The 54,712-nt window shown below is 68.9% G+C and carries 54 protein-coding genes and 1 other RNA gene (1 of these 55 cut by a window edge); 37 read left to right on the top strand and 18 right to left on the bottom strand.

The window, feature by feature from the left end; all coding sequences use genetic code 11:
• The 4 genes from ACZ6DT_RS01060 to ACZ6DT_RS01045 all read left to right on the top strand — a co-directional run.
• Window positions 1-647 carry the final stretch of an N-6 DNA methylase gene (locus tag ACZ6DT_RS01060; RefSeq protein ID WP_465586822.1) on the top strand. Its footprint begins 1,009 nt before the window's first position, so only the last 647 of its 1,656 coding nucleotides appear in the window; the start codon falls outside the window, past its left edge; its stop codon occupies window positions 645-647.
• Between the two features lie 45 nt (window positions 648-692).
• Window positions 693-1,577: a serine/threonine-protein kinase gene (locus tag ACZ6DT_RS01055; RefSeq protein ID WP_465586820.1), complete on the top strand. Its 885-nt coding sequence runs from the start codon at window positions 693-695 to the stop codon at window positions 1,575-1,577.
• 94 nt (window positions 1,578-1,671) lie between these two features.
• A complete protein-coding gene (locus ACZ6DT_RS01050; RefSeq protein WP_465586818.1) occupies window positions 1,672-2,331 on the top strand; it encodes a L,D-transpeptidase in 660 nt (219 codons plus the stop codon).
• Window positions 2,332-2,617: 286 nt separating this feature from the next.
• Complete coding sequence (locus tag ACZ6DT_RS01045; protein WP_465586815.1) at window positions 2,618-5,440, top strand: PQQ-dependent sugar dehydrogenase; 2,823 nt, start codon at window positions 2,618-2,620, stop codon at window positions 5,438-5,440.
• Between the two features lie 495 nt (window positions 5,441-5,935).
• Here the strand turns inward: ACZ6DT_RS01045 and ACZ6DT_RS01040 are convergent, their stop codons facing one another.
• A complete protein-coding gene (locus ACZ6DT_RS01040) occupies window positions 5,936-7,459 on the bottom strand; it encodes a 3-hydroxyacyl-CoA dehydrogenase (RefSeq protein WP_465586814.1) in 1,524 nt (507 codons plus the stop codon).
• Between the two features lie 170 nt (window positions 7,460-7,629).
• Between ACZ6DT_RS01040 and ACZ6DT_RS01035 the strand changes: the two genes are divergently transcribed.
• Window positions 7,630-7,824: a hypothetical protein gene (locus tag ACZ6DT_RS01035; protein ID WP_465586812.1), complete on the top strand. Its 195-nt coding sequence runs from the start codon at window positions 7,630-7,632 to the stop codon at window positions 7,822-7,824.
• A gap of 9 nt (window positions 7,825-7,833) precedes the next feature.
• On the top strand, window positions 7,834-8,457 hold the full coding sequence (locus ACZ6DT_RS01030) for a TetR/AcrR family transcriptional regulator (protein WP_465586809.1): 624 nt from the start codon (window positions 7,834-7,836) through the stop codon (window positions 8,455-8,457).
• Here the strand turns inward: ACZ6DT_RS01030 and ACZ6DT_RS01025 are convergent.
• The gene (locus ACZ6DT_RS01025; protein WP_465586806.1) at window positions 8,441-9,130 is read right to left on the bottom strand and encodes a TetR/AcrR family transcriptional regulator; all 690 of its coding nucleotides are present in this window, start codon (window positions 9,128-9,130) and stop codon (window positions 8,441-8,443) included. The genes ACZ6DT_RS01030 and ACZ6DT_RS01025 overlap by 17 nt on opposite strands.
• A 117-nt stretch (window positions 9,131-9,247) precedes the next feature.
• On the opposite strand from ACZ6DT_RS01025, the gene ACZ6DT_RS01020 reads away from it, so the two are divergent.
• Window positions 9,248-9,763, top strand: a complete 516-nt coding sequence (locus tag ACZ6DT_RS01020) for a nitroreductase family deazaflavin-dependent oxidoreductase (RefSeq protein ID WP_465586803.1) — start codon at window positions 9,248-9,250, stop codon at window positions 9,761-9,763.
• A 104-nt stretch (window positions 9,764-9,867) separates the two neighbouring features.
• Here ACZ6DT_RS01020 and ACZ6DT_RS01015 read toward each other — a convergent pair whose 3' ends face one another.
• The 3 genes from ACZ6DT_RS01015 to ACZ6DT_RS01005 form a co-directional block, all read right to left on the bottom strand.
• Window positions 9,868-10,074 carry a hypothetical protein gene (locus tag ACZ6DT_RS01015; RefSeq protein ID WP_465586800.1) on the bottom strand — a complete coding sequence of 69 codons (207 nt, stop codon included), beginning with the start codon at window positions 10,072-10,074 and terminating at the stop codon, window positions 9,868-9,870.
• A gap of 66 nt (window positions 10,075-10,140) precedes the next feature.
• Window positions 10,141-10,797 carry a response regulator gene (locus ACZ6DT_RS01010; protein WP_465586797.1) on the bottom strand — a complete coding sequence of 219 codons (657 nt, stop codon included), beginning with the start codon at window positions 10,795-10,797 and terminating at the stop codon, window positions 10,141-10,143.
• On the bottom strand, window positions 10,794-11,963 hold the full coding sequence (locus tag ACZ6DT_RS01005; RefSeq protein ID WP_465586795.1) for a sensor histidine kinase: 1,170 nt from the start codon (window positions 11,961-11,963) through the stop codon (window positions 10,794-10,796). The genes ACZ6DT_RS01010 and ACZ6DT_RS01005 overlap by 4 nt, the downstream gene beginning before the upstream one ends.
• 52 nt (window positions 11,964-12,015) lie before the next feature.
• Between ACZ6DT_RS01005 and ACZ6DT_RS01000 the strand changes: the two genes are divergently transcribed.
• Window positions 12,016-13,089: an AAA family ATPase gene (locus tag ACZ6DT_RS01000; RefSeq protein WP_465586793.1), complete on the top strand. Its 1,074-nt coding sequence runs from the start codon at window positions 12,016-12,018 to the stop codon at window positions 13,087-13,089.
• On the opposite strand, the gene ACZ6DT_RS00995 is transcribed toward ACZ6DT_RS01000, so the two are convergent.
• Window positions 13,083-13,646, bottom strand: a complete 564-nt coding sequence (locus tag ACZ6DT_RS00995; RefSeq protein ID WP_465586790.1) for a hypothetical protein — start codon at window positions 13,644-13,646, stop codon at window positions 13,083-13,085. The two genes, ACZ6DT_RS01000 and ACZ6DT_RS00995, sit on opposite strands and share 7 nt — an antisense overlap.
• A gap of 170 nt (window positions 13,647-13,816) precedes the next feature.
• Between ACZ6DT_RS00995 and ACZ6DT_RS00990 the strand changes: the two genes are divergently transcribed.
• Window positions 13,817-14,566, top strand: coding sequence for a response regulator transcription factor (locus ACZ6DT_RS00990; protein WP_465586788.1), 750 nt, complete (start codon window positions 13,817-13,819; stop codon window positions 14,564-14,566).
• Window positions 14,544-16,040, top strand: a complete 1,497-nt coding sequence (locus tag ACZ6DT_RS00985; protein WP_465586785.1) for a sensor histidine kinase — start codon at window positions 14,544-14,546, stop codon at window positions 16,038-16,040. Before ACZ6DT_RS00990 ends, ACZ6DT_RS00985 begins: the two co-directional genes overlap by 23 nt.
• Here the strand turns inward: ACZ6DT_RS00985 and ACZ6DT_RS00980 are convergent.
• Entirely contained in the window at window positions 16,003-16,893 is an 891-nt protein-coding gene (locus ACZ6DT_RS00980) for a serine/threonine dehydratase (RefSeq protein WP_465586783.1), read from the bottom strand. The genes ACZ6DT_RS00985 and ACZ6DT_RS00980 overlap by 38 nt on opposite strands.
• A 46-nt stretch (window positions 16,894-16,939) precedes the next feature.
• Between ACZ6DT_RS00980 and ffs the strand changes: the two genes are divergently transcribed.
• Window positions 16,940-17,034, top strand: an RNA gene (gene ffs / locus ACZ6DT_RS00975) — signal recognition particle sRNA small type.
• Window positions 17,035-17,099: 65 nt separating this feature from the next.
• Here the strand turns inward: ffs and ACZ6DT_RS00970 are convergent.
• Complete coding sequence (locus tag ACZ6DT_RS00970; protein WP_465586780.1) at window positions 17,100-17,933, bottom strand: spermidine synthase; 834 nt, start codon at window positions 17,931-17,933, stop codon at window positions 17,100-17,102.
• Between the two features lie 82 nt (window positions 17,934-18,015).
• Here ACZ6DT_RS00970 and ACZ6DT_RS00965 point away from each other — a divergent pair, with 82 nt between their 5' ends.
• A complete protein-coding gene (locus ACZ6DT_RS00965) occupies window positions 18,016-20,070 on the top strand; it encodes a DNA polymerase III subunit gamma and tau (RefSeq protein WP_465586777.1) in 2,055 nt (684 codons plus the stop codon).
• A gap of 63 nt (window positions 20,071-20,133) precedes the next feature.
• On the opposite strand, the gene ACZ6DT_RS00960 is transcribed toward ACZ6DT_RS00965, so the two are convergent.
• The gene (locus tag ACZ6DT_RS00960) at window positions 20,134-20,976 is read right to left on the bottom strand and encodes an N-acetylmuramoyl-L-alanine amidase (protein WP_465588753.1); all 843 of its coding nucleotides are present in this window, start codon (window positions 20,974-20,976) and stop codon (window positions 20,134-20,136) included.
• Between the two features lie 89 nt (window positions 20,977-21,065).
• Here ACZ6DT_RS00960 and ACZ6DT_RS00955 point away from each other — a divergent pair, with 89 nt between their 5' ends.
• Both ACZ6DT_RS00955 and recR read left to right on the top strand, forming a co-directional pair.
• Window positions 21,066-21,422, top strand: a complete 357-nt coding sequence (locus ACZ6DT_RS00955; protein WP_005166259.1) for a YbaB/EbfC family nucleoid-associated protein — start codon at window positions 21,066-21,068, stop codon at window positions 21,420-21,422.
• A 1-nt stretch (window position 21,423) separates the two neighbouring features.
• Window positions 21,424-22,020, top strand: coding sequence for a recombination mediator RecR (recR, locus tag ACZ6DT_RS00950; RefSeq protein ID WP_005166260.1), 597 nt, complete (start codon window positions 21,424-21,426; stop codon window positions 22,018-22,020).
• Window positions 22,021-22,180: 160 nt separating this feature from the next.
• Here recR and ACZ6DT_RS00945 read toward each other — a convergent pair whose 3' ends face one another.
• Entirely contained in the window at window positions 22,181-23,293 is a 1,113-nt protein-coding gene (locus ACZ6DT_RS00945; RefSeq protein ID WP_465586774.1) for a UDP-N-acetylglucosamine 2-epimerase, read from the bottom strand.
• Between the two features lie 61 nt (window positions 23,294-23,354).
• On the opposite strand from ACZ6DT_RS00945, the gene ACZ6DT_RS00940 reads away from it, so the two are divergent.
• From ACZ6DT_RS00940 to ACZ6DT_RS00885, 12 genes are all read left to right on the top strand, one after another.
• Window positions 23,355-24,386, top strand: coding sequence for a glycosyltransferase family 2 protein (locus tag ACZ6DT_RS00940; RefSeq protein WP_465586772.1), 1,032 nt, complete (start codon window positions 23,355-23,357; stop codon window positions 24,384-24,386).
• Window positions 24,383-25,681 carry a polysaccharide biosynthesis protein gene (locus tag ACZ6DT_RS00935; protein WP_465586769.1) on the top strand — a complete coding sequence of 433 codons (1,299 nt, stop codon included), beginning with the start codon at window positions 24,383-24,385 and terminating at the stop codon, window positions 25,679-25,681. The genes ACZ6DT_RS00940 and ACZ6DT_RS00935 overlap by 4 nt, the downstream gene beginning before the upstream one ends.
• A gap of 73 nt (window positions 25,682-25,754) precedes the next feature.
• Window positions 25,755-27,746, top strand: coding sequence for a DUF6541 family protein (locus ACZ6DT_RS00930; RefSeq protein WP_465586767.1), 1,992 nt, complete (start codon window positions 25,755-25,757; stop codon window positions 27,744-27,746).
• A 59-nt stretch (window positions 27,747-27,805) separates the two neighbouring features.
• Window positions 27,806-28,507, top strand: a complete 702-nt coding sequence (locus tag ACZ6DT_RS00925) for a glycosyltransferase family 2 protein (protein ID WP_465588750.1) — start codon at window positions 27,806-27,808, stop codon at window positions 28,505-28,507.
• A 12-nt stretch (window positions 28,508-28,519) separates the two neighbouring features.
• A complete protein-coding gene (locus ACZ6DT_RS00920; protein ID WP_465586764.1) occupies window positions 28,520-28,957 on the top strand; it encodes a DUF2304 domain-containing protein in 438 nt (145 codons plus the stop codon).
• Between the two features lie 29 nt (window positions 28,958-28,986).
• Window positions 28,987-29,502 (top strand): uridine kinase family protein, encoded by a 516-nt coding sequence (locus tag ACZ6DT_RS00915; RefSeq protein ID WP_465588747.1) that lies wholly within the window; start codon window positions 28,987-28,989, stop codon window positions 29,500-29,502.
• Between the two features lie 450 nt (window positions 29,503-29,952).
• Window positions 29,953-31,626: an ABC transporter substrate-binding protein gene (locus ACZ6DT_RS00910; RefSeq protein WP_465586762.1), complete on the top strand. Its 1,674-nt coding sequence runs from the start codon at window positions 29,953-29,955 to the stop codon at window positions 31,624-31,626.
• 86 nt (window positions 31,627-31,712) lie between these two features.
• Window positions 31,713-32,714 carry an ABC transporter permease gene (locus ACZ6DT_RS00905; RefSeq protein ID WP_465586759.1) on the top strand — a complete coding sequence of 334 codons (1,002 nt, stop codon included), beginning with the start codon at window positions 31,713-31,715 and terminating at the stop codon, window positions 32,712-32,714.
• Window positions 32,711-33,646, top strand: coding sequence for an ABC transporter permease (locus ACZ6DT_RS00900; protein WP_465586757.1), 936 nt, complete (start codon window positions 32,711-32,713; stop codon window positions 33,644-33,646). The genes ACZ6DT_RS00905 and ACZ6DT_RS00900 overlap by 4 nt, the downstream gene beginning before the upstream one ends.
• A gap of 7 nt (window positions 33,647-33,653) precedes the next feature.
• Window positions 33,654-34,649 carry an ABC transporter ATP-binding protein gene (locus tag ACZ6DT_RS00895; protein WP_465586754.1) on the top strand — a complete coding sequence of 332 codons (996 nt, stop codon included), beginning with the start codon at window positions 33,654-33,656 and terminating at the stop codon, window positions 34,647-34,649.
• Entirely contained in the window at window positions 34,646-35,764 is a 1,119-nt protein-coding gene (locus ACZ6DT_RS00890; RefSeq protein WP_465586751.1) for an ABC transporter ATP-binding protein, read from the top strand. The genes ACZ6DT_RS00895 and ACZ6DT_RS00890 overlap by 4 nt, the downstream gene beginning before the upstream one ends.
• A 256-nt stretch (window positions 35,765-36,020) precedes the next feature.
• Window positions 36,021-36,662: an SDR family oxidoreductase gene (locus tag ACZ6DT_RS00885; RefSeq protein ID WP_465586749.1), complete on the top strand. Its 642-nt coding sequence runs from the start codon at window positions 36,021-36,023 to the stop codon at window positions 36,660-36,662.
• Here ACZ6DT_RS00885 and ACZ6DT_RS00880 read toward each other — a convergent pair.
• Window positions 36,655-37,218 (bottom strand): CGNR zinc finger domain-containing protein, encoded by a 564-nt coding sequence (locus tag ACZ6DT_RS00880; RefSeq protein WP_465586746.1) that lies wholly within the window; start codon window positions 37,216-37,218, stop codon window positions 36,655-36,657. The genes ACZ6DT_RS00885 and ACZ6DT_RS00880 overlap by 8 nt on opposite strands.
• A gap of 129 nt (window positions 37,219-37,347) precedes the next feature.
• Between ACZ6DT_RS00880 and ACZ6DT_RS00875 the strand changes: the two genes are divergently transcribed.
• Both ACZ6DT_RS00875 and erm read left to right on the top strand, forming a co-directional pair.
• Window positions 37,348-37,470 carry a hypothetical protein gene (locus ACZ6DT_RS00875; protein WP_465586743.1) on the top strand — a complete coding sequence of 41 codons (123 nt, stop codon included), beginning with the start codon at window positions 37,348-37,350 and terminating at the stop codon, window positions 37,468-37,470.
• A 181-nt stretch (window positions 37,471-37,651) separates the two neighbouring features.
• Window positions 37,652-38,449, top strand: coding sequence for a 23S ribosomal RNA methyltransferase Erm (gene erm / locus ACZ6DT_RS00870; RefSeq protein ID WP_465586740.1), 798 nt, complete (start codon window positions 37,652-37,654; stop codon window positions 38,447-38,449).
• Here the strand turns inward: erm and ACZ6DT_RS00865 are convergent.
• On the bottom strand, window positions 38,352-39,275 hold the full coding sequence (locus ACZ6DT_RS00865; RefSeq protein ID WP_465586737.1) for an EamA family transporter: 924 nt from the start codon (window positions 39,273-39,275) through the stop codon (window positions 38,352-38,354). The genes erm and ACZ6DT_RS00865 overlap by 98 nt on opposite strands.
• Window positions 39,276-39,362: 87 nt before the next feature.
• Between ACZ6DT_RS00865 and ACZ6DT_RS00860 the strand changes: the two genes are divergently transcribed.
• Window positions 39,363-40,322 carry a LysR family transcriptional regulator gene (locus tag ACZ6DT_RS00860; protein ID WP_465586734.1) on the top strand — a complete coding sequence of 320 codons (960 nt, stop codon included), beginning with the start codon at window positions 39,363-39,365 and terminating at the stop codon, window positions 40,320-40,322.
• Here ACZ6DT_RS00860 and ACZ6DT_RS00855 read toward each other — a convergent pair.
• Entirely contained in the window at window positions 40,258-40,863 is a 606-nt protein-coding gene (locus ACZ6DT_RS00855; RefSeq protein WP_465586731.1) for a TetR/AcrR family transcriptional regulator, read from the bottom strand. The genes ACZ6DT_RS00860 and ACZ6DT_RS00855 overlap by 65 nt on opposite strands.
• A gap of 58 nt (window positions 40,864-40,921) precedes the next feature.
• On the opposite strand from ACZ6DT_RS00855, the gene ACZ6DT_RS00850 reads away from it, so the two are divergent.
• On the top strand, window positions 40,922-41,548 hold the full coding sequence (locus ACZ6DT_RS00850) for a peroxiredoxin-like family protein (protein ID WP_465586728.1): 627 nt from the start codon (window positions 40,922-40,924) through the stop codon (window positions 41,546-41,548).
• A gap of 210 nt (window positions 41,549-41,758) precedes the next feature.
• Here the strand turns inward: ACZ6DT_RS00850 and leuA are convergent, their stop codons facing one another.
• On the bottom strand, window positions 41,759-43,516 hold the full coding sequence (leuA, locus tag ACZ6DT_RS00845; protein ID WP_465586725.1) for a 2-isopropylmalate synthase: 1,758 nt from the start codon (window positions 43,514-43,516) through the stop codon (window positions 41,759-41,761).
• A 244-nt stretch (window positions 43,517-43,760) separates the two neighbouring features.
• On the opposite strand from leuA, the gene ACZ6DT_RS00840 reads away from it, so the two are divergent.
• Genes ACZ6DT_RS00840 through ACZ6DT_RS00830 form a run of 3 tightly spaced genes read left to right on the top strand, consistent with a single transcriptional unit; the run spans window position 43,761 to window position 46,633 of the window.
• A complete protein-coding gene (locus ACZ6DT_RS00840) occupies window positions 43,761-44,126 on the top strand; it encodes a hypothetical protein (protein ID WP_465586722.1) in 366 nt (121 codons plus the stop codon).
• A 57-nt stretch (window positions 44,127-44,183) separates the two neighbouring features.
• The gene (locus tag ACZ6DT_RS00835) at window positions 44,184-44,786 is read left to right on the top strand and encodes a chemotaxis protein CheB (RefSeq protein WP_465586720.1); all 603 of its coding nucleotides are present in this window, start codon (window positions 44,184-44,186) and stop codon (window positions 44,784-44,786) included.
• Window positions 44,783-46,633 (top strand): CheR family methyltransferase, encoded by a 1,851-nt coding sequence (locus ACZ6DT_RS00830; RefSeq protein WP_465586717.1) that lies wholly within the window; start codon window positions 44,783-44,785, stop codon window positions 46,631-46,633. The genes ACZ6DT_RS00835 and ACZ6DT_RS00830 overlap by 4 nt, the downstream gene beginning before the upstream one ends.
• Window position 46,634: 1 nt before the next feature.
• On the opposite strand, the gene ACZ6DT_RS00825 is transcribed toward ACZ6DT_RS00830, so the two are convergent.
• The gene (locus ACZ6DT_RS00825; protein ID WP_465586715.1) at window positions 46,635-47,396 is read right to left on the bottom strand and encodes an ANTAR domain-containing protein; all 762 of its coding nucleotides are present in this window, start codon (window positions 47,394-47,396) and stop codon (window positions 46,635-46,637) included.
• A gap of 141 nt (window positions 47,397-47,537) precedes the next feature.
• Between ACZ6DT_RS00825 and ACZ6DT_RS00820 the strand changes: the two genes are divergently transcribed.
• A complete protein-coding gene (locus ACZ6DT_RS00820; protein WP_465586713.1) occupies window positions 47,538-48,431 on the top strand; it encodes an ANTAR domain-containing protein in 894 nt (297 codons plus the stop codon).
• Here the strand turns inward: ACZ6DT_RS00820 and ACZ6DT_RS00815 are convergent.
• Together ACZ6DT_RS00815 and ACZ6DT_RS00810 are read right to left on the bottom strand one after the other, a co-directional pair.
• Entirely contained in the window at window positions 48,424-49,017 is a 594-nt protein-coding gene (locus ACZ6DT_RS00815; protein ID WP_465586711.1) for a hypothetical protein, read from the bottom strand. The genes ACZ6DT_RS00820 and ACZ6DT_RS00815 overlap by 8 nt on opposite strands.
• Window positions 49,018-49,026: 9 nt before the next feature.
• On the bottom strand, window positions 49,027-49,866 hold the full coding sequence (locus ACZ6DT_RS00810; protein WP_465586709.1) for a helix-turn-helix transcriptional regulator: 840 nt from the start codon (window positions 49,864-49,866) through the stop codon (window positions 49,027-49,029).
• A gap of 103 nt (window positions 49,867-49,969) precedes the next feature.
• Between ACZ6DT_RS00810 and ACZ6DT_RS00805 the strand changes: the two genes are divergently transcribed.
• Window positions 49,970-51,439, top strand: coding sequence for an MFS transporter (locus ACZ6DT_RS00805; RefSeq protein ID WP_465586706.1), 1,470 nt, complete (start codon window positions 49,970-49,972; stop codon window positions 51,437-51,439).
• On the opposite strand, the gene ACZ6DT_RS00800 is transcribed toward ACZ6DT_RS00805, so the two are convergent.
• Window positions 51,400-51,996, bottom strand: a complete 597-nt coding sequence (locus ACZ6DT_RS00800) for a nitroreductase family protein (protein WP_465586703.1) — start codon at window positions 51,994-51,996, stop codon at window positions 51,400-51,402. The two genes, ACZ6DT_RS00805 and ACZ6DT_RS00800, sit on opposite strands and share 40 nt — an antisense overlap.
• Before the next feature lie 225 nt (window positions 51,997-52,221).
• Between ACZ6DT_RS00800 and ACZ6DT_RS00795 the strand changes: the two genes are divergently transcribed.
• Both ACZ6DT_RS00795 and ACZ6DT_RS00790 read left to right on the top strand, forming a co-directional pair.
• Entirely contained in the window at window positions 52,222-53,487 is a 1,266-nt protein-coding gene (locus ACZ6DT_RS00795; protein ID WP_465586700.1) for an aspartate kinase, read from the top strand.
• Window positions 53,487-54,524 carry an aspartate-semialdehyde dehydrogenase gene (locus ACZ6DT_RS00790; protein ID WP_465586697.1) on the top strand — a complete coding sequence of 346 codons (1,038 nt, stop codon included), beginning with the start codon at window positions 53,487-53,489 and terminating at the stop codon, window positions 54,522-54,524. The genes ACZ6DT_RS00795 and ACZ6DT_RS00790 overlap by 1 nt, the downstream gene beginning before the upstream one ends.
• The last annotated feature ends 188 nt before the right edge of the window (window positions 54,525-54,712 follow it).

Raw genomic sequence — 54,712 nt, 5'->3', positions numbered from 1 at the left:
CCGATCCGTCCATTGTGGAGGAACAGTGGCGGGCGCATCTGCGCGGCGCCGAGGTGCCGGGCACGGTCCGGATCATCGACCTGCTCGACGAGGAGGTCGACCTTTCCCCGGCGCGGAACCAGGCACGAGACGTGCATGCGGGTGAGGCTTTCCTCGAAGTGCGAAGGAATTTCGACGCGATCCGACCGGAATTGCCGTCGTTGACGGTTTCCGGCGAGAGGCCCGCGTTCACCACGATCGGCGAGCTGCTGAAGTCCGGGGTGCTCATGGTGCCGGAGTCGGTGGAAGAGGGCGACGTCGTCGCGTCGCCCGCCGTGCCCGCGTATGTCCACAGTGGAGAGACGGTCGCGGTGGAGCCGCCGATGTCGAAGTACCGCACCGATCCCGAACGGCTGGACGCCGCGTTCCTCGCCGGTTGCCTGCGCGCGGCCGGGCAGCTCGCGCCGACGTCGTCGACCAGGATCGACCTCAAGCGCACCCGGATCCCGCGCCTGCCCATCGAGACGCAGCGGGCCTACGGGGAGGCGTTCACCCGTCTCGCCGCCTTCGAGGACGCCCTGCGCGAGGCGGCGGAATCGGGCCTGGAGCTGGTGCGGCTAGGCTTGGCGGGACTCACGGAGGGTCAACTGAGGCCGGGGAATGGATAGTTGCTGGAAGCTTCTCCGTTGAGGGTGGTGGTGAGGGGGACGAGGTTGCTGATCGCCGATCGCTACGAACTCGACGAGCTGCCGCTCGGCCGGGGTGGGATGGGCGCGGTCTACGCGGGCCACGACCGGCATCTCGGCCGCCGCGTGGCGGTGAAATTCCTCGGGCTCCCCGGCGGTCCGGACGCCGAACTCGAACAGCGGTTCATTCGCGAGGCGCGGATCCTCGCGACCCTGGAACACGCGGGCGCGCCGACGCTGTACGACTTCGGCACCTACGACGAGCGGCTGTACCAGGTCATGCAGTTCATCGAAGGCGTGACCGTCGCCGATCTCGCCGCCGAACACGGGCCGCTGCCGGTGCCGTGGGCGGCCGCGATCGCGGCGCAGGCCTGCGCCGTGCTGTCCGCCGCGCACGCGCTTTCCATCTGTCACCGCGATCTCAAGCCCACCAACCTGATGCTGTGCCCCGACGCCCACGTGAAGGTGCTCGACTTCGGGCTCGCGATGCTGCGTGAGACCGACGTCGCCCAGTTCACCCGCGCCGGGCAGATCCTGGGCACCCCCGCGTACATGGCGCCCGAGCAGATCCAGCGCGGGATCGCCGGGCCGCGCAGCGATCTGTACGCGCTGGGCTGCGTCCTGCACGAAATGCTGACCGGCAGGCAGCTCTTCACCGGCCCGACGGCGTACGCGGTCTTCGAAAAGCAGGTCAAGGAGAGCCCGGCCGAAGTGGACGGTGTCCCGGATGGACTGAAGGTGCTGCTCGCGGATCTTCTGGAGAAGGACCCGGAACGGCGTCCGTCCGACGCGGACGAACTGTTCGGGCGGCTGGCCGTGTTCGCGCGGGACCTCCCGCCGCTGCCCGGATATCTGGACGAAGGCGCCAATCCGGGCCGGATGTACGCGCGGGTCGTCGGCCGCGTGCCCTGAGACGCGATCGTGACCTTCCGATCAACAACCCCGGACGGGTGCGCTTCGTCTTTATCCATGTCGGCAGGATTACAGGCGAACGGGGGTACGGGTCGTGAAGAAGTTCCTGGTGGGGGTGAGCGCACTGGCCACGGCGCTGGTGCTGACCGCGTGTTCCGGCAACGCCGGCGGCAGCGCGCCCGGTGGCGGCGCCGTCGCGCAGGGCGGCCCGGCGGGCGGGACCGCGACCACGTCGGCCCCCGCCACGTCCTCGCCGACCCCGACCCCGACCCCGACCCCGACGACTACGCCTACGCCGAGCAGTTCGAGTTCCAAGCCGACGTCTTCGAAGCCCAAGCCGACGCCGAAACCCACCCCGAAACCGGCGGCCAAGCCCGCCGCGAACGCCGCCGACGTCCCCTGTAAGGCCGCGCTGGCCTCGCCGGGCGTGAGCGCCTGCGTGGACCTCTCCGCGCTGAAGACGTGGCTGCTGCAGGACGGAAAGGTCATTTACGGCCCGGTCAAGCAGCTGCCCGGCAAGAAGGGCCACGCCACGCCGACCGGGGTCTTCCGCGTTTCGGCCAAGGTCAAGAACTACCACTCGAAGCAGTTCGACGCGCCGATGCCGAATTCGGTGTTCTTCCTGCCGGGCATCGCGTTCCACACCGGCAGCCTCTCGGTGTACTCGCACGGCTGCATCCACCTGTCCGCGGCGGCTTCGCAGAAGTACTTCACGACTCTGCAGGGCGGCGACGTGGTGCAGGTCGTGCCCTGACAGCGTCACGTCCGAGGAAACGCTCATCAGTCCGGGACGGCCTCTGCCTACCCTGAAGGGGGTGGCGGAGGTGGGCTCGTCACCGACTCGCACGCGATATCCGGGGCGATCCGGCAGCGCTGGGCTACGCTCGGCCGCTTCCAGGGCGGCTGCGTCACGGGAACCGAAGCACGGGTCAGGTGATCGACCGACGCCGATGATCACGATTCGATAAAGGCACTCGAAGGTGTGAAATGTCCGCATGGGCTCCGTCGATGAGACGTTCGACTGGGGAAGGGGCCCTTGCATGCCTTCGAAATTCCGCGCGCTCTGTCACGCCGTGGTGACGTTGCTGATAGTGACCTTGCTGGTGCCGTTGACGTCGACTTCCGCGTCCGCCGCACCCGTTCTGCCGCCCGGCTTCGTCCTGCGTGACCAGCAGAGCGGGCAGGCTCCATACGACCTGACCGACTTCGCCTACCTGCCCGACGGCTCGATGCTGACCACCGGAAAGGGTGGCAACGTCGCCTGGGTGCCCACCACCGGACAGGCGCAGAGCATCGCGACCCTGCCCACTCGCAGCACCGGTGACCTCGGCCTGGTCGGCATCGCGATCGCACCCGACTACGCCACCTCCCGCGTGATCTACACGGCCCGCGCGGTCGACGTCGCCGGCGGCGGGATCGCCCTGCGCGCCTCGCGCTGGAAGGTCTCCGGCACCGACCGGCCGACCGGGCTGACCGGGGAGAAGGTGCTCATCGAGGGCGCCGCCAACACCGACATCCACGGCATCACCGGTGTCGTGGCCGCCCCCGACGGCACGGTGTGGGTCTCGACCGGCGACAGCTCCCGCTTCCAGGGCGCGGCCGACCCGTTCGCGCTCAACGTGTACGACCTGGACAAGATCTTCGGCAAGATCTTCCACATCACCGCGGACGGCGCCGGCGTGCCGGACAACCCGTACTACACCGCGGCGAACCCGAACTCGCTGCGTTCCAAGGTGTTCGCGAGCGGCTTCCGCAGCCCGTTCCGGTTCAGCCTCGACGCCAGCACCGGCCTCCCGGTGGTCGGCGACGTCGGCTGGGGCACCTGGGAAGAGATCAACTTCGTCCAGAAGGGCGCGAACCACGGCTGGCCGTGTTTCGAGGGCAACCAGCCCTCCGACGGCTTCTCCGCGATGCCGCAGTGTGCTTCGGCCGTGAACACCCCGCCGATGCTGGCGATCCGCCACGGGCAGGGCATCGACAACGGCAACAGCGTCACCGCCGGAATTGTCTACAATGGAGAGTCGTACCCGGAGGAATACCGGGGCGCGTACTTCTTCGGCGACTACGCCACCCAGAAGCTCTGGACGGCCAAGTACGACACGCAGGGCCGGGTCGTCCGGCCGCAGGAGACGCCGCCGAAGTTCACCGGTATCGGCGGTCCGGTCAAGTTCCTGGCCGCGGCCAACGGCGACATCGTCTACGCCGACATCTACACCGGCGTGCTGCGACGGCTCAGCTACACCACCGGGAACAAGGCGCCCGTCGCGGTGGCCACCTCGGAGACGAACCCCGAAACCCGCACGGTCTCCTTCGACGGCAGCGGTTCCTACGACTTCGACAACGACCCGCTGACCTACCAGTGGGACTTCGGCGACGGCACCACCGGCACCGGCGCGAAGGTCAGCCACACCTACGCCGCCGGGACCGAGAAGTTCACCGCGAAACTGACGGTGAAGGACGGCCTGCAGGCCTCCGGGAGCACGGACATCGCCGTGGCGCCCGGAAACCACTCGCCGAAGCTGGTCATGACCGACCCCGGTGACCGCCTGTTCGCGGTCGGCGAGGAGGTCAAGGTCGGCGCGACCGTCACCGACACCGAGGACGGCGCCCTCCCGGTCACCTGGACCACGCTGGTCCGGCACTGCCCGGAGAACGCGGTCTGTCACGCGCATCCGGACCGCGGTGGCAGCGGGGCCGAGTTCATCATGCCGTTCACCGACCACACGGACTCCAACCTGGAGTTCACCGCGACGGCGACCGACAGCGCCGGTGTCACGGTCTCGAAGACCTACGTCGCGAAGCCGCGCGAGCACCGGCTGACCCTGACCAGCAACGTCGCCGCGGCGCTCGGCATCACGCCGGAAGGCGGGGCCACCTCGGCGATGGTGGTCGAAGGCGCGACCGTCGAGATCCAGGCGGCCGAGGTCGCTTCCGACGGTTCGTCGACCTTCACCGGCTGGTCCAACGGGGCCACCGGGCGGCTGACGAACATCACCATGGGCACCACCGACCAGACGATCACGGCGAACTACATCACGCCGATCGACAAGCGCTACCGCGACGAACCCGCGCTGGCGCAACGACTCGGCGCGCCGACCGCCCCCGAAGCCGTCGACGGCACGGTCCGCTTCCGCACCTACGAGCGCGGACGGCTGTACTGGTCGAAGGAGACGGGCGTCAAGCAGATCGAGGGCGAGATCCTCAAGAAGTACCTCGCCGCCGGTGGGCACGTGAAGTTCGGTCCGCCCGCCACCGACGAACAGTCCACTCCGGACGGTGTCGCCCGGTACAACCACTTCCCGGTCTGGCCCGGCGTTCTGCAGACGTCGATCTACTACACCGTGAACACCGGAGCGCACCCGGTCTACGGCAGGATCCGGCAGAAGTGGGCGTCGCTCGACTGGGAGCGGGGACCGCTGGGTTACCCGAGCACCGACGAGGCGGGCACTCCGGACGGACTCGGCCGCTACAACCACTTCAGCAAGGCCGCGTCGATCTACTACACCGCCCAAACGGACGCGAGGGCGATCTACGGCCGGATCCGCGTCCGCTGGGAGGCGCTCGGCTGGGAAGCCGGGCCCATGGGTTACCCGGCCACGGACGAGGCGGCGACCCCGGACGGTGTCGGCCGGTACACCCACTTCACCAAGGCCGGTTCCATCTACTGGTCGATGGCGACCGACGCGCGCGGCGTGTGGGGCGAGATCCGCAAGCGCTGGGCGGCGCTGGGCTGGGAACGTTCTTACCTGCGTTACCCGACCACCGACGAAATCGTCGTCACCGGCGGGAGGCAGAACAACTTCCAGGGTGGCTACGTGTTCTGGAACGCCTCCAACGGTTCGGTGACCGACCGCCCCTGGTAAGCACTGATCACGTGTGAAGGCCCCCTTTCCCTCGGCTCAGCTGAAGGGAAGGGGGCCTTCACTGCCTTCACGGACTTCTCGCGGTGCCGAAGTACATGAAGGCCCCCTTCCTGTACCTGAGCGCCGGGGTTCCGGCAAAGTCGCATAGCCGCTGGCCGGTGGCGCTTTGGTGATTCGAACTGGACTTCCGACGGGAGTGGATGACAGGGCGTCTTGACGTCAAGCGTCCACAAAGGACACTATCCGGCCGCTGGATGTCCATTTGATGCGTTTATGTACGTTTTTCGACTGGGGTCGGTCGAAGAACGCCCAAATCGGGCACTGCCGCCTCAGGTGCGTCCTATGCGGACAGTCGAGAAAGATGTCAGGCGACTGTGGCGAGCCCGCCTCTGTCGCCGCAACACCCACTTGACCAGTGATTATGCGACTTCGCCGGGACCCTGTACCCAGGCGCAAGGAAGGGGGCCTTCGGGTACTTTCGCGGTTTACCGGCGCTCAGCGCAGGAGATCGGCAGGGACGGTTCCGGCGGAGGCGAGTGGCAGGCCGAGCGCGACGCGTTCGGTCAGCCAGGCGCTCGGCCGGTAACGCTGGTCGCCGGTGGTCGCGACGAGTCCCCGCAGGACCCGCAGCACCAGCTCCGCGCCCGTTTCGTCGCCCCAGGTCAGCGGACCGCGCGGGTAGCCGAGGCCGAGCCGGACGGCGGTGTCGATGTCCTCCGGCGTGGCGAGCCGCTGTCCGGCGATGAAGCAGGCGGTGTTGACGATCGACGCCAGCAACCGCTGCGCGATCGGCGCGGGGCCGTCGCGGACCACGGTCACCGGCAGCCCGGTCGCGGCGAGCGCGCCCCAGGCGGTGCGGCCGGCGGCCGGGTCGAGCGCGGGGTGGACCGTAAGCGTCAGGCGTTTCCGGTAGCCGCCGAGGGGGTCGACGCCGACGACCCGTTCCGCCGGGAGGCCCGCGGCCAGTGCCGCGTCCACAGTGGACGAACCGATCGGGCTGACGATCAGGACCGTGTCCGGGTAGGCGGAGTGCACGACCTGGATCCCCGCCGACGAGAGCAGCGTGCCGAGCCGTTCGTCGTCGACCCACACCGGAGTGGTGGGCGCCTCCGGCGCGGCCGGCTCCGGCTCGACCTGCTGTTGCCCGTCGAGATGGTTGTAGAAGCCCTCGCCGTTCTTGCGTCCGAACAGCCCGGCGGCGACGCGGGGACGCGTCAGCCACGACGGCCGCAGGCGCGGTTCGCCGTGGAAGCCGCTCCAGATGCTTTCGAGCACGGCGTGCGAGACGTCGAGGCCGGTGAGGTCCAGCAGTTCGAACGGGCCGAGTTTCAAGCCGAGCACGTCACGCGCGACGCGGTCCACCTCGGCCGGGGTCGCGATCCCTTCGGCGAGGATCTGCAGTGCTTCGGTGCCCAGCCCTCGGCCGGCGTGGTTGACGAGGAAGCCCGGCGCGTCGCGGGCGAGGACGGGTTCGTGTCCCCAGCCGCGGACGAGTTCGGTCACGGCGGGCGGCAGCCACGCGGCGGTCCGCGCGCCGGGCACGACCTCGACCAGCCGCATCAGCGGGACCGGATTGAAGAAGTGCAGGCCGAGCAAGCGGCCGGGATCGGTCAGCGCGGCACCGATCTCGGTGACCGAGAGGGAGCTGGTGTTGGTGGCGAACACGGTGTCCGGGCCGCAGACCCGTTCCAGTTCGGCGAACAGCGCGCGTTTGATCTCCAGGTCCTCGCGGACGGCTTCGATGACGAGGTCGACGCCGTCGGCGGGGGCCAGCGGGTCTTCGGCCGGGATCAACCTGCCTTTCGCGGCCGCGGCGGCTTCTTCGGTGATCTTGCCCTTCGAGGCGAGTTTGCCGAGCATCGCGCCGACGTGGTCGATGGCCTCGCCGACGGCGTCCGGCCGGGCGTCGGCGAGTTCGACCTCGAGCCCCGCCGTCACGGCGAGCTGGACGATGCCCCGGCCCATCACCCCGGTTCCGATGACCCGGATCCTGCCGACCTGCTCCGCCCACTTCTCCACCGCGAGCCGCCTTTCCTTCGATGTCGTCCCCGGCGTGACGCTAGCCGCCACACCGGTATCTCGCCCGGAAGGGTGATCCGTGCCCCACTCGGCGTAAGGCCACCGCCCCGGCGCGGTCCCCTCCGCGAAGACCGAGTGTTCCGCGCACCACCCCCGAAGGGAAAGCTCCCATGGCCACCGTTCCCGCCGCCACAGCCGTCCGGACCACGCCATTGCTCCTCGTCGCCGTTCTCTTCGGCGCCGTCGCCGCGTTCTTGGCGAGCCAGGCGTTGTGGCCGCTCACGGCGGTGGCCGTCCTGGTCGCTGTCGCCGTTCTCGCGGGTGGAGTGTGGCTGACCGGCCGGAAGAGTGAAAGCGAACTCTAGGATCGCCGTGTGACGGCGAAACGCATGACGCGGGAAGAAAGCCGCGAGCAGACCAGGCAGCGTCTGCTCGCGGCGGCCGCCGAGCTGTTCTCCGAACGTGGGGTCAACGGCACTTCCGTCGAGCAGATCGCCGAACGGGCCGGATTCACCCGAGGGGCCTTCTACGGCAACTTCGACGGCAAGCACGAGCTGGTCGTCGAACTGCTGCGCCGCCGGACCCGGCGCGAGGCCGAAGAGGTCTCCGCGTTGCGTGAGGGCGTCGGCTCCTTCGCGGAGATGATGGACCGCCTGCGCGCGTGGAACGTCGAACGCGCCGAACACCTCGCCGGCTGGCTGACCCTGCGCACCGAGCTGGCCCTTTACGCGCTGCGGAATCCCGAGGCACGTCCGCTCGTCGGCGAAGGCGAGAAGTCGACAAGGGCGCTGCTGGAGACCTCGATCCGGACCGAGCTCGCCGCGCGGGGCGCGGAACCGCCCGCGGCCCCGGCCTTCCTCGCGTTGATCCTGCACGCGCTCGAGGACGGTCTCCTGCTGCAGCGCTTCCTCAGCCCCGAGGGGACCGGCGACGAGGACGTGGTGGACGCCGTCCAGCTGCTGATGCGGTCGTGGACCGCGCTCAGCCGGTCATCTTGATCCCGGTGAACTCGGCCATCTGACGGATCCCGTGCGCGAAGAAGGTGTCCGCCGGGTCGACGGAGCCGACGTACTGGCCGAACAGCTCGAAGTTGATCATCCCGAACAGCTGGGTCCAGGCCATGATCAGCCGGGAGGCTGTTTCGGGGGCCAGGTTGATCTTGAGGATCTCGGTGACGGCGTCGAGCTGGTGCAGTAGCTCGACGGGCATCTCGCCGACCTCGGTTTCGACCCGGAGGTTCGCGTCACGCAGGACCGCGACCAGCGTGAACGCCACCCGGCCCGCGGGTGCGATGGTGTCCTGCGGGGCCTGGTAACCGGGGATCGGCGAGCCGTAGATCAGCGCGTACTCATGCGGGTGCGCCTTCGCCCAGGCGCGGACCGCGTGCCAGATCGACTCCCACCTCGCCAGCGCGGACTTCTTGGGGTCGTCGGCCGCCTCCGCGGCTTCGCCGACGGCGTTGTAGGCGTCGACGATCAGCGCGGTCAGCAGCTGCTCGCGGCTGGAGAAGTATCGGTAGAGCGCCGACGAGACCATGCCCAGCTCCCGCGCGACCGCGCGGAGCGAGAGGCCGAGCGCGCCGACTTCGGCGAGCTGGCGGCGGGCTTCGTCCTTGATCTCGCGGGTGAGCTCGGCTCGTGCGCGTTCGCGCGCGGTCTGAGTGGCGGCCATGCGCTCATCATAGAACATTGCACCTAAACGAGAGCGCTGCTCTTGACGCGGCACACTGCTCTGGTGTTCACTGCTCCTATCAGAGAGCACTGCTCTCGAAGATTTCGAGGAGCCGAGATGACCACCACTGCCACCACTGCCACCACTTCCACCGCCGCCGGCAGCACTCCCGGCAGCACTCCCGGCAACACTGCCGCCGCCACCCGCTACGTCAAGCCGGCCAAGGCCACCAGCGCGTTCAACGAGTTCGTGCTCAAGCTGACGAAGCTCGGCGTCAGCGTCCTGGGCAGCCGGGTGCTCTCGGTCCGCGGCCGGAAGACCGGCGAACCGCGCTCCGTCCCGGTCAACCTGCTGAAGCTGGACGGCGAGCGCTACCTGGTCGCTCCGCGAGGTGTCACGCAGTGGGTGCGCAACCTGCGTGTCGCGGGTGAGGGGCAGCTCAGCGTCGGACGCCGGACCGAGACGTTCACCTACACCGAACTCGCCGACGACGAGAAGCCGGCGATCCTGCGCGCGTACCTCAAGCGCTGGAAGTTCGAGGTCGGCGTGTTCTTCGACGGCGTCGACGCGAAGGCCTCCGACGAAGAACTGCTGGAGATCGCGCCCGGCTACCCGATCTTCAGGATCGCCTGAGGCGGCGTGTCCCGCCCCCGATCACGCGTGTTCGCCATCCAATCACGCGTGTTCCGCCTCTGATCACGCGTGTTCGCGGAAGTCCGAAAGCGTGAAAGGCCCGGTCAATCGTCAGTGGGTGCCCGACGCGGGCGACGGACGGTGGCGGCCACCAGCGCCACCCCGATCAGGAACGCGACGAGCCCGATCAGGAACCACAGCTTCTGCCCGGTCATGAAGCTGCCGGTCAGCACGCCGGCGCCCTGGAGCACCCAGACGCCGCCGACCAGCAGAAAGACCAGCCCGACCGTGAGCATGACCCAGCGTTTCATTTACGGCTCCCGCCTCGACGTGTTCCTGCGGCGATTCTGGCACCGGGAACCCCGTCCGGGAACCGATCACCGTCCGCCGACGAGACCGTTCCGGAATGCGTAGACGACGGCGTGCACCCGGTCGCGCAACCCCAGTTTGGCGAGGATTCGGGAAACGTGCGTCTTCACCGTCTCTTCGCCCACGTGCAGATGCGCGGCGATCTCCGCGTTGCTGGAGGCGTCGGCGACGAGCATGAGGACTTCGCGTTCGCGTGAGGTGAGCCGTTCCAGTTCCGCCGGTTCGGCGGCCGCGGGTTCGATGCTGGTGGCGAAGGTCGACACGAGCCGCCGGGTCACCGAGGGGTCGATCAGCGCGTCTCCGCGCGCGGCGACGCGCATGGCCGACACGAGTTCCTCAGGCGCGAGGCTCTTCAACAGGAACCCGCTCGCACCGGCGCGCAGCGCGCGATACACGTACTCGTCGGAGTCGTAGGTCGTCAGCACGAGGACGCGGGTGTCGTTACCGGGTGCGGACATGATCGCCTCGGTCGCGGCCAGACCGTCCAATTTGGGCATCCGGACGTCGAGCACGGCGACGTCGGGGCGCAGCGAGGCCGCCTGCGCGACGGCTTCGCGTCCGTCCGCCGCCTCGCCGACGCACTCGAAGTCCGCCTGAGTGTCCAGCACCGCGCGCATCCCGGACCGGAACATCGCGTGGTCGTCCGCCAGCAGAACCCGGATCACTGTGCCTCCAAAGGAAAACCGACTCGAACCCGCCAGTGCCGCCCAGTGTCGAGCGGTCCGCATTCCGCCTGGCCGCCGAACAACGCGACCCGTTGCCTGATCCCGGCGAGACCGCGCTTCGTCGACTCGGCCGACATGTTCGGGCGGCCCATCTCGTTCGTGATCGTCAGGACGACCTCCGTCTGGCGGTAGGCGAGGTCGATCTCGACGATCCCGCCGCGACCGTGCCGGAGCGCGTTCGTCAGCGCCTCCTGCGCGATGCGGTACAGCGCGATGTCCACCGATGGCGGGAGTTCCCTCGGCCCGCCGTGGCTGGTCAGCCGCGCGGGCAACCCGGCGGTGCGGAGGTTGTCGAGCAGTTCGTCGAGATTGTCCAACCCCGGCTGCCGCTGCGCGTCGCCGTTCTCCTTGCCGTGCAAGAGATCCAGCAGACGTCGCAGATCGGCCATCGCTGCCCGGCTCGACGATTCGACGGCCGAGAGCGAACGCCGCGCGGCGGGTTCTCCCGCCGGCAACCCGAGCCGCGCGGCACCGGCGTGCACGCCGATCGCGCTGACGTGGTGGGAGATCACGTCGTGCAGGTCGCGGGCGATCGTCGTGCGTTCTTCGACGACGGCCCGGCGGACGGCCTCGGCTTCGTGCTGCCGCCGTTGTTCCTCCGCGCGCTGGAGATCGGCGATGTACGCGCGCCGCGCGGTCGTGTAGCGGCCGACCAGCCACGGCAGCAGTCCGCTCACGCCGACGTCGATGAGCAGCACCCGCCAATCCCGGTCACCCCGGTCGACCGGGACGAGGTTGCAGGCGACGAGACCGGCGAGCATCGCGGCGAGTGCGGCCAGCGCGGGTTTGGTCGCCAGCCAGGCACCCGCGCGATAGCCCGCGATCAGCACGCCCGCGTTCGTGGCCTGCAGGTAGTGGTCGTACGGGTACAGCAGCAGTGGCGCGGCGGTGAGCAGGACGGCGTGCGCGGCGGAAACCCAGCCGGAGTACCGCGAAGGCCCGGCGAGCGCGACATTGGCGAGGATTCCGCCCACCAGCACCACCCACGCCTGCCAGCCGAGCGAGAGCGGCGGTCCGTCGATGAGATACAGCCCGGCGTCGGCGACCAGGCAGACGGCCGCGACCGCACACGCCTGTCTCGCCAGCGAACCACTGATGTCCCGCACGCGCTCAACTCTGCCCTATTTCGCTGGACAGGGGTTCGTAAGATCAAAAGCCATGGGGACCGCGAAGACGCCTGTGCTCTGGACGACCGGGGCACCGGGAGCCGGGAAATCCACCACCGCCTGGGGTTTGTACACGCGCGTCGCGGAAGCGGGCGGCAACGTCGCGTACGTCGACATCGACCAGCTCGGGCTGATCGGCCCGCCTCCGGGCGGTGGCGAAGCCGCACACGCGATCAAGGCGGCCAATCTCCTGCGGGTGCTGGAGATCCTGCGCTCGCGGGGTGCCGGACAGCTCGTCGTGTCCGGTGTGGTGGACCCCGAAAACGGGGTCGAGCCGCACTTCGAGGGCCGCGACTTCGATCTCACGCTCATCCGGCTGACGTGCGATCGCGACGAACTCCGGCGCCGGTTCCTCGGCCGAGGTTCGCCCGCCGCGGCCCTGCCCGACCTCTTCGCGGTGGCGGACGCCTACGACCGCACCGGTTTCGGCGAGGCGATGGACACGACCGGGCAGCGGCACGAGGAGACCGTGAAAGCGCTGCTCCCGCGCTGCGTCGTGGGCGACGGACCGGTCCGGGCGCCGGGCGTCGTGGAGCCGCTGCCCGGTCCGGTGACCGTGGTGACCGGACCGACGGCGGTCGGCAAATCGACGGCCGCCTTCAGCGCGCTGCGTGATCTCTGGGCGCGCGAGATGCCCGTCGCCTACGTCGATCTCGCACAACTCGGATTCGCGAACCCCGGCCCGGATCCCGCCCTGGAGGCGGCGAACCTCGCGGCCGTCTGGCGCGGCTACCGCGAAGCCGGAGCGAAGCGGCTGATCGTCGTCGCCAGGGAATTCCGCCCGGAACACCGGCGGGTCTTCGAGGAGGTCACCTTCGTCCACCTCGACGCGGACGCCCCGACGCTCACCGAACGCGTCGGGCGTCGCGCCGAAGGTGAATCCGCGCTGCTGGCAGGCGACGAACTACGCGGCGTGTCACCCGGTGTGCGGGACCGGGTGGCCGCCCGCGCGGTCATCGAGGCGGCCCGGATGCGGCAGACCCGCACCGATCGCGTCGTCCTGGACACCACCGGGCAGGAACCCGCCGAGACGGCCGCCGCGCTGCTCGCCGTCGTCGATCAATAGCGCCCCTGTTGGCCCTGACCGGGCGGCCCGCCGCGCTGGTTCTGCCCAGGCTTGCCGATGGTCGTCGCCGTCGCGGTGTCGCCGGTGACCTTGGCGTTCACCGTCACCGTCTCGCCGGTCTTGGGATCACCGGTCTTCCGCGTCGACGCATCGATCGTGTAGACCTGCTTGTAGCCATCCTTGCTGGTCAGGCTGACGGAAGTCGCGCTGATCCCGGTGATCTCGCCGGTCTGCATCCGTTCGGTGCTGTAGCCGCCGTTGCCGTCGGAGACGACGAAGTCGCCGTGCAGCGCGTCGCGCGGCATACCCCCGCCAGGGCCGACGAGGACCCGGCCGCCGCCGGGGCCGCCCATCATCCCGCCCCGTTCGGCGCCGTTCGCGACGGTTCCGGCCCAGATCGCTGCCCCGCCGCCGGCGGCGATCACCACCGCCACCCCGGCCGCGATCGCGGTCTTGCGGCCCGACCAGGTCCTCTTCGGTGCACCGGCCGGGGCAGGCGCGCCCCAGGTGGCGGTCTCCTCCGCCGGGGGTCCGGCGGGTTTGGTCGGTTCGGTCATCTGGTCGCCTCCGTAGGGTCGGTTGCGGCCATGGTCGGCGCCGTCGCTGTGCGGAAGCTGTGCCGTCGGTGGGCACGCGCTGTGTTTCGCTCCCCGGCAGGGTGATCGTTCACAGGAAACGCACAGGCGGGACACAGAGAAGCCTCATCGGGACCACTCAGGATGGCAGCATGACCAGTGTGAACGTCCCCTCGCCCGGTTCCGGCAAGGCGGACCTGCGCCGTGCCGACGGCAGCCCCGCGCGGGTGCTGGTCGTCGACGACGAGGCGACCTTGTCCGAGCTGGTGTCGATGGCGCTGCGCATGGAGGGCTGGGACATCCGCACCGCCGCCGACGGCATCGAGGCGGTCCGCGTCGCCAGGGAATTCCGGCCGGACGCGGTGGTGCTGGACGTCATGCTGCCGGATATGAGCGGCCTGGACGTGTTGCGGCGCCTGCGTTCCGAGGTCCCGAACCTGCCGGTGCTGTTCCTGACCGCGAAGGACGCGGTGGAGGACCGGATCGCCGGGCTCACCGCGGGCGGCGACGACTACGTCACCAAACCGTTCAGCCTGGAGGAGGTCGCGCTGCGGCTGCGCGCGTTGCTCCGGCGCGCTGGCGGGGTGACCGGGCCGCGCGGTTCGACGCTGGTCGTCGGCGATCTGACCCTGGACGAGGACAGCCGCGAAGTGCGCCGCGGCGGCGATACGGTGCCGTTGACCGCCACCGAGTTCGAACTGCTGCGTTACCTCATGCGCAATCCGAAGCGGGTGTTGTCGAAGGCGCAGATCCTGGACCGGGTGTGGAGCTATGACTTCGGCGGCCAGGCCAACATCGTCGAGCTGTACATCTCCTACCTTCGCAAGAAGATCGACGCCGACAGGGAACCGATGATTCACACGATGCGCGGCGCCGGGTATGTCCTCAAACCGGCGGGATAGGCGGCCGTGGTCCTTGCGGCGGCGGTTGATCGCGCAGGTCGCGGGGCTGCTCGCGCTCGTCTGCCTGGTGGTCGGCGTGGTGACCGAACTGGCGTTGCGCGACTTCCTGTTCGACCAGCTCGACGCCCGGCTCGCCGAGACCAGTGAACGCGCCGGCCGTCCGTCGCCGCCGGGCCGTCCCGGTGGGGAACGGGTGCCGGAGGGCTTGCGCGCGTACGGCCAGAGCACCGGTTCGCTGTTCGTGAACATCCTCCCGGACGGCGGTGTGATCGCGGCGGTACTGCGGTCCAGCTACGACGCGAAGGTCGCCGACCCGTTCCCCCACGACCCGATCGGCCCGGCCCAGGTCTCCGCCCTGCTGCGGTCGACGCCGACCGACAAGCCCGCCGACGTGGACCTCGGGGCGCTTGGGGAGTACCGCGTGGTGGCCGAGCAGGCGGCCAACGGCGGCGTCGCGATCACCGGACTGCCCACGAAGGACGTCACGGACACCTTGTGGAACCTCGGTTTCATCTTCGGCGGGGTGGCCGCCGGCGGCGTCCTGCTCGCGGGCGCGCTCGGCGCGGTGACCGTGCGGCGCACCATGAAACCCCTCGACCGGCTGGCCGCCACCGCGACCAGGGTCGCCGAACTCCCGTTGGACCGCGGCGAGGTCGCGCTGTCCGAACGAGTGTCCGAAGTGGACACGGATCCGCGCACGGAGGTCGGCAAGGTCGGCTTCGCGCTCAACCGCATGCTCGGCCACATCGCGAGCGCGCTGTCCGCCCGTCAGGCCAGTGAGAGCCGGGTGCGCCGGTTCGTCGCGGACGCCAGCCACGAACTGCGGACCCCGCTCGCGGCCATCCGCGGCTACGCGGAACTCACCCGGCGGTCCGGCTCCGAGGTGCCGCCGGACATCGCGTTCGCGATGGGCAGGGTCGAGTCGGAATCGACGCGGATGACCGGCCTGGTCGAGGATCTGCTGCTGCTCGCGCGGCTCGACTCCGGCCGTCCGGTGGTGCACCAGCCGGTCGATCTGTCCCGGCTGGTCGCGGACGCCGTCGCCGACGCGCACGTCGCCGGACCGGAGCACAAGTGGCTGCTGGAGGTGCCGCCGGAACCGATCACCGTCCTCGGTGACGCGGATCAGCTCCACCAGGTGGTGATCAACCTGCTGGGCAACGCGCGCACGCACACCCCGGCTGGCACCGAGGTCACCACCTCGCTGTCCATTGTGGATTCGGCGGTGACACTGTCCATTGTCGACGGTGGCCCTGGCATTCCGCCGGAGATCCTCCCGGACGTCTTCGAACGCTTCGCCCGCGGCGATGATTCACGGTCGCGGGCGGCGGGCAGCACCGGACTCGGCCTTGCCATCGTCGCGGCCGTCGTCGCCGCGCACGGCGGGCAGGTCGGGGTCGCCGGCGGTCCGGGGCGGACGGAGTTCCGGGTCGTGCTCAGGGCGTCCAGTCACTGTTGGCGCCGCACAGGATGACGCAGGGCAGTTCGCCCCCGGTCCGCCCGGCCAGCCACGCGGCGAAGGGGACCGCCGCGGCCGGTTCGACGGCGAGGCGGAACTCCTCCCAGAGCCGGTCCCGCGCGGCGAGCAGTTCCGCGTCGCTGACCAGCACGGAGGTCACCCGCTCGCGGAGCACGGAGAACGGGACGCTCCCGACCCTGGTCGCGCCCAGCGCCGACGCCGCCACCGAGTCGATCTCCACGTCCACCGGCTCGCCCGCCGCCAGCGCCGCGTCGAGCGCGCGGCACCGCTCCGGCTCGACGGCGTACGTCGGCAACCCGGCCAGCGACGTCCCCGCCACCAGCCCGCCACCGCCGACCGCGACCAAGAACGCGTCGACGTCCGGCGCGTCCTGGACCACTTCGGCCGCCACGGTGCCCTGACCGGCGATGACGGCAGGATCGTCGTACGCGTGCAGGTACCGCGTACCCCGCTCAGAGGAGGCTTCGAGCGCCCTCGCGGCGGCCTCGGCGTACGTCGCTCCGTGACGGATGAGCTTGGCGCCCGTGGCCTCGATCCGGGCCGTCTTCGCCTGCGGAGCCGACTCCGGCACGTACACCGTCGCGGGCAGATTCAGCAGCGAAGCCGCCGTCGCCACGCCCAGCCCGTGGTTGCCGCCGGACGCCGTCAGCACCCGCTCCGGCAACGGCCCGCTCAGCAGCGCGTTCACCGCGCCCCGCAGTTTGAACGACCCGCTCCGCTGCAGATGCTCCAGCTTGAGCACCAGCGGCCGCCCGTCGACCTCGGCGCGCAGCAGCGGCGTGTGTCGCACGAACGGGTGGACGGCTTCGGCGGCCTTGAGGACATCTGCCCAGGTCGGAGTGCTCATACCCCCCACTGTCCTCCATGCATGGACGGGAGTGACTACACTGGTCCCCGGATCCCGCGCGGCGTCCATCTTGTGAACCTCCCCAGGGTCGGAAGGCAGCAAGGATAAGCAAGCTCTGACGGGTGCGCGGGGTCCCCTTTACTTTGTGGGGTGCGACTCACATCCGCCCGGCGGGCTTCGCCCCGGACCCCAGCCGCACCCAGGATTCAGAAGATCCCGAAGACGTCCTTCGGCGGCACAGGTGACGGCAGAGCTTCGGCGTCGGCGATGGGTTTCGCTTTGCCTCGCAGGTCGCGGAGGTCTTCACCGGCGACGCAGCGAGCCGGGTAGGCGGACGAGGCGGCCCGGCGGGTCATCTCGGTCACCGGCAGTTCGACGCGGGAAGCGGCGACCACGATGTTCCCGAAGCGGCGGCCCCGCAGGACACCCGGCTCCGCGAGCAGCGCGAGATGCGGGAACGACGTCGCCAGTGTCGCCAGGAACCGGCGCAGGAACGGCAGGTTCGGGCCGTCCGAGACGTTCGTGAGGTAGGTGCCGCCCGGTCGGAGGACTCGTGCGACCTCGTTCGTGAACTCCACGGTCGCGAGACCGCCGGCGAACACTCCGCGCTCGAAGGCGTCCACGATGACCAGGTCGGCCGAAGCGTCATACCTGCCCGAAACGCCTTCGCGGCCGTCGCCGACACGGACCTTCAGCCCCTTCAGGCCCAGTTGCTCGCGGATGAGCGCGACGAGTTCGCCGTCGGCATCGAAGACCAGTTGCCGTGAGCGCGGCCGCGTCGCCGTGATGTAGCGGGGGAGTGTGCAGGCCGCCCCGCCGACGTGCAGCACGTCGAGCGGGCCTTCGCCGAGGCAGTCGATGACGTCGGCGATACGGCGGATGTAGTCGAACTCGAGATCCGTGGGGTCGTCGAGGTTGACGTGCGACTGGGCGACGCCGTCGACCGAGATCATCCAGGCGTTGGGGCGGTCCGCGTCCTGGAGCAGCTCGGCGGTGCCGAAGCGGACCGGATACTTGCCTGGGGTCGGTGCTGGTCTCACCCTCGGACCTTCCCGGTATCCATCCATGCCCCCGCCGCCGCCCTCAAAGGAGACGCTACGCGCCACTGTTAGATTCAACGCCGTGGCTCTAGCTCTATACCGAAAGTACCGTCCGGCTACCTTCGCCGAGGTCGTCGGGCAGGAGCATGTGACCGACCCGCTGCGTACGGCGCTGGCCGCCGGGCGCATCAACCACGCCTACCTCTTCTCCGGCCCGCGCGGCTGCGGCAAGACGTCGAGTGCCCGCATCATGGCGCGTTCTCTGAACTGCGCTAAGGGCCCGACGCCGGATCCGTGCGGCGAGTGCAATTCGTGCCGCAACCTCGCCCCCGAAGGTCCCGGCAGCGTCGACGTCACCGAACTCGACGCCGCCAGCCACGGTGGCGTCGACGACGCCCGTGAGCTGAGGGACAGGGCCTTCTACGCCCCGGCGGACTCGCGCTACCGCGTCTTCATCATCGACGAGGCGCACATGGTCACCACGCAGGGCTTCAACGCCCTGCTGAAGATCGTGGAAGAGCCGCCGGAGCACCTGATCTTCATCTTCGCGACCACCGAACCGGACAAGGTGCTGCCCACCATCCGGTCGCGGACGCACCACTACCCCTTCCGGCTGATCCCGCCCAGCTCCATGCGTGACCTGCTGGAACGCAACGTCGCCGCCGAGGGCGCGAAGGTCGAGCCCGCGGTGTATCCGCTGGTCATCCGCGCGGGCGGGGGTTCGGCGCGGGACACGCAATCGGTGCTGGACCAGCTGCTGGCGGGGGCAGGCCCGGACGGCATCGACTACTCGCGCGCGGTTTCGCTGCTGGGTGTCACCGACGTCGCGCTCATCGACGGCATGGTCGACGCGCTGGCCGCGGACGACGCGGCGGCCGTCTTCGGCACCGTCGAGAGCCTCGCCGAGGCCGGGCACGACCCGCGCCGCTTCGCCACCGACCTGCTCGACCGCCTGCGCGATCTGGTGATGCTGCGTTCGGTGCCCGACGCGGGTGAGCGCGGGCTGGTCGCCGCGCCGGACGACGAACTCAAGAAGATGAAGGAGCAGGCGGGCAAACTGGAGCCCGCCACGCTCTCGCGTTACGCCGACATCGTCCACAATGGACTCTTGGAGATGCGGGGCGCGACCTCGCCGCGGCTGGTGCTGGAACTGCTGACGGCGCGGATGCTGCTGCCGTCGGTCGCCGAGGGCGCCGACGCGTTGCTCGCCCGTCTCGAACGGCTCGAGCGTCGTGCCGCTTCGGCTCCGGCACCCGTCGCCGGTGGTCCGGTTCCGGCCGCTCAAGCCGCCCCGGTGGCGCAGTCCGCGCCCGCCCCCGTCGCGCTCTCGGGTGAGCCCGTCCGCGAGTTCCAACGACCGTCGCGGCGAGGCGCAGCGCCCGAGCAACAGCCCGCGCCGGCACAAGAGCCCGCGCCGTCCCCGCAAGCCGCACCGGCCCCGCAGCCCGTCGCGCGGCCTGAGCCGGCCGCCGAACCGCCCGCCCCGCGACGCCCGGCCGCCTCCACCCCGCCTCCGGCCGCGCCGGAGCCCGTCGCGGCTTCGGGTGGCGCGACGGACGTGGACGGGATCCGCGGCCGCTGGCCACACGTGCTCGCCGCGATTCGCAAGGTCCCGGGCGGCCGAAGCACCGAAGCGATGCTCACGCAGGCGAGCGTCGTGAGCGTCGAGGGCACCGCCGTCACGCTCACGCACAGCGCCGAACCTCTGGCGCGACGGATTTCCGAGCCGCACAACGCCGAGCGTGTCGCGGCCGCGTTCAAGGAGGTCTTCGGCGGCGACTGGCAGGTGCGGTGCGTCCACGGCGCCGCGCAGGCCCGTCAGTCCGCGGCGCCCAAGGCCGCGTCGCAGCCACCCTCGTCTGAGCGGTCCTTCACCCGCCGGTCCGCCGAAGCGCCCAGCGCCCCTCCGGCGCCGCCCGCGCCGAAGCCGGAGCCTCAACGGGCGAAGGTGGTTACGACCGAGCCCGACATCCCGCTCCCGCCCGAGCCGGTCGAGGAGGACGAGGACCTCTACAACGAGGACGCGAGCCCCGCCCCGCCGCCTCCGCCGCTCCCGCCCGAGAAGGATCCGGAAGAGATCGCCCGGAAACTGCTCGCCGACCACCTCAACGCCCGCCCGCTCGACGAACGCAAGTAGTCCTCTGGATGCGGTCCTTGCACGTGCAAGGACCGCATCCAGAGGACTAAACGCGGGCGGTCACTAGCCTGCTAGGTAATCCTCGATGGCCTTCGCGATGACGGCGGCGTACTGCTGACGCCCTTCTTCGCTCGCCATCGCCGCCGCCTCGGCGGCGTTGCGCATGTTCCCGCATTCGACGAGCGCGGCAGGGCGGGTCGAGAGGTTGAGACCACCGAGGTCGGCGCGCGGGGCGAGCCCGTTCGAACCGAGGTACGTCGACGTCGGGAAGCCGCCCGCGCGGATCCCGTCCCGCAAGGCCGTCGCGAGTTTCACCGAGGGCTCGCCCTGCTGAGCGTTCAGGGGCGGGGCGGAATAGGCGATGTGAAAGCCGTGCGCTCCGGCGGAATTCGAGCCGTCCGCGTGGATCGACACGACGGCGTCCGCTTCGGCGTCGTTCCCGATCGCGGCGCGTTCGTTGACGCACGGCCCGACGCCGGTGTCGTTCTGCCGGGTGAGGATGACGCGGATTCCCTTGGCCGCCAAGGCCTGCGAGATCCGCTGCGACACATCCCAGGTGAACGCGTGCTCGGCATAGCCGGAATTCGTCGAGGTTCCGGTGGTGTTGCACGGTTTCGTCTTGCCGCGCCCAGCCGGGACCTGTTTGTTGATCTCGCCCGGCTCGCCGGAGTTCCCGCCGTTGTGGCCGGGGTCGAGCACGACGACCTTGCCCGTCTTCGGCGGCCGCGTGCTCGGAGGCGGCTGAGGTGCGCTCGATGGTGGCGCGCTCGTCGTGGAACTCGGCCGCGGAAGGGTGGTGAAGACCGTGGTGGTCCCTGGAGCGGGTGGATTCGACGGCGAGGACGCGGGGGTGTCCACCCCGCACGCCGTGAACAGCGTCAATCCGATCGCCACCACAAGGCCCATCCGTCGTCGCACGGCGCCCACGGTGCCACACGGGTGACGGCTAGGCTGGTAGGCGGTACGGGATTTTCCAGGAGAGGACCGATCGGATCATGGTGCAACCCGGTGGCGGCTTCGACCTGTCGCAGATCATGCAGCAGGCCCAGCAGATGCAGCAGAAGCTGGTCGAGGCTCAGGAAGAGCTGGCCAACACGGAGGTGACCGGCACTTCCGGCGGCGGCCTGGTCACCGCGACCGTGTCCGGCGACAGTCAGCTCAAATCGCTGGCCATCGACCCCAAGGTGGTCGACCCCGACGACGTCGAGACCCTGTCCGACCTGGTCGTCGCGGCCGTGCGGGACGCTTCGGCCAACGCACAGAAGCTCACCGAACAGAAACTCGGCCCGCTCGCCGGCGGCCTCGGCGGCGGAATGCCGGACCTCGGCGGCTTCCCCGGGCTCGGCGGCTAGCTTGTACGAGGGTGTCGTCCAGGATCTGATCGACGAGCTCGGGCGGTTGCCCGGCGTCGGTCCCAAGAGCGCGCAGCGGATCGCCTTCCACCTGCTGGCCGCCGATCCCGCGGATATCGCGCGCTTGCAGGAAGTGCTCGGCAAGGTCAAGGAAGGCGTGCAGTTCTGCGAGGTCTGCGGCAACGTCTCGGAGCAGGAGACCTGCCGGATCTGCCGCGACACCCGCCGCGACCTCACGGTCATCTGCGTGGTCGAGGAGCCGAAGGACGTCCTCGCCGTCGAGCGGACGCGCGAGTTCAAGGGCCGCTACCACGTGCTCGGCGGCGCGCTGGACCCGTTGTCCGGCATCGGGCCGGAGCAGCTGCGCATGCGTGAGCTGCTCGCGCGGATCGGCGGCGCGGAGATCAGCGAGATCATCATCGCGACCGACCCGAACACCGAAGGCGAGGCGACCGCGACGTACCTCGTGCGGATGCTTCGCGACTTCCCCGGTCTGACCGTGACGCGGCTGGCGTCGGGGCTGCCGATGGGCGGTGACCTGGAGTTCGCGGACGAGCTGACGCTGGGCCGCGCGCTTTCGGGCCGTCGGGCGCTCTAGCTACCCGCACACTCGACGGACCGCGAGGAGCCCCTGCGGCCCCTGAAGTCGCTCACGAAACGCTATGAACGGTCCGTTACTTGCAAATTTCGCAAGTAACGGACCGTTCATAGCGCGTGAAGGAGCTTTCGAGCGCGAAGGCGGCAGCGCGCGACAAGAACTAGCAGTAGCCCAGCCGCGCCAGCGTGTCGACGATGATCTCCGACGGGTGGAACTTGTCGACCCAGGACTCACCGCGGCGGTTCTGGTAGGTGTCGAGGAAGTTCTGCAGCTTGTCCCCGCGCATCTCGGTCAGCACGACGGTCTCGCCGAGGTGCTGCGGCGTCTCGGTGCGCTCGCGGTGCACGGCGCACGGCAGGCCGAGGTAGTAGCACTCGGCCGACAGGCCGCCCGAGTCGGTGACGACGTATTCGGCGCGCGCGACCAGCGGCAGGAACTTCAGGTACCGCATCTTCGGCTGGAGGATGAAGTTCTTCTCGTCGAAGAGGTTCGCCAGGCCGAGCGAGCGGATCTTCTCGCGCTCGGGCGCGCCCGCCATGTAGAGGATCGGCATCTGCTTGCTCTGCTCGCGCAGGATCTCCAGCGCCTCGCGGTACTTCTCCGCGCGCGAGACCAGTTCGAAGCGGTGCAGGGTGGCGAGGCCGAACTTCTCCGGCAGGCCTTCGATGTCGAGCGGCCCGTTGATGGCCATGCGCATCGCGTCGATCGCGGTGTTCGCTTCGGTGTCGACGACGACGCCGCGCGCGTTGCGGAGGTTGTTCACCTCACGCGCGCTGGGCGCGAAGTGCATGTCGACGATCTTCGCGGCGATCTTCCGGTTCAACTCCTCCGGCAGCGGCGACATGATGCTGCCCGACCGCGCGCCCGCCTCGACGTGCCCGACTCGCGACTTGAGGATCCGCTTCCCGATGAGCGAGCCGTACGGCGTGGTGAAGGTGTCACCGTGCACCAGCACCAGCGGCGGACGGCCGTCCTCGACCAGCGCGGCCTTCAGTTCGGCGCGGCGGCTCCACGCGGTGCGCAGCACCTGCGCGGCCCAGCCCGGCACCTGCGCGGGCGACTCCAGGTTGTGCGCCTTCTCCTTCGGCACCAACCAGACGTCGGGCTCGGGGAGGTTCAGATCGGCGAGAACGTCCGAGACCTCGTCGACGTGCTGGGCGGTGAACCAGATCTTCGGCCGGACCCCGCGTTCGAGGATGCCGTGGTAGACCGGCGCGATTTTGATCAGTTCCGCCGTGGTGCCGAGAATGAAGGAAATCACCGGAAGAGCCATTCTGTCGGGGTCTGCGGTGCCCGAAGGATACTGGTGGGCCGCGCAAGGTAGCCTCGCCGGGGTGAGTGCGAATTCGCTCCTCCCGGCCTTGTCCGTCGTGATACCGGTCTACAACGAGCAGGACTGGATCGATCGCAGTGTGGGCGCGCTGATGGCGTCCGCTCAAGCGGCGAACTGGCCGGTCGAGGTCGTCGTGGTCGACGACGGTAGCACCGACGGCACCGGCGACAAGCTCGTCAAGCTGCGGGAACTTCACGGGATCACCGTCCTCGCCCAGTCGAACAGCGGTCGGTTCGAGGCACGCCGGGCGGGGATCGCGAAGGCGTCCGGGCGGCAGATCCTGCTGCTCGACAGCCGCGTGATCGTGGACTCCGGCTCGCTCACCTTCCTTCGCGACCAGCTCGTGGACCATCCCGAACGCATGGTGTGGAACGGTCACGTCAACGTCGCGTCCGAGCACAATCCGTATGCGGGATTCATGTCCGGGCTGGTCAAGATCCCATGGCGCCGTTATTGCGCGAACCCGCGGTTGATGTCCTTCGGTATCGAAGAGTTCGACGTCTTCCCTAAAGGAACGGGATTCTTTTCCGCGCCGAAGGACGTTCTCGAGGATTCGTCCAACGCGTTCGAGTCGCTCTTCGAAGACGTCCGTTTCGCCAGTGACGACACGGGTGTTCTGCGCTGGATCGCCGAACGCCACCGCATCTTCCTCGCCCCCGGCTTCTCCGCGACCTACCACGGCCGGGATTCGTTCAAGAAGTTCCTCGGCCAGTCGTATTTCCGGGGCACCACGTTCGTCGATTCGTATCTCGCGTCGCCTGGGCCCGCGCGCAACGGACTGTTCGCCGCGATGGCCGTCGGAGTGCTGGGGCTCGGTGTCGCCGCGAAACGCCCGAAGACCGCCGTCGCGCTGGCCGCCGCGGGTTCGACGGCCGCCGGGTTCGCGGTGACGAAGTTCGGCGCGACCAAGGCCGAGGCCAAGGCGGTCGCGCAGCTCACCCCGGTGTTCGCCGCCGGCTTCGGCGCCGGAGCGCTCCGCGGCCTCTTCATGGCGCTGCGGGCCCGGCTCGGTCGAAAACAGCACGGTCGATGAGCAGCGCGGTGAGCAGCGAAAAACTGGCCAAGGACACCGGTAAGTCCGCCGGGCGGATCGGCGTCTACCTGCTGATCGCCATCGCGCTCGGCTACGTCCTCACCGTTGTCTGGGGCCGGACGCTGTCGAAGGCCGACAACGCCGTCCTGCTCTCCTTCTGGGGCATGTTGATGGGTCTGGGCGCCGCCCTGTCCCCGCTGGAACAGGAGATCTCGCGCCAGTCCGCGCACGCCGCGCTCGCCGGGCGCAAGGCGGGCCGCCCGGCGGTGATCGTGTTCGCCACCAGCGCGATCGCCGTGATGCTCGTCGGACTGCTCACGCTGCTGCCGCCGATCACCGACAAGGTTTACGGCGGGCAGTTCGCGCTCGCCGTGCTCGTGCTCGCGGGCGGGCTTTCGTTCGCCTTCCAGTTCGCCGCGCGCGGCCTGCTGATCGGCCAGGACCACGTCCGGGCCTACTCGTGGCTGATCCTGGTCGAGGCCGCCGTGCGGATCCTGGTGGTCGCCGCGCTGGTGGTCGCCGGGCTCACCCAGCTGTACTGGTTCGCCATCGCCGCCGCGACCGGCTCGTTCGCCTGGCTGCTGTTCGCTCGTGGCGCCGCCCGCCTGGTCGATCCGAAGCTCGAAGCCGACGCGCCCGCGAAGCCGGTCGTCACGAACATGCTGATGCTCCTCGCCGGCGCAGGGCTCACCGCGAGCGTCATCACCGGCTATCCGGCGCTGGTCAGCCTGCTCGCGCCCGGTGGTGACAAGGACAAACTCGGCGTGCTCTTCCTCGCCCTGTTCGTGGCCAGGACGCCGCTCACGCTGATGGCGCCGGTCCAGGCCCTCGCGGTCCCGACCGTGGTGCGCCTGTCCAGCACCGAGGAGGGCAAGCACCGGCTGCGGAGGCTGCTCGCGCTCGGTTCGATGGGCGCGCTGGCGCTCGGAGCGCTCGGCGCGTTGATCGGCTGGCTGATCGGCCCGTGGGTGGTGCGCCTGGTCTACGGCGCCAAGAACGACCCCGAGGCCTGGTGGATGGCCGGACTGGTCTGGTCTTCGGTGCTGCTGGCCGCGATGCAGTTGCTCGCCGCCGTCCTCGTCGCGCAGGCCAAGGCCACGAAGGTGCTGATCACCTGGGCGGCCGTCGTCGTCGCGACCGCGCTGGTCCTGCTGTTCCACCCGGGCGACACCGTCGTTCGCGCCGTCGTCGGCCTCGCCGCCGGACCGACCGTCGGCCTGCTCGTCGTCATGGCGTTCGTGGTTCGCGGCACGCCCGGGCCGGGCAACGCGCGGCCTTCCGAAACGTCTCGATAGTGTGGCGGCGCCATCGCGCGCCGCGAACTTCGGTGGCGTTCCTGACGCCGAACAGGGTTGGACAGCGAATTCGATGAACGTTCTTTTGGTCTTGCTGGCGTTCTGGCTGCCGGGGCTCGTCTTCGGCGCCGCGATCAGGCTGCGCGGCTGGACCCTCGCCGCCGCGGCCCCGCTGCTGACCTTCGGCCTCGTCGCCATCGGCATTCCGATCCTCGGCCGCTTCGGCATCCGCTGGACCATGCTGAACGTCGGCCTCTGGGTGCTGCTGCTGTCCCTCGTCGGCTTCGGTCTCTCGTTCCTCGTGCTCCGCTTCACCGCGAAGCGCCATCCCGAGTGGGCCGAGGACGAAGACGACGACGAGACGAAACGCTCCGCTTCTGGAAACACACCGCGCGACCATCTGCTGATCGGCGCCGGGGTCGTGGTCGGTCTCGGCGTCGGCTTGGTGACCTTCCTGCGCGGTTCGCACAGCCTGGAGAACGTCCAGCAGGGCTGGGACGCCCCGTTCCACGGCAACCTGGTGCGCTGGATCGCCGAGCACGGCGACGCGCGCGCGTCGACCGTCGGCACCATCGCGAACCTGCCGAACCAGCACGACTACTTCTATCCGGACACCTACCACGCGCTGCTCGCCCTGATCTTCGGCAAGGGCGGCCTGACGATGATGCCGACGCTGAACCTGGCGGCGCTCATGGTCGTGCTGACCGTCCCGGTCGGCGTCGCGGCGATGTGCCGCGCCTGGCGCATGCCGGTCCTCGCGACCGCCGCCGCGGCGGCCGTGTCCACCTGGTTCACCGCGTTCCCGTACGACTCGCTGTGGCGCGGCCCGCTGTGGCCGTACGTCGCCGGGGTGGCGCTCGTGCCCGCGATGCTCGCCCTCGCCCGCCTGCTGCTCAAGCCGAACGGTGTCGCCGGACCGGTCGCGATCGGCGTCGGCGTCGCCGGACTGGCCGGCCTGCACACCAGCCTGATCTTCGTGATCATGGTCTACTTCCTGCTGATCCTCCTCGCGGTGCTGTTCCGCTTCGAAAAGATCAGCTGGCGCCGAAGCGCCGCTTCGCTGGTGGCTACGATCGGGCTGGCGGTCGTGCTCGGCTTGCCTCAGGTCCTTCCGGCGCTCTATAACGCGGGCGGCGTGACGAGCGCGTTCTGGGCGTCGGAGACCAGCGTGTCCGGCGCGTTCGGGCAGACCATCACGTTCTCGCCGATGGCGTCGTTCCCGCAGTGGTGGATCGGCATCCCGGCGATCATCGGCGTGTTCTTCCTGGTCCGACACCGGCGGATGCTCTGGATGGTCGGCGCGTACGTCGTCCTCGGCGGTCTGTTCGCCGCGACGATCTCGCTGGAGACCCCGCTCATCCACACCCTGACCGGCGTGTTCTACAACGACCACTGGCGGATCGGCGCGCTCGTGCCGTTGGCCGGTGCCGTCGCGTTCGGCGAGTTCGTGCACACCGCGTCGGGCAAGATCGCCGAGAAGCTCGGCGAGCGCAAACCCGGCCTGAACCCGTTCACCGCGGCCATCGCGGGCGCGCTGGTGGTCGGTCTGGTCGTCACGGTGCTGAGCAGGGGCGGTTACATCGGCCGCAACTCGGCGCGGCTCGCGATGAACTACGGCGAAGGGCCTTCGGTCAGCAAGGGCGAGGAAGAGGCCTACGCCTGGCTCGGGAAGCACGTCGTGCCGGGTGAGCGCGTCATGAACGACAGGGCCGACGGTTCGGTGTGGATGTACGCGCTTTCGGGTGTTCAGCCGGTCGAGTGGACCAATTACGGTGCCGAGTTCACCACCAAGGCGGGCTGGCTCAGCGTGTTCCTGAACGACATCAACCGCGAACCCCGGGTGCGCGCGGCGCTCACCGACCTCAAAGTGCGCTACGTGCTGGTCGGCAAGGGCAAGGTGGCCCCCAACGCGCAGCCCGCGGTGGGGCTCCAGCGCCTCGACATCACTCCGGGTTTCAAACGCGTCTTCCACAACCTCGACGCGGCTGTTTACGAAATCGAAGGTCAGCAAGGTGTGGTCGCCGATGGCGTGCCCGCCGGGTCCGACACCGCTCACGGCCAGTAAGAAGATAGAGTGATCCAGTGTCCAGTACGTCCGTGACCACCCGCCGCGTACTCATCGTGATGCCCGCGTTGAACGAGCAGGCCAGTGTCGGCGCGGTCATTTCCCAGGTCAAGCAGTCCTTGCCGGGCATGGACGTGCTGGTGGTCGATGATGGCTCGTCCGACGACACGGCCAAACTCGCCCGCGCGGCGGGCGCGGACGTGGCCCGTCTGGCGGTGAACCTCGGCGTCGGCGGGGCGATGCGCACCGGCTTCCGGTACGCGGCCGCCCGCGGCTACGACGTCGTCGTGCAGGTCGACGCGGATGGCCAGCACGATCCCGAAGAGGTCGCCGCCCTGCTGGACGCGCTCGACGACGCCGACATCGCGATCGGCTCGCGGTTCGCGGGCAAAGGTTCGTACAAGGCGAGCGGCCCGCGGAAATACGCGATGGTCGCGCTCTCGGTCGTATTCTCCCGGCTAGGGAAGACCAAGCTCACCGACGTGACGTCGGGTTTCAAGGCGATGGGCCCGCGCGCGATCAAACTGTTCGCCGCGTACTACCCGGCCGAATACCTCGGCGACACGGTCGAATCGCTCGTGATGGCGATTCGAGCCGAACTGAAGATCAAGGAAATCCCGGTGATCATGCGCGAACGGGCGGCCGGAACGCCGAGCCATTCGCCGGTGAAATCGGCCGTCTACCTCGGCCGTGCCGGACTCGCCCTGCTGCTGGCGCTGGTGCGCCGCCGCCCCGCCGTCGACTCGTCGGATTCGGCGTAAAAGGAGCTGATTATGGCTGGCTGGCGCATTCTCAGCATCGTCGTCGCCTGTCTCGTGCTGTTCGTCGTCCTCGAGATGATGCGACGGCGGAAACTGCGGGAAAAGTACGCGGGTGTTTGGCTCGTCCTCGCCGTCGGCGTGGTCGTGCTCGCCCTCGTTCCGCAGGCCGCCGACTTCCTCGCCCGGGTGACCGGCGTGCAGACGCCGTCGAACTTCGTATTCCTCTTGGCCGGTGTCGTGCTCGCGCTGGTCGCCTTGCATCTGTCGACCGAGGTCGGGCATCTCGAAGAAGAGGTCCGGACCTCCGTCGAGGAGATCGCGCTCCTTCGCTGCGAACTCGCCGATGCCCAGCGTGACCTGGAAGAACGCGTCTCCGCACTCGAAGCGAGGACCGCCGCGCCCGACAACGTCAAAGGGCTCCCCGAAGTGAGCCCGGCACGCGCACGCTGATCGACGCCCTTTTCGCGGCCCCGCCGAGACTGGGCGCCGTCCGCGTGCTCGCCGTCGACGGCCCGTCCGGCTCCGGGAAGTCCACGCTGGCCGGGAAGATCGTGGCCGAACTCGGTGTCCGCGGCGTCCGCGTGGCGCTGATGAGCACCGACGAGTTCGCCACCTGGGACGAGCCCGTTTCGTGGTGGCCGCGCCTGGAAACCGGGGTACTGGAACCGTTGCGCGCGGGCAGGCCCGGCCGCTACCGGCGTGTGGACTGGACCAGCGGCACCCCTCGGCCGGGTGAAGAAATCGAAATCCCGGCCCCCGAAGTCCTGGTGCTGGAAGGCGTTTCCAGTGGCCGCGCGCGGATACGGCCGTCGTTGTCGCTGCTGACCTGGCTCGACGGCGGGAGCGAGGCCGAACGCCTCGACCGCGCGGCGGGCCGCGACGGCGAGGAATCCCGGGTGGACCTGCGGCGCTGGCAACTGTTCGAACGCGGGTGGTTCGCCGTGGACGGGACTCGGGCCGCAGCGGATCGAGTGATCACCTCCGGTGAGTGGTGAGGCCCGTGCCGTCACACGTTCACCTGGCCGTGAAGGCCTCCTTGAGGGACTCTGGGTCCCTCAAGGAGGCCTTCACGGACTTCAGGGACCGGGCCTGACAACTGCACCATTGTCTTCGGACGGGCCTTACCACTAGCGAGAGGCGACCCGATACCCGCGGATGTCCTGTTTTGTCAGTGACCCATTGGTTGTAGCGGTAAGCACCCATTTGAGTCAGTGACCCGGCACTCTGCGCGTTAGTGGTCCGAAATTGATTACACTCCGTCCAGAATTGCGGACACTTTGCGGTCGTATTGGCCGTCGTGTAGCGCGATCGTAACCTCGCGTGCTTAAGTGCGGGCTGAGTTCCCGCTAGTGTCGGCGAGCACACCGATCGTCCGCGGAGTTCGAGTTTCGACCGATCGACGCCGACGGTGCCTAAACACCGAATATCTCCTCAAGGGGTGCCAGATGCAGCAACTGCGGGTGACCCGAGCACGCCGTGTGGCCCTGATCGGGCTTGCCGGCGCACTCGCGGTCTCCATTTCCGCCTGTGCCGAATCGAAGCGTGATGAAGGCGCAGGGGGTGGCTCGGGAGGCACCATGGTCTTCGGCGCCGCCGGTAACCCGAAGACGTTCGACCCGCTCTTCAACGACGACGGTGAGACCTTCCGCATCATCCGCCAGATGATGGACACCCTGATCATGAACAAGCCGGGGACCGCGGACCTCGAGCCCGGCCTGGCGGAGAAGTGGGAAGGCAGCAACGAAGGCAAGACCTGGACCTTCACCCTGAAGAAGAACGTGAAGTTCCACGACGGCACCCCGTTCAACGCCGAAGCGGTCTGCTTCAACTTCAACCGCATGTTCAACATGAAGGGCGCCGCCGCCCAGAGCCAGATGATCTACTACGGCGACGTCTTCGAGGGTTTCGCCAAGAACGAGGGCGACGCTTCCGGCGACCCGGTCTACAAGGACTGCCAGGCCAAGGACGAGTCCACCGCCGTCCTGAACCTGAACAAGGCCAAGGGCGCCTTCCCGGCCGCCTTCACCCTTCCGTCGCTGTCCATGCAGAGTCCGGACGCGCTGAAGAAGTACAACGCCGACGCCGTCACCCAGAGCGGTGACTCGTTCTCCTACCCGGAGTACGCGCTGAAGCACCCGACCGGCACCGGCCCGTTCAAGTTCGAGAGCTGGGACCAGGCCAAGGGTGAGATCACGCTGGTCAAGGCCACCGACTCGCCGACCCAGACGGCCAAGCTCGACAAGCTGGTCTTCAAGGTCATCCCGGACGAGAACGCCCGCAAGCAGGCGCTCAAGGCCGGCGACATCCAGGGCTACGACTACCCGTCGCCCGCGGACTACGGCCTGCTGCGCAACGACGGCGAGCAGGTGCTCATCCGCCCGTCGTTCAACATCCTGTACCTGGGCATCAACCAGAAGAACAACCCGAAGCTGAAGGACCTCAAGGTCCGCCAGGCGCTGGCCTACGGCCTCAACCGTGAGCAGTTCGTGAAGTCGAAGCTCCCCGAGGGCGCCGAGACCGCGACCCAGTTCGTGCCGAAGGCGATCGACGGCTACAACGAGAACGTCACCAAGTACGACTACAACCTTCAGCGGGCGAAAGACCTCCTGAAGGAAGCCGGCGCCGAGGGCATGACGCTGAAGTTCTACTACCCGACCGAGGTCACCCGGCCGTACATGCCGAACCCGGCCGACATCTTCACCTCGCTGTCCGAGGACATGAAGGCCATGGGCATCAAGGTCGAGCCGATCGCCAAGCCGTGGAACGGTGGCTACAAGGACGACGTCCAGAAGGCGGGCAAGCACGACGTGCACCTGCTCGGCTGGACCGGTGACTACAACGACGCCGGCAACTTCGTCGGCACCTTCTTCGGCCGAGAGAAGGCGGAGTTCGGCTTCAACAACACCGAGCTCTTCAACGCCCTCTCCGCCGCGGACGCCGCGCCCGCCGGCGAGGCGCACACCAAGGCGTACCAGGAAGTCAACAAGCAGATCATGGAGTACCTGCCCGCCATCCCGATCTCCTACGGCCCCCCGGCGATCGTCGTGGGCCCGAAGGTGAAGGGCCTGGTGGCCAGCCCGCTGACCGACGAGCGCTTCTACACCGTCACGGTCAACTGATCCACCACCACTGATGGCTCAGGGGGTGGGTGCTACCGCGCCCACCCCCTGAAGTCCATTCCCGGGCTGGCAACAAAGGAACGCACGTGCTCCGTTTTCTCGTGCGTCGGCTGCTACAAGCGATACCGACGCTCTTGATCCTGTCCATTTTGATCTTCGCCTGGCTCCGGTCCCTTCCCGGTGGCCCCGCCGGCGCCCTCCTGGGTGACAAGGCGACCCCGGAGAAGATCGCCGACCTGAACAAGCTCCTCGGCCTCGACGATCCGATCTTCGTCCAGTACTTCAAGTTCCTCGGCCGGGCGATCACCGGCGACTTCGGCAACTCGCTGGTCTCCGCCCAGCCGGTGATGTCGGAGATCGGGAACTTCCTTCCCGCCACGATCGAACTCGGCTTCTGCGCGATGCTCATCGCGGTGGGCCTCGGCATCCCGTTCGGCTACCTGGCCGCCCGTTTCCGCGGCGGGACCGTCGACAACGTCATCATCGTGCTCAGCCTGGTCGGCGTCGCCGTGCCGGTGTTCTTCCTCGGGTACATGATGCAGGACCTGCTGGCCGCCCCGCTGGGACTTCCCTCGCAGGGCCGTCAGATGGCGGGCCTCGACGCCACCAGCGTCACCGGGTTCGCGGTCCTCGACGGCATCATCACCCAGGAATGGGACGCCGCCTGGGACGCGATCACCCACCTGATCCTCCCGGCGTTCGCGCTGGCCACGATTCCGCTCGCGGTCATCGTCCGGATCACCCGGGCTTCGGTGCTGGACGTGCTGAACGAGGACTTCATCCGCACGGCCAACTCGAAGGGCCTGACCCAGCCGGTCGTCCGGCGGCGTCACGTTCTCCGCAACGGCCTGCTGCCGGTGGTCACCGTCATCGGTCTCCAGACCGGCGCGCTCCTCGGTGGCGCCGTGCTGACCGAGCGGGTGTTCAACTTCCGCGGCCTCGGCTTCCTGCTCGCCGAAGGCATCGAACGGCGTGACTACCCGCGTCTGCAGGCGCTGCTGCTGTTCGGCGCGCTGGTCTACGTGCTGGTGAACATGCTGGTCGACGTCTCGTACGGGCTCATCGACCCGAGGGTGCGTGTCCGATGAACACCTTGCTGAACAAGAAGAAGGAGCCGATCGACAAGCTCGCGGCTTCGTCGGCGAAGGGGCACAGCCTCGGTGGCGAGGCGCTGCGCCGGATGCTGCGGAGCCCGGTGGCCATCACCGGCGCGGTGATCACCGGCCTGTTCCTGCTGGTGGCGATCTTCGCGCCGCTCCTGGCGCCGAAGGATCCCTACGAGCGGTATCTGCAGAGCCAGGTCATCCTCGGCCAGGGCATCATTCCGGGCGCTCAGCCCGGTTTCCCGCTCGGTGTCGACGACTTCGGCCGCGACTATCTTTCGCGGTTGCTGGTCGGTGCGCAGAACACGCTGCTGGTCGGTGTGCTCGCGACGATCATCGGCGTCGTGGTCGGCATGATCATCGGTGGCCTCGCCGGTGCCTTCGGCGGCTGGGTCGACACCGTGCTGATGCGGCTCGTCGACGTCATGCTGTCCGTGCCGTCGCTGCTGCTGGCGATCTCGGTCGCCGCGCTGTTCCAGAAGCCGAGCCAGTGGACGGTGATCGTCGCGGTTTCGATGGTCAGCGTGCCGATCTTCGCGCGGTTGCTGCGTGGTTCGATGCTCGCGCAGAGAAACAGCGACCATGTGCTCGCGGCGACGTCGCTCGGCGTCAAACGCGGGGCGATCGTGTTGCGGCACATGCTGCCCAACTCGCTCGGCCCGGTCATCGTGCAGGCCACGCTGACCCTGGCGACCGCCATCCTCGAGGCGGCGGCGCTGTCGTTCCTCGGTCTCGGCGACCCGGACCCGAACCGGGCGGAATGGGGCATCATGCTGAGCCGCAGTGCTCGGCAGTTCCTCGACATCCGCCCCGAGCTGGCGTACTACCCGGCGATCGCGATCATCATCGTCGCGCTCGGGTTCACGCTGCTCGGCGAGTCCCTGCGGGAAGCCCTCGATCCGAAGAACAGGCGGTGATGTGAAGATGGCACTCCTCGAAGTACGCGACCTCAAGGTCGTTTTCCAGCGGCGCGGTGAGAAGCCGTTCACCGCGGTGAACGAGGTCAGTTTCGACGTCGAACCCGGCCAGACGGTCGGCCTCGTCGGTGAGTCCGGTTGCGGCAAATCCGTGACCTCGCTGGCGATCATGCGGTTGCTCGCGAAACGCGGCAACCACGTGAGCGGTTCGGTGTCGTTCGAAGGCACGGATCTGCTCAGCCTGTCGGACAGGGAAATGCGGGACCGCCGCGGCCGTGACCTCGGCATGGTTTTCCAGGATCCGCTGTCCTCGCTGAACCCGGTCATCCCGATCGGCCTTCAGATCACCGAGGTGCTGGAGCGGCATCGCGGGATGTCGCGCAAGGCGGCGTCGGTGGAGGCGGCGGAACTGCTGGACAAGGTCGGGATCCCCGACCCGGCACGCCGGCTCACCGAGTACCCGCACCAGCTTTCCGGCGGGATGCGGCAGCGCGCGCTGATCGCGATCGCGCTCGCCTGCCGCCCGCGGCTGCTCATCGCCGACGAGCCGACCACCGCGCTCGACGTGACGATCCAGGCGCAGATCCTCGCGCTGCTGCGGGAATTGGTGCAGGACACCGGGACCGCGCTGATCATGATCACGCACGACCTCGGTGTCGTCGCCGGACTCTGCGACGAGGTCAACGTGCTCTACGGCGGCAAGATCGTCGAGCGGGCGGAGCGGCACTCGTTGTTCGCCGAGCCTCGGCACCCGTACACGCACGGCCTGCTCGCCTCGATCCCGCGGCTCGACGCGGGCCGCGGCGAAAAACTGATCCCCATCAAGGGATCCGTCGCCGACAACATCCCGTGGGACGGTGGCTGCGCCTTCGCGCCCCGCTGCCCGAACGCTCTCGGCGTGTGCCGGGAGGTTTCACCGCAGCTGACCCCCGATCGCGGTGGACTGCTGCGCTGCCACAACCCGGTGATCCCGGCCGTGGCCGCACGAGGAGGGACCCGATGACGCACGTGGTACCGGAGCAGGAAGTACTGCTCGAGGTCAACGACCTCAAGGTGCACTTCCCGATCAAACGCGGCATCGTGGTCGACCGGACGATCGGGTACGTGTACGCCGTGGACGGTGTCGATCTCGCCATCCGCAAGGGTGAAACCTACGGTCTGGTCGGGGAATCCGGCTGCGGGAAGTCCACTTTGGGCAGGGCCATCCTCCGGCTGACCGAACTGACGAACGGCAACGTCGTCTTCGACGGCACCGACGTGGCCGGGCTCAAGGGCGAGGAACTGCGCAAGGCACGCCGCCGGATGCAGATGATCTTCCAGGACCCGATGTCCTCTTTGGACCCTCGGCAGTCGGTGGAATCCATCCTGACCGAAGGCATGAAGGCGCACGGCCTCGACAAGGACAAGGAAACGACGGCCAAGCGGCTGCGCGAACTCCTGTCCGCCGTCGGGCTTCCGGAGTCCTCGCTGCGGAAGTACCCGCACGAGTTCTCAGGCGGCCAGCGCCAGCGCATCGGCATCGCGCGGGCGCTCGCGGTCGAGCCGGACCTGATCGTCGCCGACGAACCGGTGTCCGCGCTGGACGTCTCGGTGCAGGCGCAGGTGGTGAACCTGCTGGAAGATCTGCAGACGAAACTCGGGCTCACGTATCTGGTGATCGCGCACGACCTCGCGGTGGTGCGGCACATCTCCGACCGCATCGGCGTGATGTACCTCGGCTCGCTGGTCGAAGAGGCCGACGCCGACGCGCTCTACGAGGACCCGCTGCACCCGTACACGCGGGCACTGCTCTCGGCGATCCCCGTGCCGGACCCGGTGGTGGAGGACACCCGCGAACAGATCTTGCTCGCCGGTGACCTGCCTTCGCCGGCGCGGCCGCCGTCCGGCTGCCGGTTCCACACGCGGTGCCCGTGGAAGCAGCAGAGCCTGTGCGACACCGACCGCCCGCAGCTGCGGGAGATCGGCGCCGGGCACCGGGTCGCTTGCCACTACGCGGAGGACATCCGCGACGGGCGGATCAAACCGCACGAGGTCAAGGCGGAACTCGTCGGCGCCGGAGAGCTGAACCCCGACGTCGGCGGGCTGCCGGACGTCGGTTCGGCGGCGGAGATCCTCTAGCCGGTCGCGAGGTCACGGGGCCGTTCGGTCCAGGTGGTGGGGGGGGGGGGGGGGGGGGGGGGGGGGGGGAGGGGAGGGAGGGGGGGGGGGGGGGGGGGGGGGGGGGGGGGGGGGGGGGGGGGGGGGGGGGTTGGGTCGCGGGGGGCGGCTCGGTGTTGTCGGGCTGGCCTCCCTCCCCCCCCCCCCCCCCCCCCCCCCCCCCCCCCCGACCCAGGTGACCAGGCACTCACCGCCGCTTTCGGGCAGACTTGGTGTCATGCGGGTCACAGTGCTGGGTGCGTCGGGGCGGACGGGGATCCATGTGGTCCGGCTCCTGCGGGGGCGGGGACATCAGGTGCGGGCGGGGTTGCGCAGCCGTCGCCGCGCGGAGGAGGTCGCCGGTCTCGGCGCCGAAACGGTGGTCGCGGACGTCACCGCCGACGCGGACGACCTCGTCGAGGCGCTGGCCGGTTCCGAGGTGGTGATCAGCGCGATCGGCGCGCCCGATCCGGATCAGGCCTCGGTCGACCTCGTCGACCGCGACGGCGTGATCACGGCGATCCGCGCGGCGGAGAAGGCGGGTGTCTCGCGGTTCGTGCAGCTTTCCGCGCAGTTCGCGGATTCGCCGGATCAGGGTGATCGGCTGGTGCGGTCGATCCTGATGGCGAAGCAGATCTCCGACAGCGTCCTCCGCCGTTCGAGCCTGAACTGGACGATCGTCCGGCCCGGCACGCTCACCGACGATCGCCCCACCGGGCAGGTCAAGGTCGCCGGTCATCTCGAACCGGGCCGCGTCTCCCGCGCGGACGTCGCCGCCGTCCTGGTCGGCACGCTGGAAGAGCCGCTCACCGAGAACCAGGGTTTCGACGTCATCGGCGGCGAGATCCCGATCCCGTCAGCGCTGGCTTCGTTCAGCTGAGCGCTTTCTTCCGCTCTCGCGCCGCTCGCAGGTTCGCGACGTTCCCGCAGGTCCGTACGTCGTGCCAGACCCCGCTGTTGTTGCGCGAGACGTCGTAGAAGGCCGAGCGGCAGCCGTCGAGACGGCACAGTTTCAGCCGCGGCCAAATCCCGGCCTGCTGCGCGAGCAGCGTCTCCGTCCACAGCGCCGAAGTGAGCCACTGCCGTCCGATGCCGGACGGGAACAACCGGACGACGCCGTCCCGCAGGGCCAGATCCGCCTTGATCGACTTCTCGGCGGCCACCTCATCGCCGTCCAGGAGCGAAACGAACGACTGCCGAAGCTCTCGAAGCGCGCGAAGGTCGCCCGGACCCAGCGTGACCTCGGGCACGTCGGCATCCCGCGCCCGCGACCACTCCGCCAGCGCTTCGGTGGCCCAGGGGCGCGCCAGATCGACGTCGCTCAGCAGGTCGAGGCCGTGTGTCTTGAACGCCTTCGTGTTGAGGAAGTCCTGAACGAGCGCCAGCCCCGACGGGGCGGTGCGTAACCGGTATCGGTCGGTCGCGGTCCATGACATAGGTCAAGCGTCCTTGACTCTGTCGCTCCGCGTCTCCAACCTGACGACAGAGGCGAAAATCGAACACTTTTGTGACGTCACCGACGCGGAATCCGTCCGTGCGCTGGTCAACGTGCATTCGGTCCTGTCGTGGACGGCGGGCTCGGGTTCCTACGGCGGACCGAAGTGCTCACCGGCTACCTCACGCGCCGGGTCAAGGCCGCGTTGTCCGGGCCGGGCGAGCACCTCGGCACCGGCCGGATCGGCGCGTAAAACCGTTCGCGGGAGCACGCCGGCCCGAGGTAGTTTCGCCGCCATGTGTGCTTCCGCGTTCACCAGGAACCGCCGCGCCTAGCGGCGGATCCCCAGCGTCCAGCAAGGAACCGCCGCCCGAGCGAGACATCGCCGGGCAGGCCTCGTGCTGCCCGGCTCACCTCGAAGCCGCGGAGATCCCTTGCGCACACAGCGTCCTGGCCGTCATGAACTCGGCCAGAATTTCCTCATCGACCGGAACACCATCGAAACCGTCGTGAAGCTCGTCGCCGTCACCGACGGGCCGATCATCGAGATCGGCGCGGGTGACGGCGCGTTGACCCTGCCTCTGCGACGGCTGGGCAGGCGGTTGACCGGCGTCGAAATCGACGACCGCCGTGCCGCGAGGCTGGCGGGCCGCGTCCAGCCGCCGACGGAGATCGTCACCGCGGACTTCCTGCGGTTCACCCTGCCGTCAACGCCGTACGTGCTGGTCGGCAATCTGCCGTTCCACCTGACCACCGCGCTGCTGCGCCGTGTCCTCACCGCTCCGATGTGGACGGACGCCGTGCTGCTCACGCAGTGGGAGGTGGCGCGCCGCCGCGCGGGTGTCGGCGGCGCGACCATGATGACCGCGCAGTGGTGGCCGTGGTTCGAGTTCCGGCTGGTCGGCCGGGTCCCGGCGACGGCCTTCCGGCCTCGGCCCGGCGTCGACGGCGGGCTGCTGACCATGACCCGGCGGGAGCGCCCGCTCGTCGAGGACCGCGAACGCTACCAGGATTTCGTGCGGCGGGTGTTCACCGGTCGGGGCCGGGGGATCGCGGAGATCCTGGGCGCGTCCCGCGAGACCCGGCGCTGGCTTCAGGAGGAGCGGATCCCGCCGACGGCCCTGCCCAAGACTCTCACCGCACACCAGTGGGCTGAGGTGTTTCGGCTTCAGCGAGGAAGTCCGGCTCGCGCACGCGGCGTCTCGTCGAACCGAACAGGACCCCGCCGATGACCACGGCCGCCGCGATGATCTCCAGCGGCGACGGCCGTTCGTCCAGCACCAGGAACGCCATCGACAGCCCGACCACCGGCACCAGCAGGGAGAACGGCGCGACCACGCCCGCCGGGTTGCGGCGCATCAGCGTCGTCCAGATCCCGGAGCCGACGATCGTGCCGAACAGCACCACGTAGGCGAGCCCGCCGAGGCCGATCAGGCCGGTCGGGGTGCCCAGTGTGCTCAGCGAGTGCCCGATCTCGGCGGGGCCCTCCATGACCAGCGACAGCGCGAACATCGGCAGCGGCGGCACCACCGACATCCAGAGGACGAAGTTCAACGGGTTGTCCGGTGCCGCCTGCCGGGTGCTCAGGTTGCCGAACGCCCAGCTCAGCGCGCCGAGCAGGGTCAGGATCACCGGCAACAGGGCGGCGTTCCCGGCCTGCTGCCAGGCGATCGTCGCCATCCCGGCGACGGCGAGCAGTATCCCGGCGAGCTGCCGTCCGGACACCCGTTCCCGCAGGAAGACGGCGCCGAGCAGGACGGTGAACGGGGCTGAAGCCTGCAACACCAGCGACGCGAGACCGGTCGGCATGCCGGTGTCCATCGCGATGAAGAGGAACGCGAACTGCCCGGTGCCGAATCCGAGCCCGTAGCCGAGCAGGTGGCGGATTTTCACCTTCGGCCACGGCACGAACAGGATGGTCGGGATCGCGATGACCGCGAAACGCAGCCCGCCGGCGAAGACGGGCGGGAACTGGCCGAGGGTGGCGTGGATGGCGAGGAAGTTGCAGCCCCAGAGGACGGCGACGAGCAGAGCGAGCAGACGATCGCGGGCGGGCATGTCTTCACTCTTACGTGGAACGACCATTTAGGACCAGCGAGAATATTTACAGCGACCGTTCAGTTCGGCTTCACATATGCTGGCGGGATGGACATCGGCCGGTTGCGGACCCTGCGGGAGTTCGCCGACCGCGGCAGCGTGACGGCGGCCGCGAAGGCGTTGCACTGCACCCCGTCCGCGGTTTCCCAGCAGCTGCGCGCGTTGCAGAGTGACGTCGGTCTCGCGCTCACGGAACCCGCCGGGAGAGGGCTGCGGCTGACCGACGCGGGCCGCGCGCTGGTCGCCCGCGCGGACGACGTGCTCGCCGCCCTCGAGCGCGCGGAGTCCGAATTGGACACTTACCGCAGTGCTCCGCGCGGCCGCGTCCGGATGGCGATCTTCCAGTCGGCCGGGCTGATGCTGCTGCCCGGATTGCTGCACCGGACGGCGGAATTCGACGGCCTGGACGTCATCGTGCGCGACGTCGACATGACCCCGCCGGAGGTTCCCGGGCTCGTCGCGGATTACGACATCGTGGTGGCGCACCGGGACGAGCACGCGCCGTCGCTCGGCTCGGACCGGCTGGAGACGCGGCATCTGCTGCGTGAACCGCTCGACGTCGCGCTCCCCGCGGGGCATCGGCTCGCGAAACGGCGTCGCATCGAGCTCGCCGAACTGGCCGACGAACGCTGGATCAGCGTCAACGCCGGGTTCCCGGTCGACGACATCCTCCAGTCGCTGATCATCCGCACCGGCGTGCGTCCGCAGGTCGTCCAGCGTATCAACGATTTCCGCATCACCGAACGGCTCGTCGCCGCCGGACACGGGATCGCGTTGCTGCCTCGGTACACAATGGACACTCGACGCGGCGGTGGCCTCGTCTGCCGTCCACTCGCCGGGATCAAGGCGGCGCGGCACGTGGAGGCGGTCTACCGGCTCGGTGCGTCTTCGCGGCCGGCGGTGGCGAAGGTGCTCGACGCGCTCGCCGACGAGGTCGCGGCGCTCACGGGCGAGCGTGACTCTTCAGGTGATCCAGCGCGATCTGGAGCGCGTCGGCGATCGGCGTGATGTCATGCCGCACATGGGCCATCAGCAGGCCGCCCTGGACACAGGTCATCGCGGCCTGCGCGAGCCTGGCCGGGTCGGCGTCGTCGACGAGCTTTCCCTTTTCCTGCAAGGACCTCAGTCCGCGTTCAAGATGTGATTCCCACTCGCGGTAGGCCTTGTCGAGCAGGGGCGCCATCCTGGGGTCGTCGCCGAGTTCGCCGGTGAGATTGCCGAGCGGGCAGGCGATCGGCCCCTTGGGGGTGGTCTGGACGGCCAGGATCTCCTGGGCCCACTGGTCGAAATCGGCCCAGCTGTGCAGCTCGAAGATGGTCGGCTGATTGCCGAGGATCTTTTCGACGAAACGGGCGATGACCGCTTCGACGAGTTCGTCCTTGTTCTTGAAGTAGTGGTACATCTGCGATTTCCCGGCGCCGCTGGCCGCGAGCACCTTGTCGACGCTCGTCCCGGCCACGCCGTTGACGTACATCAGCTCGGCGGCCGCGTCGACGATCGCGTCCCGAGTCATCCGCCCTCGCGGGGTCTTCGCCGGTTGACCACTCATGTACCGGATAGTACAGTCGCCTGTACTGTACCGATCAGTACAATCGAAGGAGCTGACCATGGGGGATCTCAACACCGACCTCGCCGAACTGCGGAGCTCGGTCGCGAACCACGTTCCGGCGGAGGTCGCCGAGGTGCTCAAGGCCGACCGGGAAACGTTCGCCGGGATGGTCGTCGAGGCGGCCGGGAGGCCGGGGACGGCGATGCCGGACCTCGTGCTGCCGGACGCCGGCGGCGATCAGGTCCGGGTCGCGGACGGGCCCGCGGTCGTGGTGTTCTATCGCGGCGCGTGGTGTCCGTACTGCAATCTGACCCTGCGTACGTATCAGCAGGAACTGCTGCCGGAACTGGGAAATCTGGGCGTGAAGCTGGTCGCGGTCAGCCCGCAGCTGCCGGACGACTCGCTGTCCACAAAGGAGCTGGAGTTCACCGTTCTGTCCGATGTGGACAACGAGCTGGGGCGCGCCCTCGGCATCACGTTCCGGTTGGCCCCGGAGACGAAGCCGGCCTTCGACACGCTCATCGGCGACGTCGAGAAGATCAACGGCGCGGCGGAATGGGAACTGCCGTACCCGACCGTCCTGGTCGTGGACGGCGAAGGCGTCATCCGGTACATCGACGTGCACCCGGACTACACCACCCGCACCGACCCGGCCGACATCCTGGCCGCCGTGAAGACGCTTTAGCGCTCCTGTCTCTTCGGCAGAGGGCGTGATTCGCGTGTCCAGACGGCGATCACGCGTGATTGAAGGCGGATCTCACGTGATTGAAGGCGGATCTCACGTGTGGCCGGATCGCACGGTGTCTTCCGGCTCTGGACACGCGAGATCCGGCTTCAGACACGCGAGATCCGGCTCCACGCACGCGAGATCCGGCCTTCACACGCAAAGCGGCAGTTACCGGTGGGCCCGGTTCACGGCCGAGACGACGGCCCGCAGCGAAGCGGTCACGATCGACGGGTCGATCCCGATGCCCCAGTACACCCGGTCGGAGATGGCGCACTCGATGTACGACGCCGCGCGCGCGTCGTCGCCCGGCGAGAGGGTGTGCTCGCTGTAGTCCAGCAGCCGCAGGTCGAACCCGACGGTCGAAAGCGCGTCGAAGAAAGCCGCGATCGGCCCGTTCCCGCGGCCGGTGACCTCGTGTTCGTCACCCTCGACCCGGACGGTAGCGGTGATGTCGTACTCGCCGTCGCCGCTGTCCCTGACGTGCTGGCGGACCAGCTCCAGCGGCGTCTTCAGGTCCAGGTACTCGGCCGAGAACGCGTTCCACATCGTGGCCGGGTCGACCTCGCCGCCCTCGGTGTCGGTGTGGCGCTGGACGACCTTCGAGAACTCGATCTGCAGGCGCCGCGGCAGGTCGAGCTGGTGCTCGGCCTTCATGATGTAGGCGACGCCGCCCTTGCCGGACTGCGAGTTCACCCGGATGACGGCCTCGTAGTTGCGGCCGATGTCCTTCGGGTCGATCGGCAGGTACGGGACCTCCCACGGGTGCTCGTCGACCGGCGTCCCCGCCTTGTCGGCGGCGGCCTTCATCGCGTCGAGGCCCTTGTTGATCGCGTCCTGGTGGCTGCCGGAGAACGCGGTGAACACCAGGTCGCCGGCCCACGGGCTGCGTTCGGGCACCGGCAGCTGGTTGCAGTATTCGACGGTCCGCTTGATCTCGTCCATGTCGGAAAAGTCGATCTGCGGGTCGACGCCCTGGCTGTAGAGGTTCATGCCCAGCGCGACCAGGTCGACGTTGCCGGTGCGCTCGCCGTTGCCGAACAGGCAGCCTTCGATCCGGTCCGCCCCTGCTTGGAAGCCCAGCTCGGCGGCGGCGATACCGGTGCCGCGGTCGTTGTGCGGGTGCAGCGACAGGATCACCGAATCGCGGCGCTCCAGGTTGCGGTGCATCCACTCGATCGAGTCGGCGTAGACGTTCGGCGACGCCATCTCCACGGTGGCGGGCAGGTTCAGGATGACCGGCTTCTCCGGTGTCGGCTGCCAGATGTCGGTGATGGTGTTGCAGACCTCGAGCGCGTACGACAGCTCCGTGCCCGTGTAGGACTCCGGCGAGTACTGGAAACGGAAGTCCGTGTCCGGCTGCTTCGCGGCGTAGTCGACGACCAGTTCAGCGGCCTGCGAAGCGATCTTCGTGATGCCGATGCGCTCCTCGCGGAACACGACGCGACGCTGCAGGATCGAGGTCGAGTTGTAGATGTGGACGATCGCGCGCGGCGCGCCTTCGAGCGCCTTGAAGGTGCGCTCGATCAGTTCCGGGCGGCACTGCGTCAGCACCTGGATGCTGACGTCGTCCGGGATGGCGCCCTCGTCGATGATCTCGCGGACGAAGTCGAAGTCCGTCTGCGACGCCGCCGGGAAACCGACCTCGATCTCCTTGTAGCCCATGCGGACCAGCAGGTCGAAGAACTTGCGCTTGCGCGCGGGCGACATCGGGTCGATCAGGGCCTGGTTGCCGTCGCGCAGGTCGACCGCGCACCACAGCGGCGCGGTGTCGATGCGCTTGTCCGGCCAGGTGCGGTCGGGCAGCGAGATGTCCTCGACCAGGTCGTACCAGGGGCGATAGCGGTGTACGGGCATCGAAGTGCCGCGCTGGGTGTTCCACGAAGCCTGCTCGGAAGGGGCCGGGCGCGTGGGCTTACGGATGCTCATGAGGGGAGGGTTCTCCTGAAGAATCGGGTGCGACGACCGGCACCACGAAGCCCCGCGACGGGGAGCCGGTCCGATCAGGCCCCGTCGCGGCAGCGAAGCAGGAGAGCTCGAGCCACGACGCCACCTTAACCACGAGATCTCTCGAAAGGAAACCCGGGCCGCGATCGAACCGTGACCACAGAGGCGCCCGTTCGGGTTACTCGCGGGTAGCAATCGGCCCAGGCGGCGTGCCACACTGCCCGGCATGGGCGAGCACGCTGAAGAAAAGGAAACCGCTGATCAGAAGACCAGACGCAAGGTCGACTGGCGTGCCGGAGGCGGCCGCGCGGCCGGGATACTGGCGAGCTTGGTCCGCTGGGTCGGCCTGATCTTCGCGGCCATCCTGGTGCTGCACGTCGTCTTCGTGATCGGCGAGGCGAACCCCGACAACGGCATCGTGTCGTTCGTCCGCGGCTGGGCGGACGGGCTCCTGCTGGGCTTCAAGGATCTCTTCATGCCCGAAGACGCCAAGCTCCGCGTGCTGATCAACTACGGCATCGCCGCGATCTTCTGGATGGTCGTCACGGGCATCCTCGCGAAGATCATCCGTCGGGTGGGCGGTTCCGCCTAGCGTCACGCGGAAGTCCGGAAACGCGCTTTGCGGCGCCGGGGGCACTACGCTCGGAAGATGCCCGGCTCCGGCCGCCGCGAGGCGGCTTACGAGATCGTCGCCATCGGCTCTTCGGCGGGTGGGGTCAAGGCACTGATCGAGGTGCTCGGCGCCCTGCCCGCCGACCTTCCCGTGCCCTTGGTCGTCGTCCAGCATCTCGACCCCCGTCGCGAAACGCTCCTCGCCGACATCCTCGATCGCCGGTCTTCGCTCCGGGTCAAGCTGGCCGAGGCCGGTGACGTCTTGAAGCCCGGTGTCGTCTACGTCGCGCCGCCGGACCGCCATCTGCTGGTGGAACCCGGCGACCTGGTCGGTCTGTCGGAGACCGAGCGGGTGAAGTTCGTGCGGCCGTCGGCCGATCTGCTCTTCGAGTCCATCGCCTCGGTCCACGGTCCGGCGGCACTCGTCTGCGTTCTCAGCGGGACGGGTTCCGACGGCGCCTCGGGCGCCGCGGCCATCAAGGCCCGTGGCGGTACCGTTGTCTCACAGGATCCGGAGACCGCCGAATTCAAGGGCATGCCGGACGCGGTGACGAAGGCCGTGCCGGTCGACCTGGTGCTGCCACTGGACGAAGTCGCCGGTGCGCTCGTCGGCCTGGTCAACGGAACGAGGACGGTATGAACGCGCCGGACGGCGAAATCGAAGACGGCCAGGAACTCGAAAGGCTGCTGGCGTTCATCAGGGATTCCCGCGGTTTCGATTTCACCGGTTACAAACGCGCTTCGCTGGCCCGCCGGATCCAGAAGCGGATGCAGTCGGTGAAGATCGCGGGCTACGCCGAATACCGGGACTTCCTGGAGACCAACGCCGACGAGTTCCTCGATCTTTTCAACACCATCCTCATCAACGTCACCAGTTTCCTCCGTGACACCGAAGCCTGGAGTCATCTGCGGAAGACCGTTGTACCCGAACTCGTCGAGAAGGTCGGTGCCGACGAAGAAATCCGGATCTGGAGCGCCGGCTGTTCGAGCGGGGAAGAGGCGTATTCCCTCGCGATCGTCTTCGCGGAAGAACTCGGTATCGAGGAAAGCACCAGACGGGTCAAGATCTACGGCACCGATGTCGACGAAGAGGCCTTACGCGAGGCGAGGACAGGGCTGTATCCGGCGAAGTCCTTGGATCACCTTCCCGGCGAGCTGAAGAAGAAGTACTTCGAGCCGGTCGGTAACCTGTTCGCCTTCCGGCGTGACCTCCGCCGCCGGGTGATCTTCGGCAGGCACGACATCACGCGCGACGCCCCCATTTCCCGGGTCGACCTGCTCGCCTGCCGCAACACCTTGATGTATTTCAACGTCGAGGCACAGGCGAAGATCATCGAACGGTTCCATTTCGCGCTCAACGAAGGCGGTCACCTGTTCCTCGGGAAGGCCGAAATGCTGCTTTCCGACGGTGTCCGGTTCGACGTCGCCGACATCCGGAACCGGGTGTTCAAGCTGCGGTCGGGCGGTCCGGTGGTGCGGCCCGCACGCTTCGACGTCCGGTCGGGGGCGGGGGCGCGGGACGCCACCCGGCGACGGCAGGTGTGCGAACTCGCCTTGGCGTCCTCACCCGATTCCGTGCTGGGGCTCGACCGCGACGGCACGGTCGCCCTGATCAACAGCACGGCGAGGCTCCAGTTCGGGCTTTCCCCGCACGACGTGGGCAGGCCCTTCCACGATCTGGAGGTGTCCTACCGGCCGATCGAACTCCGGGCGGTGATCGACCAGGCCCACAGCGAGCGCCGCAGCGTCCGGCTCGAATCCGTGCGGCGGCGGAGGGGCGCGCGAGAGGCGCAGTACTTCGACGTCATCGTCCAGCCGCTGATCACCGTCGACGGCGAGGACATCGGCGCGGCGATCACGTTCGTCGACACCACCGAGGCCACCAGGCTCCAGCACGAGGTGAAACGCGTGCAGGAGGATCTGGCGACCGCCTACACCGAACTCCAGACCACCAACGCGGAACTCGAGACGGTCAACGAGGAACTCCAGTCGAGCATCGAGGAACTCGAGACGACGAACGAGGAACTCCAGTCCACGAACGAAGAATTGGAGACCACCAACGAAGAGCTCCAGTCGGGCAACGAGGAACTCGAAACGATGAACGAGGAGATGCGTATCCGTACCGCGGAACTCGACGAGACGCGCATGTTCTTCGAAGGGGTGCTGGCCAGCGTCGAGGCGGGCGTGGTCGTGCTCGACGGCGAACTCCAGGTACGCAGCTGGAACCGTGGCGCGGAGGAACTGTGGGGCCTGCGGACCGGCGAGGTCTACCGGCAGGACTTCTTCGACCTGGACTTCGGCCTGCCGACGACCACGCTCCGTGACGTCGTCGAGGTCTGCAACGAGACCGGGCACCGCGCGGACCCGGTCGAGATCGACGCGGTGGACCGGAAGGGCAGGCCACTCGTCGCCTCGGTCAGCTGTTCGCCGCTGCGGGGGCCGGGCGGCGGAGTCGTGCTGATGATCGAGCGACGGCAGCCCCAGTGAGTCAGGGCCGGTGGTTCGCCTTCGCCGCGTGCTCGGAGAGCGACGCCGTCAGGTCGGCCGCGGTCATGCGGCGGCTGAGCAGACTCTCGCAAATACCGCCGATCCGGAGATTGTGGCCGCGCGCGTAGTGGCGGATCAGGTGGAACGCGTCGTCCGTGCCGATCTCCAGCCTGGCGGAGACGAGTCCCTTGGCCTGCTCGATGATCACCCGGCTGCTGAGCGCCCCTTGTAGTTGTCGCGAGGTGGCGGTGAGCCCGGCGATCGTCCGGTGGTTGAGCATGCCGATCGCCGCCGCGTCGGCGAGCGCGCTCGCGATCCGCACGTCGGCTTCCGGTAGCCGGGTGGTCTCCGTGGTCAGGATCGTCACCGCGCCGAGGACTTCCTCGTGGCGGCTGAACGGAAACGCGTGCACGGTGCGGAAACCGAGGGCAAGGGCGGCGGGTGCCAGCCGTTCCCATCGTTCGGTCGCCTCGCCGAGCCGGAAACCGACGATCGGTTCCCTCCTCTTGCAGCAGTCGATTCCTGGACCTTCTTCGGAGAGGAGGGCGCCGATCGATGGTTCGCCGAGCCGCTCGTCCGTGTTCACCACGACGGGAAGGTCGTCGTGGACACCGAAGGCGGCCAACCGGATCGACGACGAGGGAATCAATTGGGCGTAACGATCCGCCACACAGAGCCAGTAATTCACCGGGTCGAGGGTGGGGACCAGCGTGTCGGCCAGCTCCAGCAAGGTGTCGGCGACCCATCTTTCGCGATTTCGCATCAGAAGCGGCCTTCCTGCGGATTGCAGTTCGAAGAGGCGCTGGGCACTCAACGTTAGTCTTCTTCCGGATGGCCGAGAACCCCCGGGGCTCAGCCATTCGGGTCACTTCGGCGGGCATGGCGCGGGCGTACGCTCAGCCCCATGTGGGACGGCACTGGTGGCCGGTACGACCCGTCGGCGCTGCGCGGACTGATCGAAACCGAGCGCGGGCGCGCGGATCGCGCGGCCGCCGTCGCCCGGCGGCACGAAGGCCTGCTCGCCACGGCCGTCGGGTCCATGCGGTCGTTCCACCGCCGGATGGCGGAACTGCACCGCGCGACCGAAGAAAAGCACCGTGCCGCGGCCGCGCTGCACACCGGCTACCTCGACGCCGTCGGGCGCTGGGCGAACCGGGCCGGGAAACCGGCCGGTGTCCCGCCTGCGTTCATGGCGGCGGTGGCCGAGGCGTCCGGCGTCGAGAGCCTGGTGGTGACCCTGTTCGGCCTCGCCGGGTGGGACTCGGCCGTCGTGGCGTCCGATTCCGTCGCCGCCCGGGTGCACGACCTCGAAGAAGTCCTCGGCGAAGGGCCGGCACGGGACACGCCGCTGAGACCCGGTGTCTGCCGCGAACCGGAGCTTTCCGGGCGGTGGCCCCGATTCGGCCCCGCCGCGCGGGAATTCGGGATCCACGCGGTGGTTTCGGCGCCGCTGGGCCTGCCGAAGGCGATGATGGGGACCCTCACCGCGTATCGGCCCGAGCCCGAACCGGCCGTCGCGGTGGCCCGGTCCGTGGGAGTGGTCGCCGAAGCGCTGACCGAAACCGCGTTGAACCCCGCCGTGCGGCTCGACGGTGCCGACGGTCTTCCCGTACATCCGTTGTTCGGCGACCTGGATCGCCGGGTCGTGCTGCATCAGGCCGCGGGGATGGTGATGGCCGCCCACGACTGTTCGGTCTCGGACGCGCTGGCCATGCTCCGGGCGCACGCCTTCACCCGGAACGGCAACGTCACCGAACTCGCCGAGGCCATCGTGGCGGGGACCTATCGGCTCACTTGAGCGCGAAACGTTCGTAGGCCTCGATGGCGGCTTTCGGGTCGTCCGCCTGGAACTTCACGACGCGGACGGTCTCGGTCTTGCCGAGCGGCCGCGTCACGATGATCGGCTCACGCAGCTCGGCGACCAGGTTCGTCTCGTAGAAATTGTCGTGGCTGAGCCAGGTTTCGTCGCGGAACGCCTTCGCCTTGGCCGGGTCGTGACTTTCCTTCACCTGCCGCAGGCTGACGACGTTCTCCCGCGGGATCCGCACGTCGTAGAACGAGCTGTAGCGCACCCGCACCTCGCGTGAAGAGATCACATGCGGCCGGACGACAGTGCCGGCGTAGACCCCGAACACGAGCAGCACCGAGTACACGCCCAGGACGAGCAGCAGCAGGTCGACGGCCAGGCCGAAGTCGATCAGCCAGAACAGACCCGCCTCGACGGCGCTCACCACGGCCATGACGATGAAGATCGGCTTGCCGTTTCCGCCGTACGGCACCGCGACGGCGTCCCCGTCGACGCCGTCCTCGCGGCCCCTCACATAGAGCCAGAGACCCGCCATCGTGCGCGATTCGTTGCGGACGAGACCGCGTAAAGCCCCCATGACCCCAGGTTACCGATCGAATTGCGTCAGGATCTTCAGCGCGTCGGCGGAACCCGGGTCCTTCGGTGTGTAGATCTCCAGCCGGTGGCCGGGACTGTCGGGCTGGAGCCACACCTGGTAGTCGACGCTCACCGTGCCCACCGTCGGATGCTGGAGACGCATCGCGCCGACGGTGCAGTCGGCGACGTCACCGGTCGCCCAGAGGGTCGCGAATTCGTCGCTGCGCATCGAAAGTTCGCCGATGAGCGCGGCCAGCCGGGCGTCGGTGGGGTGGCGGCCCGCGGTCAACCGCAGATAGGCGACGTGCACGCGGGCGAGTTCGGCCCGGTTCCGGTGCAGTTCGCGGGTGAGCGGATCGAGGAAGAACATGCGCGGCAGCGAAGGCCTTCGCTCCGGATCCGCCGGAGCGTCGAAGCCGAGGTGTTCGGCCATGAGCGTGTGCCCGGCGTGGTTCCAGGCGAGCACGTCGCCACGACGGCCGAAGACGAGCGCGGGAACGGCCTCACCGAGGTTCTCCAGCAGCGCGAGGACCCGGGGATGCGGATCCTCCCGGCCGGGGTCGGACAACTTCGGGAGCGGGGACTGCCGGGCGAGGTTGTGCAGGTGGACGGTCTCGACGTCGTCGAGCCGGAGCGCGCGGGCGAGCGCGTCGAGCACTTGCCGTGAAGCGGTTTCGGCCAGGCCCTGCTCCAGCCGCGTGTAGTACCCGGCGCTCACCCCGGCGAGCTGGGCGAGCTCCTCGCGGCGCAGGCCGGGCACACGGCGCGAGGTGCCGTAGGTGCGCAAGCCGAGTTCGGCGGGAGTCACCCGGTCACGACGGCTCTTGAGGTACACACCGAGGCTTTCCATGACCCCGAGCCTAGGTTTCCGGGCGGCGCCGTGGGTGTACCTGCCGGGTGTACCCACACCACGGGGATGGTTGCCGCGCTGGCGCCCACGCACCGTCGATGTCATGACGCGACAGCATTCCCGGGCCTGGTTCGGCCTGCTGGTGATCCTTTGCCCGGTCTTCCTGGTCGCCATGGACGGCTCGATCCTGTTCCTCGCGATGCCCAGGATCAGCCAGGCGCTCACCCCGACGGCCGATCAGGCGTTGTGGATCCTGGACGTCTACGGGTTCGCGGTCGGCTCGCTGCTGGTCGCTTTCGGTGCCATCGGTGACCGGTACGGCCGTTTGAAGCTGCTGATGATCGGCGCGGCCGTGTTCGGCATCGGTTCGGCGGGCGCGGCGTTCGCCCCGAGCCCGGAGTCGCTGATCGGGTTCCGTGCCTTGATGGGACTGGCGGGCGCGACGCTGTTGCCGTCCGCGCTGGCGGTGTTGAGCGAACTCTTCACCGATCCTCGGCGACGGGCGCAGGCCATCGGCGTCTTCGCCGCCGCGTTCGCCGCCGGTTTCGCGATCGGTCCGGTCGTCGGCGGGATCCTGCTGGAGCGGTTCCCGTGGGGTTCGGTCTTCCTGGTCAACCTGCCGGTGATCGCGGTTTTCCTGGCGCTCGCGCCGGTGCTGCTGCGGGAGGTGCGGGCCACGGGGCGGGGCCGTGTCGACGTGCTGAGTGTGGCGCTCTCCGCCGCCGGTCTCCTGCTCGCGATCTACGGGATCAAGCACGCGGCCGCCGACGGCCTTTCCGTGGTCGCGGCCGCCGCGGGGATCGCCGGGGCGGTGCTGCTGGTGTGGTTCGCCCGACGTCAGCGCGGCCTCGATCACCCGCTGGTCGACTTCTCCCTGTTCCGCGACCGCGTCTTCACGATCGCGATCGTCACCGGGCTGCTGCCACTGGCGGCGTGGTCGGCGGCGGCGTATCTGTCGGGGATCCACCTGCAGTCCGTGCTCGGGCTACCCGTCCTGCACGCGGCGCTGCTCGCTCTGCCGGGGGCGGCCGTGCTCACGATCATGTGCGTCGCCACGCCCGCGCTGGTCGACCGGATCGGCAGACGCGCGGCGCTGGCCGTCTGCCACTTCTCCATCGCGGCCGGGCTCGCCCTGCTGCTCATGACCGGTGTCACGGGCGGAGCGGGCTGGTACGTCGCCTCGACGGTGGTCGCCGGTGTCGGCTACGGCATCTCGTTCAGTGTGGTGGCCGACACGGCCGTCGCAGCGGTGCCCGCCGAGCGGGCGGGAGCGGCGGGCGCGATCGCCGAAACGAGCAACGAGATCGGCAACGCGCTGGGCATCGCGCTCATGGGTTCGCTCGCCGCGCTGGTGTTCCGCCTGGCAGGTCCGGATCTCGCGCCCACCCTCGGCGAAACCCTCCAGCTGCCCGATATCGCGTCCACGGCCGCTGTTGACGCGAAGGAGGCGTTCGTCGCGGGGCTGCACGCCGCCGTCGCCGTGCTGAGCCTGCTGCACGCCGGGCTGGGGGCTCTCGCTCTGCGATGGCTCCCTCATCCGGAGAAAGCGCTTGTGCCCCAGGCGTCGGCGTAAGCGAATTCGGCCAGCGGGACCCGCTCGCGCGGCGCCTTCTCGCGCTCGACCCGCCAGTCCTCTTCGAGCACCGAAGGGTCCGCGGACGAGCCGACGGCGATGACGACCTTCGGGACGACGTCGTCGGGGAGCCCGAAGAAGTCCTTCGCCGCTTCGGCGGAGAAACCCGCCATCTGGTGCGCGATCAGACCGAGGTCGACGGCCTGGACCACGAGGTTCTCACTCGCCAGCCCCAGCCCGTACTCGGCGTACGGGACGTCGCCCTTCTCGTTCGTGGTCACCATCACGCCGATCAGCAACAGCCCGGCGCGATGGGCCCACGCGCGGTTGCCCGAGTTGAGCGTCGAGAGGATGCGGTCGAACGACGGCGTGCCGCGCAGCCCGACCAGGTAACGGGCGGGTTGGGTGTTGCCGAACGACGGCGCCCAACGGGCCGCTTCGAGCAGCGCGCGGAGCTGGTCTTCGGTGACGATCGCTGACTCGTCGTAGGCGCGCGGGCTCCAACGGTGGGCCAGGATCGACGCGATCGGGGTACTCGTGTCGGCGGGTTTGTGCATTAGCGCACCCTAACAAGGGTGCTCTCCGTCACTAAAGTGAAAGCCCTCCGACAATTTCGTTGGTGTCAAGGAAGATTTACTTCCCGGAGTCCTCGAAGTGGTGGTCAGGACCACTTACGAGGGTGGCGAGCGTGCGTGTCCCCGGTAGGCTTTCGCCCAAATAGGGACGCGGGGGCTCCTCGGTGCCCACCAGGAGCACGCCCGGCCCGTCTAGGAGGTTCGGGCGTGGCCCTCGTGGTCCAGAAGTACGGCGGTTCGTCGCTGGAAAGTGCCGACCGGATCAAACGCGTCGCGGAGCGCATCGTCGCCACCAAGAAGGCGGGCAACGACGTGGTCGTCGTCTGCTCCGCCATGGGTGACACGACGGACGAGCTGCTCGACCTGGCTCAGCAGGTCAACCCGGCGCCGCCGGAACGCGAAATGGACATGTTGCTCACAGCGGGTGAGCGTATCTCCAACTCGCTGGTGGCGATGGCGATTTCGGCCTACGGCGCGGAGGCTTGGTCGTTCACCGGCTCGCAGGCCGGTGTGGTGACGACGTCCGTGCACGGCAACGCGCGGATCATCGACGTCAGCCCCAGCCGCGTGACGGAGGCCCTCGACCAGGGCTACGTCGCGTTGGTGGCGGGTTTCCAGGGCGTGTCGCAGGACACCAAGGACATCACCACCCTCGGCCGCGGCGGTTCGGACACCACCGCCGTCGCGCTGGCCGCGGCGCTGAACGCCGACGTCTGCGAGATCTATTCCGATGTGGACGGTGTGTACACCGCCGATCCCCGGGTCGTGCCCGACGCCCGCAAGCTGGACACCATCGCCTACGAGGAGATGCTGGAGCTGGCCGCGAGCGGGTCGAAGATCCTGCATCTGCGCTCGGTGGAGTACGCGCGCCGCTACGGCGTCCCGATCCGAGTCCGTTCTTCCTACAGTGACAAGCCGGGCACCACGGTGACCGGTTCTATCGAGGAGATCCCCGTGGAACAAGCGTTGATCACCGGTGTGGCGCACGACCGCTCCGAAGCCAAGATCACGGTGACCGGAGTGCCGGACCACGCCGGCGCCGCCGCCAGGATCTTCCGGGTGATCGCCGACGACGAGATCGACATCGACATGGTGCTGCAGAACGTGTCCAGCACCGTCTCGGGCCGCACCGACATCACCTTCACGCTGTCGAAGGCCAACGGCGCCAAGGCCGTGCGGTCGCTGGAGAAGATCAAGGCGGACATCGGCTTCGAGTCGGTCCTCTACGACGACCACGTCGGCAAGGTCTCACTCGTCGGCGCGGGGATGCGTTCGCACCCCGGTGTGACGGCGACGTTCTGCGAGGCGCTCGCGCAGTCGGGCGTCAACATCGAAATCATCAACACCTCGGAGATCCGGATCTCGGTGCTGATCCGGGACGCGCAGCTCGACGACGCGGTGCGCGCGATCCACGAGGCATTCGAACTGGGCGGCGACGAAGAAGCCGTCGTCTACGCGGGGAGTGGTCGCTGATGTCGGAAGGTCTGCGGGTAGGAGTCGTCGGGGCGACCGGTCAGGTCGGCGGCGTCATGCGCCGTCTGCTGGCGGAACGGGGTTTCCCGGTCGCCGAAATGCGGTACTTCGCTTCGGCGCGGTCCGCCGGCTCGAAACTTCCTTGGCGGGACGAGGAAATCGTCATCGAGGACGCGACGATCGCGGATCCGTCCGGTTTGGACATCGCGCTGTTCTCCGCCGGTGGCTCGACCTCCAAGGCGCAGGCGGAGCGGTTCGCCGCGGCCGGCGCCACGGTGATCGACAACTCGTCGGCGTGGCGCATGGACCCGGACGTCCCGCTGATCGTCAGCGAGGTCAACCCGGAGGCGATCAAGGAAGCCCGCAAGGGGATCATCGCGAACCCCAACTGCACCACGATGGCCGCGATGCCGGTGCTCCAGCCGCTGCACGCCGAAGCGGGCCTGGTGCGGCTGGTCGCGAGCACCTACCAGGCGGTGTCCGGCAGCGGGCTCGGCGGTGTCGAGGAGCTCGAAGGCCAGCTCGCCGCGGCGGCCCCGAACGCGGGCGCGCTGACCCACGACGGCGCGGCGGTGACCTTCCCCGAGCCGAAGAAGTACGCGCGGCCCATCGCGCACAACGTCCTCCCGCTGGCCGGGTCCATTGTGGACGACGGTGAGTTCGAGACGGACGAAGAGAAGAAGTTCCGCAACGAGAGCCGCAAGATCCTGAGCATCCCGGAGCTGCGGGTCTCCTGCACCTGCGTGCGGGTGCCGGTGTTCTCGGGGCACTCGATCTCGATCAACGCGGAGTTCTCGCAGCCGCTTTCGGTCGCCCGCGCGACCGAACTGCTCACCGGCGCTCCCGGCGTGGAGCTGTCGGACATCCCGACGCCGCTGCAGGCCGCCGGCCAGGACCCGTCGTACGTCGGGCGCCTGCGGACGGACCCGGGTGTCGACGGCGGTCGCGGTCTGGTGCTGTTCCTGGCGAACGACAACCTGCGGAAGGGCGCGGCGCTCAACGCCGTGCAGATCGCGGAACTGGTCGCGCGGTCCTGACGCCCGCTTGATCTCCGTGCAGAGTCGGGGGGGGGGGGGGGGGGGGGGGGGGGGGGGGGGGGGGGGGGGGAAAGGAGAGGGGGGGGGGGGGGGGGGGGGGGGGAGGGGGGGGGGGGGGGGGGTGGGTGGGGGTGTCAAGAGACCACCCCATCCCCTCGAGTGTACTCCTCTCTCCGAAGCGGCTTGTC

Source organism: Amycolatopsis sp. NPDC041971, from assembly GCF_055588925.1.
Note: the sequence above shows the minus strand (reverse complement) of the source record. Positions and strands in the feature narration are given on the sequence as shown.

Excerpts from the sequence above, each read along its gene's own strand:
- ACZ6DT_RS01045 (WP_465586815.1), top strand. The coding sequence starts at position 2,618 with ATGCCTTCGAAATTCCGCGCGCTCTGTCACGCCGTGGTGACGTTGCTG.
- ACZ6DT_RS01035 (WP_465586812.1), top strand. The coding sequence starts at position 7,630 with ATGGCCACCGTTCCCGCCGCCACAGCCGTCCGGACCACGCCATTGCTC.
- ACZ6DT_RS01025 (WP_465586806.1), bottom strand. The coding sequence starts at position 9,130 with ATGGCCGCCACTCAGACCGCGCGCGAACGCGCACGAGCCGAGCTCACC.
- ACZ6DT_RS01020 (WP_465586803.1), top strand. The coding sequence starts at position 9,248 with ATGACCACCACTGCCACCACTGCCACCACTTCCACCGCCGCCGGCAGC.
- ACZ6DT_RS01015 (WP_465586800.1), bottom strand. The coding sequence starts at position 10,074 with ATGAAACGCTGGGTCATGCTCACGGTCGGGCTGGTCTTTCTGCTGGTC.
- ACZ6DT_RS01000 (WP_465586793.1), top strand. The coding sequence starts at position 12,016 with ATGGGGACCGCGAAGACGCCTGTGCTCTGGACGACCGGGGCACCGGGA.
- ACZ6DT_RS00995 (WP_465586790.1), bottom strand. The coding sequence starts at position 13,646 with ATGACCGAACCGACCAAACCCGCCGGACCCCCGGCGGAGGAGACCGCC.
- ACZ6DT_RS00990 (WP_465586788.1), top strand. The coding sequence starts at position 13,817 with ATGACCAGTGTGAACGTCCCCTCGCCCGGTTCCGGCAAGGCGGACCTG.
- ACZ6DT_RS00985 (WP_465586785.1), top strand. The coding sequence starts at position 14,544 with ATGTCCTCAAACCGGCGGGATAGGCGGCCGTGGTCCTTGCGGCGGCGG.
- ACZ6DT_RS00980 (WP_465586783.1), bottom strand. The coding sequence starts at position 16,893 with ATGAGCACTCCGACCTGGGCAGATGTCCTCAAGGCCGCCGAAGCCGTC.
- ACZ6DT_RS00960 (WP_465588753.1), bottom strand. The coding sequence starts at position 20,976 with ATGGGCCTTGTGGTGGCGATCGGATTGACGCTGTTCACGGCGTGCGGG.
- ACZ6DT_RS00955 (WP_005166259.1), top strand. The coding sequence starts at position 21,066 with ATGGTGCAACCCGGTGGCGGCTTCGACCTGTCGCAGATCATGCAGCAG.
- ACZ6DT_RS00945 (WP_465586774.1), bottom strand. The coding sequence starts at position 23,293 with ATGGCTCTTCCGGTGATTTCCTTCATTCTCGGCACCACGGCGGAACTG.
- ACZ6DT_RS00935 (WP_465586769.1), top strand. The coding sequence starts at position 24,383 with ATGAGCAGCGCGGTGAGCAGCGAAAAACTGGCCAAGGACACCGGTAAG.
- ACZ6DT_RS00930 (WP_465586767.1), top strand. The coding sequence starts at position 25,755 with ATGAACGTTCTTTTGGTCTTGCTGGCGTTCTGGCTGCCGGGGCTCGTC.
- ACZ6DT_RS00925 (WP_465588750.1), top strand. The coding sequence starts at position 27,806 with ATGCCCGCGTTGAACGAGCAGGCCAGTGTCGGCGCGGTCATTTCCCAG.
- ACZ6DT_RS00920 (WP_465586764.1), top strand. The coding sequence starts at position 28,520 with ATGGCTGGCTGGCGCATTCTCAGCATCGTCGTCGCCTGTCTCGTGCTG.
- ACZ6DT_RS00910 (WP_465586762.1), top strand. The coding sequence starts at position 29,953 with ATGCAGCAACTGCGGGTGACCCGAGCACGCCGTGTGGCCCTGATCGGG.
- ACZ6DT_RS00900 (WP_465586757.1), top strand. The coding sequence starts at position 32,711 with ATGAACACCTTGCTGAACAAGAAGAAGGAGCCGATCGACAAGCTCGCG.
- ACZ6DT_RS00895 (WP_465586754.1), top strand. The coding sequence starts at position 33,654 with ATGGCACTCCTCGAAGTACGCGACCTCAAGGTCGTTTTCCAGCGGCGC.
- ACZ6DT_RS00890 (WP_465586751.1), top strand. The coding sequence starts at position 34,646 with ATGACGCACGTGGTACCGGAGCAGGAAGTACTGCTCGAGGTCAACGAC.
- ACZ6DT_RS00885 (WP_465586749.1), top strand. The coding sequence starts at position 36,021 with ATGCGGGTCACAGTGCTGGGTGCGTCGGGGCGGACGGGGATCCATGTG.
- ACZ6DT_RS00880 (WP_465586746.1), bottom strand. The coding sequence starts at position 37,218 with ATGTCATGGACCGCGACCGACCGATACCGGTTACGCACCGCCCCGTCG.
- ACZ6DT_RS00865 (WP_465586737.1), bottom strand. The coding sequence starts at position 39,275 with ATGCCCGCCCGCGATCGTCTGCTCGCTCTGCTCGTCGCCGTCCTCTGG.
- ACZ6DT_RS00860 (WP_465586734.1), top strand. The coding sequence starts at position 39,363 with ATGGACATCGGCCGGTTGCGGACCCTGCGGGAGTTCGCCGACCGCGGC.
- ACZ6DT_RS00855 (WP_465586731.1), bottom strand. The coding sequence starts at position 40,863 with ATGAGTGGTCAACCGGCGAAGACCCCGCGAGGGCGGATGACTCGGGAC.
- ACZ6DT_RS00850 (WP_465586728.1), top strand. The coding sequence starts at position 40,922 with ATGGGGGATCTCAACACCGACCTCGCCGAACTGCGGAGCTCGGTCGCG.
- leuA (WP_465586725.1), bottom strand. The coding sequence starts at position 43,516 with ATGAGCATCCGTAAGCCCACGCGCCCGGCCCCTTCCGAGCAGGCTTCG.
- ACZ6DT_RS00840 (WP_465586722.1), top strand. The coding sequence starts at position 43,761 with ATGGGCGAGCACGCTGAAGAAAAGGAAACCGCTGATCAGAAGACCAGA.
- ACZ6DT_RS00835 (WP_465586720.1), top strand. The coding sequence starts at position 44,184 with ATGCCCGGCTCCGGCCGCCGCGAGGCGGCTTACGAGATCGTCGCCATC.
- ACZ6DT_RS00830 (WP_465586717.1), top strand. The coding sequence starts at position 44,783 with ATGAACGCGCCGGACGGCGAAATCGAAGACGGCCAGGAACTCGAAAGG.
- ACZ6DT_RS00825 (WP_465586715.1), bottom strand. The coding sequence starts at position 47,396 with ATGCGAAATCGCGAAAGATGGGTCGCCGACACCTTGCTGGAGCTGGCC.
- ACZ6DT_RS00820 (WP_465586713.1), top strand. The coding sequence starts at position 47,538 with ATGTGGGACGGCACTGGTGGCCGGTACGACCCGTCGGCGCTGCGCGGA.
- ACZ6DT_RS00815 (WP_465586711.1), bottom strand. The coding sequence starts at position 49,017 with ATGGGGGCTTTACGCGGTCTCGTCCGCAACGAATCGCGCACGATGGCG.
- ACZ6DT_RS00810 (WP_465586709.1), bottom strand. The coding sequence starts at position 49,866 with ATGGAAAGCCTCGGTGTGTACCTCAAGAGCCGTCGTGACCGGGTGACT.
- ACZ6DT_RS00805 (WP_465586706.1), top strand. The coding sequence starts at position 49,970 with ATGACGCGACAGCATTCCCGGGCCTGGTTCGGCCTGCTGGTGATCCTT.
- ACZ6DT_RS00800 (WP_465586703.1), bottom strand. The coding sequence starts at position 51,996 with ATGCACAAACCCGCCGACACGAGTACCCCGATCGCGTCGATCCTGGCC.
- ACZ6DT_RS00790 (WP_465586697.1), top strand. The coding sequence starts at position 53,487 with ATGTCGGAAGGTCTGCGGGTAGGAGTCGTCGGGGCGACCGGTCAGGTC.